Source organism: Caulobacter endophyticus (assembly GCF_003116815.1).
Classification (GTDB): domain Bacteria; phylum Pseudomonadota; class Alphaproteobacteria; order Caulobacterales; family Caulobacteraceae; genus Caulobacter; species Caulobacter endophyticus.
Window position 1 is genome coordinate 1 of record NZ_QDKQ01000031.1, and the last position, 53852, is coordinate 53852.

61 protein-coding genes, 1 tRNA gene and 1 pseudogene (1 of these 63 running past the window's edge) are annotated in these 53852 nt (G+C 68.9%); 33 read left to right on the forward strand and 30 right to left on the reverse strand.

Annotated features, from left to right (window positions below; genetic code table 11):
- Together DDF67_RS07195 and DDF67_RS07200 are read right to left on the reverse strand one after the other, a co-directional pair.
- A pseudogene (locus DDF67_RS07195) lies at positions 1 to 432 on the reverse strand (SPOR domain-containing protein); the annotation flags it as partial.
- Between the two features lie 135 nt (positions 433 to 567).
- A complete protein-coding gene (locus DDF67_RS07200) occupies positions 568 to 1752 on the reverse strand; it encodes a deoxyguanosinetriphosphate triphosphohydrolase (RefSeq protein ID WP_109100223.1) in 1185 nt (394 codons plus the stop codon).
- Between the two features lie 77 nt (positions 1753 to 1829).
- Between DDF67_RS07200 and erpA the strand changes: the two genes are divergently transcribed.
- The 4 genes from erpA to xth all read left to right on the forward strand — a co-directional run bounded on the left by erpA (position 1830) and on the right by xth (position 4416).
- Positions 1830 to 2162, forward strand: coding sequence for an iron-sulfur cluster insertion protein ErpA (gene erpA / locus DDF67_RS07205; RefSeq protein WP_109100224.1), 333 nt, complete (start codon positions 1830 to 1832; stop codon positions 2160 to 2162).
- 67 nt (positions 2163 to 2229) lie between these two features.
- Positions 2230 to 2313: a hypothetical protein gene (locus tag DDF67_RS07210; protein ID WP_101711352.1), complete on the forward strand. Its 84-nt coding sequence runs from the start codon at positions 2230 to 2232 to the stop codon at positions 2311 to 2313.
- 98 nt (positions 2314 to 2411) lie between these two features.
- Positions 2412 to 3509: a 3-deoxy-7-phosphoheptulonate synthase gene (locus DDF67_RS07215; protein WP_109100225.1), complete on the forward strand. Its 1098-nt coding sequence runs from the start codon at positions 2412 to 2414 to the stop codon at positions 3507 to 3509.
- Positions 3510 to 3627: 118 nt separating this feature from the next.
- A complete protein-coding gene (gene xth, locus DDF67_RS07220; RefSeq protein ID WP_109100226.1) occupies positions 3628 to 4416 on the forward strand; it encodes an exodeoxyribonuclease III in 789 nt (262 codons plus the stop codon).
- On the opposite strand, the gene DDF67_RS07225 is transcribed toward xth, so the two are convergent.
- Positions 4413 to 4745: a hypothetical protein gene (locus tag DDF67_RS07225; RefSeq protein ID WP_146197973.1), complete on the reverse strand. Its 333-nt coding sequence runs from the start codon at positions 4743 to 4745 to the stop codon at positions 4413 to 4415. The genes xth and DDF67_RS07225 overlap by 4 nt on opposite strands.
- Positions 4746 to 4866: 121 nt before the next feature.
- Here DDF67_RS07225 and DDF67_RS07230 point away from each other — a divergent pair, with 121 nt between their 5' ends.
- The 4 genes from DDF67_RS07230 (at position 4867) to DDF67_RS07245 (ending at position 9963) form a co-directional block, all read left to right on the forward strand.
- Positions 4867 to 5781, forward strand: a complete 915-nt coding sequence (locus tag DDF67_RS07230) for a hypothetical protein (RefSeq protein WP_109100228.1) — start codon at positions 4867 to 4869, stop codon at positions 5779 to 5781.
- A gap of 67 nt (positions 5782 to 5848) precedes the next feature.
- A complete protein-coding gene (locus tag DDF67_RS07235; RefSeq protein WP_109100229.1) occupies positions 5849 to 6220 on the forward strand; it encodes a hypothetical protein in 372 nt (123 codons plus the stop codon).
- Between the two features lie 167 nt (positions 6221 to 6387).
- A complete protein-coding gene (locus DDF67_RS07240) occupies positions 6388 to 8880 on the forward strand; it encodes a porin family protein (protein WP_158278010.1) in 2493 nt (830 codons plus the stop codon).
- Between the two features lie 3 nt (positions 8881 to 8883).
- Positions 8884 to 9963 (forward strand): cytochrome-c peroxidase, encoded by a 1080-nt coding sequence (locus tag DDF67_RS07245; protein ID WP_109100231.1) that lies wholly within the window; start codon positions 8884 to 8886, stop codon positions 9961 to 9963.
- 314 nt (positions 9964 to 10277) lie between these two features.
- On the opposite strand, the gene DDF67_RS07250 is transcribed toward DDF67_RS07245, so the two are convergent.
- Both DDF67_RS07250 and DDF67_RS07255 read right to left on the reverse strand, forming a co-directional pair.
- A complete protein-coding gene (locus DDF67_RS07250; protein WP_158278011.1) occupies positions 10278 to 11003 on the reverse strand; it encodes an energy transducer TonB in 726 nt (241 codons plus the stop codon).
- 83 nt (positions 11004 to 11086) lie between these two features.
- Positions 11087 to 11824 carry a glutathione S-transferase family protein gene (locus DDF67_RS07255; protein ID WP_109100233.1) on the reverse strand — a complete coding sequence of 246 codons (738 nt, stop codon included), beginning with the start codon at positions 11822 to 11824 and terminating at the stop codon, positions 11087 to 11089.
- Positions 11825 to 11919: 95 nt separating this feature from the next.
- Between DDF67_RS07255 and DDF67_RS07260 the strand changes: the two genes are divergently transcribed.
- Entirely contained in the window at positions 11920 to 12660 is a 741-nt protein-coding gene (locus DDF67_RS07260; protein WP_109100234.1) for a helix-turn-helix transcriptional regulator, read from the forward strand.
- On the opposite strand, the gene DDF67_RS07265 is transcribed toward DDF67_RS07260, so the two are convergent.
- Positions 12638 to 13300, reverse strand: a complete 663-nt coding sequence (locus DDF67_RS07265) for a hypothetical protein (RefSeq protein WP_109100235.1) — start codon at positions 13298 to 13300, stop codon at positions 12638 to 12640. The genes DDF67_RS07260 and DDF67_RS07265 overlap by 23 nt on opposite strands.
- A 182-nt stretch (positions 13301 to 13482) precedes the next feature.
- On the opposite strand from DDF67_RS07265, the gene DDF67_RS07270 reads away from it, so the two are divergent.
- The 5 genes from DDF67_RS07270 to DDF67_RS07290 all read left to right on the forward strand — a co-directional run bounded on the left by DDF67_RS07270 (position 13483) and on the right by DDF67_RS07290 (position 18757).
- Positions 13483 to 15801, forward strand: coding sequence for a TonB-dependent receptor (locus DDF67_RS07270; protein WP_109100236.1), 2319 nt, complete (start codon positions 13483 to 13485; stop codon positions 15799 to 15801).
- Positions 15798 to 16373 carry a hypothetical protein gene (locus tag DDF67_RS07275; protein ID WP_233247570.1) on the forward strand — a complete coding sequence of 192 codons (576 nt, stop codon included), beginning with the start codon at positions 15798 to 15800 and terminating at the stop codon, positions 16371 to 16373. Before DDF67_RS07270 ends, DDF67_RS07275 begins: the two co-directional genes overlap by 4 nt.
- Entirely contained in the window at positions 16373 to 17869 is a 1497-nt protein-coding gene (locus DDF67_RS07280; RefSeq protein WP_109100238.1) for a PepSY-associated TM helix domain-containing protein, read from the forward strand. The genes DDF67_RS07275 and DDF67_RS07280 overlap by 1 nt, the downstream gene beginning before the upstream one ends.
- Before the next feature lie 135 nt (positions 17870 to 18004).
- A tRNA-Gly gene (locus DDF67_RS07285) sits at positions 18005 to 18079 on the forward strand.
- 84 nt (positions 18080 to 18163) lie between these two features.
- Positions 18164 to 18757 carry an HD domain-containing protein gene (locus DDF67_RS07290; RefSeq protein WP_109100239.1) on the forward strand — a complete coding sequence of 198 codons (594 nt, stop codon included), beginning with the start codon at positions 18164 to 18166 and terminating at the stop codon, positions 18755 to 18757.
- Between the two features lie 7 nt (positions 18758 to 18764).
- Here the strand turns inward: DDF67_RS07290 and DDF67_RS07295 are convergent, their stop codons facing one another.
- The 9 genes from DDF67_RS07295 to DDF67_RS07335 all read right to left on the reverse strand — a co-directional run bounded on the left by DDF67_RS07295 (position 18765) and on the right by DDF67_RS07335 (position 25080).
- Complete coding sequence (locus DDF67_RS07295; protein ID WP_109100240.1) at positions 18765 to 19655, reverse strand: TraB/GumN family protein; 891 nt, start codon at positions 19653 to 19655, stop codon at positions 18765 to 18767.
- 46 nt (positions 19656 to 19701) lie between these two features.
- Positions 19702 to 20376: a hypothetical protein gene (locus DDF67_RS07300; protein ID WP_109100241.1), complete on the reverse strand. Its 675-nt coding sequence runs from the start codon at positions 20374 to 20376 to the stop codon at positions 19702 to 19704.
- Position 20377: 1 nt separating this feature from the next.
- On the reverse strand, positions 20378 to 20572 hold the full coding sequence (locus DDF67_RS07305) for a helix-turn-helix transcriptional regulator (protein WP_058348510.1): 195 nt from the start codon (positions 20570 to 20572) through the stop codon (positions 20378 to 20380).
- Positions 20573 to 20579: 7 nt separating this feature from the next.
- Positions 20580 to 21173, reverse strand: coding sequence for a hypothetical protein (locus DDF67_RS07310; RefSeq protein WP_109100242.1), 594 nt, complete (start codon positions 21171 to 21173; stop codon positions 20580 to 20582).
- Between the two features lie 11 nt (positions 21174 to 21184).
- Entirely contained in the window at positions 21185 to 21637 is a 453-nt protein-coding gene (locus tag DDF67_RS07315; RefSeq protein ID WP_146197974.1) for a hypothetical protein, read from the reverse strand.
- Positions 21638 to 21747: 110 nt separating this feature from the next.
- On the reverse strand, positions 21748 to 22014 hold the full coding sequence (locus DDF67_RS07320) for a hypothetical protein (protein WP_109100244.1): 267 nt from the start codon (positions 22012 to 22014) through the stop codon (positions 21748 to 21750).
- 169 nt (positions 22015 to 22183) lie between these two features.
- Positions 22184 to 23074, reverse strand: a complete 891-nt coding sequence (locus DDF67_RS07325; protein WP_109100245.1) for a kinase — start codon at positions 23072 to 23074, stop codon at positions 22184 to 22186.
- A gap of 27 nt (positions 23075 to 23101) precedes the next feature.
- Positions 23102 to 23977 carry a TraB/GumN family protein gene (locus DDF67_RS07330; protein WP_109100246.1) on the reverse strand — a complete coding sequence of 292 codons (876 nt, stop codon included), beginning with the start codon at positions 23975 to 23977 and terminating at the stop codon, positions 23102 to 23104.
- Between the two features lie 74 nt (positions 23978 to 24051).
- The gene (locus DDF67_RS07335; RefSeq protein WP_109100247.1) at positions 24052 to 25080 is read right to left on the reverse strand and encodes a 2'-deoxycytidine 5'-triphosphate deaminase; all 1029 of its coding nucleotides are present in this window, start codon (positions 25078 to 25080) and stop codon (positions 24052 to 24054) included.
- Positions 25081 to 25300: 220 nt separating this feature from the next.
- Between DDF67_RS07335 and metZ the strand changes: the two genes are divergently transcribed.
- The 4 genes from metZ to DDF67_RS07355 all read left to right on the forward strand — a co-directional run bounded on the left by metZ (position 25301) and on the right by DDF67_RS07355 (position 28014).
- Positions 25301 to 26485 (forward strand): O-succinylhomoserine sulfhydrylase, encoded by a 1185-nt coding sequence (gene metZ, locus DDF67_RS07340; protein WP_109100248.1) that lies wholly within the window; start codon positions 25301 to 25303, stop codon positions 26483 to 26485.
- A complete protein-coding gene (gene apaG / locus DDF67_RS07345) occupies positions 26466 to 26930 on the forward strand; it encodes a Co2+/Mg2+ efflux protein ApaG (RefSeq protein WP_109100249.1) in 465 nt (154 codons plus the stop codon). The genes metZ and apaG overlap by 20 nt, the downstream gene beginning before the upstream one ends.
- Before the next feature lie 75 nt (positions 26931 to 27005).
- Positions 27006 to 27644, forward strand: coding sequence for a hypothetical protein (locus DDF67_RS07350; protein ID WP_109100250.1), 639 nt, complete (start codon positions 27006 to 27008; stop codon positions 27642 to 27644).
- A gap of 94 nt (positions 27645 to 27738) precedes the next feature.
- Positions 27739 to 28014: a hypothetical protein gene (locus DDF67_RS07355; RefSeq protein ID WP_109100251.1), complete on the forward strand. Its 276-nt coding sequence runs from the start codon at positions 27739 to 27741 to the stop codon at positions 28012 to 28014.
- A gap of 61 nt (positions 28015 to 28075) precedes the next feature.
- On the opposite strand, the gene DDF67_RS07360 is transcribed toward DDF67_RS07355, so the two are convergent.
- Both DDF67_RS07360 and DDF67_RS07365 read right to left on the reverse strand, forming a co-directional pair.
- Positions 28076 to 28984, reverse strand: a complete 909-nt coding sequence (locus DDF67_RS07360; RefSeq protein WP_109100252.1) for an Hsp33 family molecular chaperone — start codon at positions 28982 to 28984, stop codon at positions 28076 to 28078.
- 195 nt (positions 28985 to 29179) lie between these two features.
- A complete protein-coding gene (locus DDF67_RS07365; protein ID WP_408608595.1) occupies positions 29180 to 30484 on the reverse strand; it encodes an amidohydrolase in 1305 nt (434 codons plus the stop codon).
- 120 nt (positions 30485 to 30604) lie between these two features.
- On the opposite strand from DDF67_RS07365, the gene DDF67_RS07370 reads away from it, so the two are divergent.
- The 4 genes from DDF67_RS07370 to DDF67_RS07385 all read left to right on the forward strand — a co-directional run bounded on the left by DDF67_RS07370 (position 30605) and on the right by DDF67_RS07385 (position 32880).
- A complete protein-coding gene (locus DDF67_RS07370; protein WP_109100253.1) occupies positions 30605 to 31339 on the forward strand; it encodes an NUDIX hydrolase in 735 nt (244 codons plus the stop codon).
- Positions 31340 to 31341: 2 nt separating this feature from the next.
- A complete protein-coding gene (locus DDF67_RS07375) occupies positions 31342 to 31785 on the forward strand; it encodes a DUF6265 family protein (RefSeq protein WP_109100254.1) in 444 nt (147 codons plus the stop codon).
- 81 nt (positions 31786 to 31866) lie between these two features.
- Positions 31867 to 32034 carry a 50S ribosomal protein L33 gene (gene rpmG, locus DDF67_RS07380; RefSeq protein ID WP_004620056.1) on the forward strand — a complete coding sequence of 56 codons (168 nt, stop codon included), beginning with the start codon at positions 31867 to 31869 and terminating at the stop codon, positions 32032 to 32034.
- A gap of 90 nt (positions 32035 to 32124) precedes the next feature.
- Positions 32125 to 32880 carry a glutaminyl-peptide cyclotransferase gene (locus DDF67_RS07385; RefSeq protein WP_332888318.1) on the forward strand — a complete coding sequence of 252 codons (756 nt, stop codon included), beginning with the start codon at positions 32125 to 32127 and terminating at the stop codon, positions 32878 to 32880.
- Positions 32881 to 32887: 7 nt separating this feature from the next.
- On the opposite strand, the gene DDF67_RS07390 is transcribed toward DDF67_RS07385, so the two are convergent.
- Both DDF67_RS07390 and DDF67_RS07395 read right to left on the reverse strand, forming a co-directional pair.
- Positions 32888 to 34252 (reverse strand): PleD family two-component system response regulator, encoded by a 1365-nt coding sequence (locus DDF67_RS07390; RefSeq protein WP_109100255.1) that lies wholly within the window; start codon positions 34250 to 34252, stop codon positions 32888 to 32890.
- 6 nt (positions 34253 to 34258) lie between these two features.
- The gene (locus DDF67_RS07395) at positions 34259 to 34627 is read right to left on the reverse strand and encodes a response regulator (protein WP_101711412.1); all 369 of its coding nucleotides are present in this window, start codon (positions 34625 to 34627) and stop codon (positions 34259 to 34261) included.
- Between the two features lie 123 nt (positions 34628 to 34750).
- On the opposite strand from DDF67_RS07395, the gene DDF67_RS07400 reads away from it, so the two are divergent.
- From DDF67_RS07400 to DDF67_RS07420, 5 genes are all read left to right on the forward strand, one after another.
- The gene (locus DDF67_RS07400) at positions 34751 to 35407 is read left to right on the forward strand and encodes an HAD family hydrolase (protein ID WP_109100256.1); all 657 of its coding nucleotides are present in this window, start codon (positions 34751 to 34753) and stop codon (positions 35405 to 35407) included.
- Positions 35404 to 36660, forward strand: coding sequence for a DNA polymerase IV (locus DDF67_RS07405; RefSeq protein ID WP_109100257.1), 1257 nt, complete (start codon positions 35404 to 35406; stop codon positions 36658 to 36660). Before DDF67_RS07400 ends, DDF67_RS07405 begins: the two co-directional genes overlap by 4 nt.
- A 96-nt stretch (positions 36661 to 36756) precedes the next feature.
- Positions 36757 to 37326, forward strand: a complete 570-nt coding sequence (locus DDF67_RS07410; protein ID WP_233247571.1) for a hypothetical protein — start codon at positions 36757 to 36759, stop codon at positions 37324 to 37326.
- A gap of 2 nt (positions 37327 to 37328) precedes the next feature.
- Positions 37329 to 37625: a winged helix-turn-helix domain-containing protein gene (locus DDF67_RS07415; RefSeq protein ID WP_109100259.1), complete on the forward strand. Its 297-nt coding sequence runs from the start codon at positions 37329 to 37331 to the stop codon at positions 37623 to 37625.
- Positions 37626 to 37637: 12 nt separating this feature from the next.
- Positions 37638 to 38099 (forward strand): OmpA family protein, encoded by a 462-nt coding sequence (locus DDF67_RS07420; RefSeq protein ID WP_146197975.1) that lies wholly within the window; start codon positions 37638 to 37640, stop codon positions 38097 to 38099.
- Here the strand turns inward: DDF67_RS07420 and rodA are convergent, their stop codons facing one another.
- From rodA to DDF67_RS07455, 7 genes are all read right to left on the reverse strand, one after another.
- Positions 38100 to 39257 (reverse strand): rod shape-determining protein RodA, encoded by a 1158-nt coding sequence (gene rodA, locus DDF67_RS07425; RefSeq protein ID WP_109100261.1) that lies wholly within the window; start codon positions 39255 to 39257, stop codon positions 38100 to 38102.
- Positions 39254 to 41293, reverse strand: a complete 2040-nt coding sequence (gene mrdA, locus DDF67_RS07430) for a penicillin-binding protein 2 (protein WP_109100262.1) — start codon at positions 41291 to 41293, stop codon at positions 39254 to 39256. Before mrdA ends, rodA begins: the two co-directional genes overlap by 4 nt.
- Before the next feature lie 4 nt (positions 41294 to 41297).
- Positions 41298 to 41807 (reverse strand): hypothetical protein, encoded by a 510-nt coding sequence (locus DDF67_RS07435; RefSeq protein ID WP_109100263.1) that lies wholly within the window; start codon positions 41805 to 41807, stop codon positions 41298 to 41300.
- Positions 41804 to 42889, reverse strand: coding sequence for a rod shape-determining protein MreC (gene mreC / locus DDF67_RS07440; protein WP_109100264.1), 1086 nt, complete (start codon positions 42887 to 42889; stop codon positions 41804 to 41806). The genes DDF67_RS07435 and mreC overlap by 4 nt, the downstream gene beginning before the upstream one ends.
- Positions 42890 to 42938: 49 nt before the next feature.
- The gene (locus DDF67_RS07445) at positions 42939 to 43982 is read right to left on the reverse strand and encodes a rod shape-determining protein (RefSeq protein WP_010919417.1); all 1044 of its coding nucleotides are present in this window, start codon (positions 43980 to 43982) and stop codon (positions 42939 to 42941) included.
- Positions 43983 to 44348: 366 nt separating this feature from the next.
- A complete protein-coding gene (locus DDF67_RS07450) occupies positions 44349 to 45227 on the reverse strand; it encodes a DMT family transporter (protein ID WP_109100265.1) in 879 nt (292 codons plus the stop codon).
- Positions 45224 to 45808 carry an O-methyltransferase gene (locus DDF67_RS07455; RefSeq protein ID WP_058348482.1) on the reverse strand — a complete coding sequence of 195 codons (585 nt, stop codon included), beginning with the start codon at positions 45806 to 45808 and terminating at the stop codon, positions 45224 to 45226. Before DDF67_RS07455 ends, DDF67_RS07450 begins: the two co-directional genes overlap by 4 nt.
- A gap of 123 nt (positions 45809 to 45931) precedes the next feature.
- Between DDF67_RS07455 and DDF67_RS07460 the strand changes: the two genes are divergently transcribed.
- On the forward strand, positions 45932 to 46405 hold the full coding sequence (locus DDF67_RS07460; RefSeq protein ID WP_109100266.1) for a hypothetical protein: 474 nt from the start codon (positions 45932 to 45934) through the stop codon (positions 46403 to 46405).
- Between the two features lie 68 nt (positions 46406 to 46473).
- Here DDF67_RS07460 and DDF67_RS07465 read toward each other — a convergent pair whose 3' ends face one another.
- Together DDF67_RS07465 and DDF67_RS07470 are read right to left on the reverse strand one after the other, a co-directional pair.
- Positions 46474 to 48063 carry a 2-isopropylmalate synthase gene (locus DDF67_RS07465; RefSeq protein WP_109100267.1) on the reverse strand — a complete coding sequence of 530 codons (1590 nt, stop codon included), beginning with the start codon at positions 48061 to 48063 and terminating at the stop codon, positions 46474 to 46476.
- Between the two features lie 244 nt (positions 48064 to 48307).
- Entirely contained in the window at positions 48308 to 49021 is a 714-nt protein-coding gene (locus DDF67_RS07470) for a TVP38/TMEM64 family protein (RefSeq protein WP_109100323.1), read from the reverse strand.
- A 217-nt stretch (positions 49022 to 49238) separates the two neighbouring features.
- On the opposite strand from DDF67_RS07470, the gene DDF67_RS07475 reads away from it, so the two are divergent.
- Both DDF67_RS07475 and DDF67_RS07480 read left to right on the forward strand, forming a co-directional pair.
- Positions 49239 to 49904 (forward strand): ParA family protein, encoded by a 666-nt coding sequence (locus DDF67_RS07475; RefSeq protein WP_109100268.1) that lies wholly within the window; start codon positions 49239 to 49241, stop codon positions 49902 to 49904.
- Between the two features lie 62 nt (positions 49905 to 49966).
- The gene (locus DDF67_RS07480; protein ID WP_109100269.1) at positions 49967 to 50500 is read left to right on the forward strand and encodes an NADPH-dependent FMN reductase; all 534 of its coding nucleotides are present in this window, start codon (positions 49967 to 49969) and stop codon (positions 50498 to 50500) included.
- 164 nt (positions 50501 to 50664) lie between these two features.
- On the opposite strand, the gene DDF67_RS07485 is transcribed toward DDF67_RS07480, so the two are convergent.
- Positions 50665 to 51249, reverse strand: coding sequence for a hypothetical protein (locus tag DDF67_RS07485; protein WP_109100270.1), 585 nt, complete (start codon positions 51247 to 51249; stop codon positions 50665 to 50667).
- A gap of 289 nt (positions 51250 to 51538) precedes the next feature.
- Here DDF67_RS07485 and DDF67_RS07490 point away from each other — a divergent pair, with 289 nt between their 5' ends.
- A complete protein-coding gene (locus tag DDF67_RS07490) occupies positions 51539 to 52741 on the forward strand; it encodes a pyridoxal phosphate-dependent aminotransferase (RefSeq protein WP_109100271.1) in 1203 nt (400 codons plus the stop codon).
- A 96-nt stretch (positions 52742 to 52837) separates the two neighbouring features.
- Here DDF67_RS07490 and DDF67_RS07495 read toward each other — a convergent pair whose 3' ends face one another.
- Positions 52838 to 53074 carry a DUF2171 domain-containing protein gene (locus DDF67_RS07495; protein WP_109100272.1) on the reverse strand — a complete coding sequence of 79 codons (237 nt, stop codon included), beginning with the start codon at positions 53072 to 53074 and terminating at the stop codon, positions 52838 to 52840.
- A gap of 153 nt (positions 53075 to 53227) precedes the next feature.
- Between DDF67_RS07495 and DDF67_RS07500 the strand changes: the two genes are divergently transcribed.
- Together DDF67_RS07500 and DDF67_RS07505 are read left to right on the forward strand one after the other, a co-directional pair.
- Entirely contained in the window at positions 53228 to 53815 is a 588-nt protein-coding gene (locus DDF67_RS07500) for a glutathione S-transferase family protein (protein ID WP_109100273.1), read from the forward strand.
- Positions 53812 to 53852 carry the start of a DUF6807 family protein gene (locus tag DDF67_RS07505; protein WP_109100274.1) on the forward strand. Its footprint extends 871 nt past the window's final position, so 41 of the gene's 912 nt are visible here — the first part of the coding sequence; it begins with the start codon at positions 53812 to 53814; the stop codon falls past the right edge of the window. Before DDF67_RS07500 ends, DDF67_RS07505 begins: the two co-directional genes overlap by 4 nt.

The following is a 53852-nucleotide window of genomic DNA, read 5'->3' on the forward strand; positions in this document are numbered from 1 at the left end:
GACCGGGGCGCCGGGCGCGGTGGCGGCGGGCTTGGCCGGCGGCAGGCTGGCGCTCTGCACCGGCGCGGCCGGCGGCGGGGCGGTCGGACGGGCCATCGGCTCTTCCGGCGGCGCGGCGTAGGTCGGCGAGGCCGTCGGGTTCTCGTGGCTGTAGATCTGCAGGCCGGCGGCTTCGTCGGGCTTGTTCTGCTCGGGCGCCGGCGCGGCCTTCATCTCGGCCACGGGCTCGCCCACGGTGCGCGGCGGCTCGTTGGGACCGCGGATGCCGTTGCGGTAGATCAGGAACACGGCCACCAGCAGGGTGCCGAGCACGACGGCGCTGATGATCAGGGTCAGCGGCAAGGGCCGCGACCCGCGCACCGGCTGGCGCGCATCGAACGAAAGCGGCGCATCGGTGGGCGGCGCATAGGCGCCGCGGTGCGGGTCGGACATCGAAAAAGGCTCCAGAATTCCGGCGCGCGTTCACCATGTGCGAATCACGCGCGCAAGTTCCTACTCTACTGGACCCGATGCTCGTTCAGAACTGTCGCACCCTCGACGGTCGTGCGTCGCGCGGCGCTCGCCCCGTCAGCTCCACACATCCAGATGGAACAGCTTGCGGTGCTCCTCGATGGCGAAGCGGTCGGTCATGCCGGCGATGTAGTCGCACACCACGCGGGCCCTTCCGGCCTGGTCGCGGTTCTGCGACTTGGCGAACCATTCCGAGGGCAGCACCTCGGGTTCGGCCAAGAAAAGCGTGAACATCTCGGCCAGAATGCGGCGTGCCTGGCTGCGGGTGCGGTTCACGCGCCAGTGGCGGTACATCCGGGCGTGCAGGAACTCGCGCAGGCGGGCCAGGTCTTCCAGCATGTCGGACGAGAACGACACCAGGGCGTGCGGCAGGGCCCGCACCTCGTCAGCCGACGACACGCCGGTGATGGCCGCCCGCTGCAGGGTCTCGCCCATGACGTCGTCGACCATGGCGCCGATCATCCGGCGAACGGCCTCCAGGCGGGTGATACGCGCGTCGAGGTCGGGGCGCTCGCTGCGCACGGCCGCCAGGATCGGGCCGATCAGCGGCACGTCCATCAGCTCGTCCAGAGTGAAGAGTCCGGCCTCCACCCCGTCGTCGATATCATGGTTGTTGTAGGCGATGTCGTCCGACAGGGCGGCGACCTGGGCCTCGGCCGAGGCCCAGGTGTCGAGCTTGAGGCCGTATTCGCCGTCGTACTTGGAGATCGCCTTCCAGGACGGCTGGCCCAGCTTATGGATCACCGGACCGTTGTGCTTGATGACGCCTTCCAGCGTCTCCCAGGTCAGGTTCAGGCCGACGAAGTCCGGATAGCGGTGCTCCAGCTCGGTCACGACCCGGAAGGTCTGGACGTTGTGGTCGAAGCCGCCGAAGTCCTTGGTTTTCAGCTCCAGTTCGTCCTCGCCGGCATGGCCGAACGGCGGGTGGCCCAGGTCGTGGGCCAGGGCGATGGTTTCGGCGAGGTCCGCGTCCAGCCCCAGGGCCGTGGCCAGCGAGCGGGCGATCTGCGCCACTTCCAGCGAATGGGTCAGGCGGGTGCGGAACTGGTCGCCCTCGTGGGCGACGAAGACCTGGGTCTTTTCCTTCAGGCGACGGAAGGCCGAGGTATGGATGATGCGGTCGCGATCGCGGGCGAAGGGCGTGCGGGTGCGGCTCTCGTCTTCCTGATAGCGCCGGCCGCGTGACTTGGCCGGATCTTCGGCGTAGGGAGCGCGGGGGACGGCGAACGGAGACGTCGACATGAGCGGCCTTTGCTGATCGCCCCTTTTCCCGGGACGCGGTCGCCCTCATATATGCGATAGATCAAGTTTCCACAGCCATGACCGACACCACCGTTACGCTTTCTTCCAACGCCGCTCGCCGGCTGCACGCCCTTTCCCAGGCCGAAGGCCGCGAAGTGATGCTTCGCGTGGCGGTCGATGGCGGCGGCTGCTCGGGGTTCCAGTACCGTTTCGATCTGGTCGAGGCCGCTGAGGACGACGATCTGAAGATCGAGCGCGACGGCGCCGCCGCCCTGGTCGATGTCGTGTCCCTGGCCCTGCTGAAGGGTTCGGAGATCGATTTCGTCGACGAACTGGCCGGCGCCGAGTTCCGGGTCAGGAACCCCAACGCCAAGTCCAGCTGCGGCTGTGGGGTCAGTTTCTCGATCTGACGCCCCTTCCCGCTCCTCTCAAGTTTATGGCGTGACACGCGCCAAACTAGGCTCTACGGTTCCCGCCATGATCCTCGCCGCCAGCCAACAGCTGTTTTGGTACTTTAGCTATCCGACGCCTCTGGCGCCGGGAGGGGATCGTTTGGCCTGAGACCAGGCCGCCAAAAACGCCTTTCACCAGCCGCCAGGGGTTCCCCGGGCGGCTTTTTTGATGGCCGCCAGACCCCGCGAATTTCTCCGGAGCACGCCATGCCATCCTCGACCGCCGCCCACCTCGTCTCGCTGCCCGTCCCGACCGACGACCTGCGCATCCAGAAGCTTCAGACCCTCAGCCCTCCCGCCCAGGTGATCGGCGAGGCGCCGGCCACCTCCACCACGGCCGAGCTGGTCGAAGGCTCGCGCCAGGCCGTCCATGAAATCCTGCACGGCCATGACGACCGCCTGGTGGTGGTGATCGGCCCCTGCTCGATCCACGATCCCAAGGCCGCCATCGACTACGCTTCGCGTCTGGCCGCCGAACGCGAGCGCCACGCCGGCGAGCTGGAAGTGATCATGCGCGTCTACTTCGAGAAGCCGCGCACGACGGTGGGCTGGAAAGGGCTGATCAACGACCCGGGCCTGGACGGCGGCTTCCACATCAACGAAGGCCTGCGCCTGGCGCGCCGGGTGCTGCTCGACGTCTCGGCCCAGGGCCTGCCGGCCGCGTGCGAGTTCCTTGACGTCACCACTCCGCAATACATCGCCGACCTGGTGGCCTGGGGCGCGATCGGCGCCCGAACGACCGAAAGCCAGATCCACCGGGAGATGGCGTCGGGCCTGTCGTGTCCCGTGGGCTTCAAGAACGGCACCAACGGCGACGTGAAGGTCGCGGTCGACGCCGTCACCGCCGCCGCCCAGCCGCACCATTTCCTGGCCGTGACCAAGGAAGGCCGCGCCGCCATCGCCACCACCACCGGCAACGCCGACAGCCACGTGGTGCTGCGTGGCGGCAAGACCCCCAACTACGACGCCGCCAGCGTGGCGGCGGCCGCTGCGGCGCTGACCAAGGCCGGCCTGCCCGCCCGCCTGATGGTCGACGCCAGTCACGCCAACAGCGGCAAGAACCACGAGAACCAGCCGGCCGTGGTCGACGATATCGCCGCCCAGGTGGCGAGCGGCGCCTCGCCGATCATGGGCGTGATGATCGAGAGCAACCTCGTGGCCGGCCGCCAGGACATCGTGCCCGGCAAGGCCCTGACCTACGGCCAGTCGGTCACCGACGCCTGCGTCGACTGGGATGCGTCGGTGCGCATGCTCGACGCCCTAGCCGCCGCGGTCCGGGCTGGCCGGCAAGCCCGCGAGGCCTGAGGTCCCCGGATGGGGGGACGCCCAGCGGCGTCCCTCCCCTATCCCCGGAAATCTCCCGGCCATGGCTTGAGCGCGAGGCCGCCGCCCCCTAGCCTCCGCGCCTCTATCGGAGCCCGCCATGCGCATCGCCACCTGGAACGTCAATTCGGTCAACGCCCGCCTGGACAACGTCCTGGCCTGGTTCGAGGCCGAGGCGCCCGACGTCGCGGTGCTGCAGGAGATCAAGTGCGTCGACGAGAAGTTCCCGGCCGAGGCCTTCGAGCGCCTGGGCTACAACGTCGTCGTCCACGGCCAGAAGACCTATAACGGCGTCGCCCTGCTCTCGAAGCACCCGGTCGAGGACGTCCGCAAGGGCCTGCCCCTGCTGGACGGCGACGCCGAGGACGAGCAGGCCCGCTATGTCGAGGCGGTGATCTCGGGCCCCAAACCCATCCGCGTGATCGGCATCTACCTGCCTAACGGCAATCCGATCGGTACCGAGAAGTTCGCCTACAAGCTGTCGTGGATGCGCCGCCTGCACGCGCACGCCAAGGGACTGCTCGCCTTTGAAGAGCCGATGGTCATCGCCGGCGACTACAATGTCATTCCCGAGGTCGAGGACGTGGCCAATCCCGAGGCCTGGCTGGGCGACGCCCTGTTCCAGCCCGAAAGCCGCGCAGCCTTCCGGGCCCTCAAGAACCTCGGCTTCACCGACGCCTACATGCAGGTCGACGGAACGCCCGGCGGCTACACCTTCTGGGACTATCAGGCCGGCGCCTGGCCGCGGAACCTGGGCATCCGCATCGACCACCTGCTGCTGTCGCCCCAGGCCGCCGACAAGCTGGCGCAGGTAAGGATCCACCGCGACGAGCGCGACAAGGAAAAGCCGTCGGACCACGTGCCGGTGGTGGCGACCCTGACGCTCTAGGAGCCCGGACGGTCCACCTGGGTCCAGCGCCCGGCGCCGTCGCGACGATAGCTGACCGCGATCGACCTCCAGGGCCCGTTTAGGAACTTGCGCTGGGTGCGACAGACCGCAAGGGCCGGATCGCCCGCCGCCCAGCGGCAACGAGCCGCCGAATAGTCCATCGCCGGGTAGCTCACCGAACCTCCCGCGGCGAGAATGCCGGCGTCGAACCCGGCGCGCAGCCGCTCGACATCGTCGACCTGCTCCTGCCTGGATATCTCGAACGATGCGGAGACGCATCCCGTCAGCATCGCGCCGCCGATCGCCAATCCGATGACCCGAGCCCGCACGACACGCCCTCCGGCTGCATGAAGGCATGTTGATCGCCTCGCACGCCACATTGCAACCGAACCCGGCGCCGGTATCGGGCGCCTCTGTCGCGAATCCGCGAACACCGCTAGCTTCCGCGCCATGAGCGAGTTCTGGCGCCTCCTGTTGCTCGTCGCCATCGCCGGGTCGGCCGTCACCTTCATGGGCAGCGCGGCCATCTGGTTCATGGACGAAGAGCGTCGCATCCGCCGCGCCCTCCGCCACGTGCTGAAGGGCGAGCCCGAGACCGTCATCATCGCGCGCGGTCGCGGCAAGGGCGTGGGCTTTTCGTTCGACACCAACACCGCCGCGGTGGCCTGGGACGCCGGTACCTGGTGCCTGCTCTATCGCATCGACGAACTGATGGGCGCCGAGCTGTCGGTCGACAATCAGGTCGTGGGCCGGGTGTTCCGCGGCGAACAGCGCCGGGCCATCGACCAGATCGTGCAGCAGGCCGCGCGCGTCTGCCTGCGGCTGATCTTCGACGATCCGCGCCACCCCGATTTCGAACTGGACCTGTGGCTGGAGGGCGACGAGCAGCAGCGCCAGAGCCGTTCGCCCGCCCAGGCGATCCAGGAGGCCAATCGCTGGCTGGCCCGCGCCGAAGCCATCGTGCGCCGGCCGCTGGCCCCGCGCGGCCCCTCGCCCGCCTCCGCCGCCAAGAGCGGCGGCGAGCCCGAGATCGCCCGCCGGCCCGAACCGGCCGTGCCGGCCGACAAGCCCAAGCCCTACCGCTCGGCCCGCGAGGCCGTCACCGCCGGCGCCGCGACGGCCGGCGTCGCGGTCGCCACCGCGCCGCTGTTCGAGGAGATCGACGACGGTCCCGAGGCCGCCGATCCCCCGTGGTCGGATCCTGACGCGCCGATCCAGGCCTGGGCCGACGACGGCGACACGACCGACGAGCCCGCCTACCTGCCGCCCGAGCGCCCCTACAAGCCAGTGTCCAAGGCCGCGCGCGAGGCCCGGGGCGACCAGGACGAGCTGCCCTTCGACCTCGACGACGAGGACGAATACTGACCGCTCCCGCCCGGGTTGCACGACGGCCTCGGCTGAGGCACGCTCAAGCCTCCCGTGGAGACGCGTCGTGATCCGCATCGCCGCCCTCGCCCTGCCCCTGCTGCTGTCCGCCGCGCCGGGACTCGCCGCCGCGCAGGCGGCCCCCGCGCCGGTCCGCCTGATGCTGAACGCCGCCGACCTCGACGGCGACGGCGCGGTCAGCGCCGAAGAGGCCGCCCAGCGCCTGGCGGCGACGACCACCGAGGAGCTTCCGGCCGCGGTCCAACCGGCCTCTCTCGACAAGCGCTTGCCGGTCAGGTTCGCGCCGCGCGACGAACGCGACGAGAGCGGCTTTCCGGCCCTGGCCATGAAGCGTCGCTTTGTAGAGGCCAGCGAGTTCGAGCAAGCCCTGGAATATCGCTTCCAGGAAGAGCTGAAAGAGCGCCGCAAGCAGCGGTAATCCCTTGCCTGGGGCCAGCCCGCCCCACCCACCAAAATTCCGCCCATTTTTTGCCGACTGCGGCCATCCCGTAGTTGCGAGTCGATCTCAACGCGCCTAAGACCCCCGCCCTTATTGCGATTGACACGCACGAGCGCTGGTACGGGGCGAGTAGAATGAAGCGAGCGATGATGACGACCGCGGCGATGGCCGTGGCCCTGGGCGCGGCCGGTCAGGCCTGGAGCCAGGACGAGAAAGCCGAGCGCCTGCCCAAGGTCAGCATCGAGGCGACCGCCGCCGCTCCGCCAGCCGGCGCCTACGAGGCCAACGACCCTGTCGACTCGGGCACCTCCAAGATCACCCGCCGCGCCATCGAGGATCGCTCCCCCGGCACCGGCGACGTCATCGAGACCCTGAAGATCCTCCCGTTCGCCAACTTCGACTCCGACCAGGGCCTGGCGACGCAGGAAAGCATCCAGGACATGCGCCCGGCCAAGGTGTCGATCTCGGGCGGCCAGTTCTACGACAACTATTTCTCGATCGACGGCGTGGGCGTGAACAGCCGCCTGGACGTGGTCGATATCGGCAACCCGCAGGACTACAACGAGGCCGCCGGCGGCAGCGCCCAGTCGATCTGGCTGGACAGCAACCTGCTGGAATCGGTGACCGTCCGCGACAGCAACGTCTCGGCCCGCTACGGCGGCTTCACCGGCGGCGTGGTGCAGATCGAGACCCGCCAGCCCGCGCGCGTGTTCGGCGCCCAGGTCACCGCCGGCTGCAGCAACGACAGCCTGACCTCGTTCAAGATCCCCGGCGTGGTCCGCGACGCCTTGAACGGCGTCGAGCCCGAGCCGCCGAACTACGAGAAGTGCCGCGTCAGCGGCTCGGTCGACCTGCCGATCAACGACCAGGTCCGCGTGCTGCTGGCCGGCGGCCGCCAGCAGACCGACATGACCTACTACCGGCACGCCAACTACGGCGGCACGCCGTTCGGCCTGAAGAGCCGCACCGACAACGCCATGGCCAAGGTCGAGGTCGACCTGGCGCCCGACCTGACCCTGCGCGGCCAGGTCGCCTACAGCCCTTATACGAGCGAGAATTCGGCCAATAACTCGCGCAACGCCGTGATGACCCAGAAGGGCGGCGGCCTGACCAGCAAGATCGAGCTGCTGGGCAAGCGCGGCGACGCCGACTGGTCGCTGACCGCCACCTACGCCAAGGCTCGCAGCGGCCGCGAAGCCCCGGGGACCCTTTTCACCTGGTCCTCGACCGCCGCCTACGCCAACTGGTGCTCGTCGACCAACTGCGTCGAGGGCAGCTTCGGCGATCTGGACCAGTGGCAGGAAGACATCGGCCTGCAGGCGCGCTGGAACCAGCCGCTGCTGGGCGGCGACGTTCGCCTGGGCCTCGACTATGGCCACGTGGAGGCCCGCAAGCGCCGCCCGGTCGACAACTACGCCTACCGCACCACCGTCGCCGACAGCCGCATCGTCTGCTCGCAGGGCGACGTGGCCTGCATCGCCGGCGACGCCGCCCTGACCGTCTACAGCCTCTACAAGGCCTATGACGCCTCGGCCGAGGTCGACACGGTCACCGCCTTCGCCGAGTACGAGGTGAGCCGCGGCCCGCTGACCGTGCGCGCCGGCGTGCGCTACGACCACGAAAGCCTGATCTCCAAGCACAACTTCGCCCCGCGCCTGTCGGTGGTCTACGAGATGCCGTGGGAGGTCACCGCCACCGTCGGCGCCAACCGCTACTACTCGCGCGACTTCCTGGGCTACGCGATCAAGTCGCAGTACCCGGGCAACTACGTCTACAATCGCACGAGCTCGATCGTGAACGGCCAGCGGGTGATGGGCGCCTGGACGCTGAGCTCGCACTCGGTGTCGGCGGGCATCGCCGGCTCGGGCCTGGCCATCCCCTATTCGGACGAGCTGACCTTCGCGCTCTCCAAGCCGCTGTTCGGCGGCGTGGCTCGCCTGAAGGGCGTGGCCCGCGAGACCCGCGACCAGTTCACGGCCGGCGTCGAGGAGGTGCAGAACTACATCCGCGAGACCAACGGCCAGACCTACACCTACCGCACCACCTATCTGGGCAATGACGGCGAGACCTCGTACCGCGGCCTGTCGGCGGAATGGACCCGGGGCGTGGGCCGCCACACCTTCAGCCTGAACGGCTCCTGGTCGAAGACCGAGGACAACATGGGCGACAACACCCTTGTCGTCCCGTCGGACGAAGCCGAGTACGGCGACGAGATGGTCTACTACAAGGGCGAGGTGCGCAGCCTGCTGGGCGTCATCGCCACCAACCAGCGCCTGAACTACGCCGCGCCGGGCCTGGCCAACGCCGACTGGAGCGCCGACTGGTGGAAGGGCCGCATCCGCACCAACCTCAACGCCCGCTGGCGTTCGGGCTACGACCAGATCGAGGAGACGGGCGCGACCCAGACCGTGGGCGGCGTGCGCTACGCGGTGTGGGACGTGATCCGCTACAAGGCCCAGACCACCTTCAACGCCAACGTCTCGGCCCTGGTGGCCAAGACCGCCTATGGCGAGGCGCGGCTTGACCTGCGGGTGACCAACCTGTTCGACACCCTGCCCCAGACGGTGACCGCCTCGTCGACCAGCCAGCCCTACCGCATGGGCCGGTCGTTCTGGGTGGGCATGAGCTACAAGTTCTAAGCCATGAAGCGCGCGGCGAATCTCCTTCTCCTGCTGGGAACGGCGGCGGCCCTGATCGGGCTGGCGCCGGCCCCTGATCCGACGGCGCTTCGCCGCGCCGCCTTCACGGGCAAGCCCGACAGCTGGCCCGCTCCGACCCTGCTGCCGGGGGCCAGCTTCACGCCGTTCGGCGCCCTGCCCGCCCCCGCGATCCCGGCCGACAATCCGCAGACGCCGGAAAAGATCGCCCTTGGCCGCAAGCTGTTCGACGACCCCAAGCTGTCGGGCTCGGGCCAGATCGCCTGCGCCTCGTGCCACAATCCCGAACTGGCCTTCGGCGACGGGGTGAAGACCTCGTTCGGCCACGACCGCCAGCGCGGCCGTCGCAACGCCCCGACCCTGATGGTCGCAGCCTGGCGCACGCCGCTGTTCTGGGACGGCCGCGCCGGCAGCCTGGAGACCCAGGCCCTTGGGCCCGTGGTCGACCACAAGGAGATGGCCGGCGACCCGCGCGAGATCGAACGGCGCCTGGCCGCCGATCCGGACTACCGCAAGGAGTTCCAGGCCGTGTTCGGCGGCCGGCGTCCGACGATGCAGGACGCCGCCAGGGCCCTGGCCGCCTACCAGCGCACCCTCAAGCCGCGCAGCAGCAAGTGGGACCGCGTGCTGTCGCTGGGCGGCCGCGTGCTGACCGACCAGGAACTGCAGGGGCTGGAGCTGTTCCAGGGCAAGGCCGGCTGCGTCAACTGCCACAACGGCCCGCTGCTGTCGGACGGCAGGTTCCACAACATCGGCCTCAGCTTCTATGGGCGGAAGCTGCAGGACCTGGGCCGCTACGAGGTCAGTGGCGACCCAGCCGACGTCGGCGCCTTCCTGACGCCGTCGCTACGCGGGATCTCCAGGACCGGCCCCTACATGCACAACGGCATCTTCCCTACGCTGGAAGGCACGGTGAACTTCTACAACGAGGGCGGCGCCCGCCCCCGCCCCAAGCCCGAGCAGGCCGGCGACCGCCTGTTCCCGACCACGACCCCGCTGCTCAAGCCCCTGGGCCTGACGCGCGAGGAGAAGGCGGCGCTGGTGGCGTTCCTGGAGACGCTGTAGCGAGCCGCCGACGGCCCCTCCCTAGAGATGCTCCCCCGAAGGGGGAGCTGTCGCGAAGCGACTGAGGGGGAAGTTATTGCTGCCTTTGCGGCTGCACTGACCTCATCAGCCACCTCCCCCTCCGGCCCTCCGGGCCACCTCCCCCTTCAGGGAGAGGATCTTTAGATAAGGAACCTCCCCCTGTGGGGGAGGCGATCGCGTAGCGATCGGTGGGGGGAGTTGGTGCGACCTTTTCCGATGCTTCGGAAGCTGAAAACTTCCCCCCCGCCGGCCTTCGGCCGCCTCCCCCACGGGGGGAGGTTCCAGCCAAAGCCCTACCCCTTCACCGCGTACGAGATCGGGGTCTCGAAGCGGCGGCGGTTCCAGTCGGAGTCGCGGGGGGCCTTGGGGAACGGGGCGGCGGTGGACAGGAGGTCCATGGCGGCGGCGTCCAGCGCGCGGTCGCCGCTGCTTTCGACCACCACCGCCCGCGAGACGCGGCCGAAGCGGTCGAGGGTGAAGGCCACCACCACAACGCCGTGGGTGCGGCGGCGCCTGAGCGCCTCGGGCATGGTCTTGCGCGCCTCGATCCACGACAGCACCTGGGCCGCATAGGGGTCGTGGGTCTTGGCGGCCTCGCCGCGCACCTGCACCGGCGCGCCGCCGCCGGCCGGCGCGGAGGCCGCCGAAGCGGCGACCGCCACCGGGGTCGCCGTCGAGGTCGAGCGGGTCTCGACCGGCTGGGGTGCGATCTGCGGCGCAGCGATCAGGGGATCGGGCGCAGGGATGGGAACCGGGCGCGGCCGGATCGGAGAGGCCATGCGGGCCTCGCGCGGCACGGCCCGTTCGCGCTTCTCGCTGGACGCCTGCGAGGGGGAAGGCTGGGGGCTGGGGGCCATGGCCTCGAACAGCGCCGCCTCCATGGCCGGCGGTTCGGCAAGGCCCGGCATGGCGCGCACGAAGCCGACCAGCCCGGCGATGACGACCGCGTGCAGCCCTACCGACACGCCGGCGGCGAGGATCTTGTCCCCGCCCCGTCGGCCCGACCGGGGCCGCTCCACGCCTATGGAATCCGCGACACTCATAAGAATGCGTCGCATCTACAGGATAGGCGGCTCCGGCACAATGTCCGGACGGCTACGGATCAGGCCGCCTTAAGGGTCTCGGGGCGAGCCTGCGGCGCGAAGGCCGGATAGAAGGTCGCCAGCATCCGCTCGGCATAGGCCACCAGGTTGCAGAACCCCTCGGCACGGCGGCGGATAGGCGAGTCGAAGAACGGCGTCAGGATCTGGGCGAGCATGGAGAAGACGATGGCGTCGACGCTGGTGGGCCGCTCGCCCATCATGAAGGCCTTGTCGCCGAGCAGCTCCGAAAGCGCCGTCAGCGACCACGACGCCAGCTCGACGATCTCGTCTGGCGAATGGCGGCCGACGCCGACGGCCTTGAGGTTGGCCTCGACCGTATCCAGCAGGCCCGCCTTCAGGTCCTGGCGCATCGCCTCGGGCGCGCCGTCGAACCAGCGGGCCGGGCCCTTCTCGAAATTGTCGAAGTCGAAGAAGCGGAAGTAGCAGTTGGCCCAGCCCAGCTGGTTCTCGACCATCCGCTCGACCGCCCAGGCCTGGGCGCGCTCGACGCGCGTGAGGCCCTGGTCGAGGTCGACGCCGTAGCTGCGCTCCAGATAGGCCCGGATGAAGGTGGAGTCGGCGACCCTGACGCCGTCATCCTCGATCCAGGGCAACTGACCCTTCGGCGAGGTTTCCGGATGGGCGGGGACCTTCTCGTAGGCCAGGCCCGCCATCATCAGATGGATCTCGGTCTTGGTGACGTAGGGGCTTCCCTCAGGCAGGCCGTAGGCCGGGCCGGCGGCGTAGAGCGTGATCATCTCGAGGTCCCTCTCGTGCGGTATTGTGATGAGAAGAGACTGCCGCCACCCTGCTGCCAGCATGCTGTCAGCAACAGTACGGCACAGTGAGAGCCATGAGACGCGCTGAACGCCTATTCCAGATCATCCAGATCCTTCGCCGCAGCCGTGCGCCGGTCACCGCCGACGCCATCGCCGCCGAACTGGAGACCTCCAAGCGCAGCGTCTATCGCGACATCGCCGCACTGGTCGGTCAGAGGGCGCCCATCCGCGGCGAGGCGGGCGTCGGCTACGTGCTGGAGGCCGGATACGACATGCCGCCCCTGATGCTGACGCCGGACGAGATCGAAGCCGCCGTGCTGGGCGCCCAATGGGTGGCCGGCCGGGGCGATCCCGCCCTGGCCACCGCCGCCCGCGACCTGATCGCCAAGATCGCCGCCGCCGTGCCCGACAACCTGCGGCCCTACGTGCTGGAACCCGCGACCCGGGCCCCGGCGCCCTGGAACCCCGCGCCCGACACCATCGACATGGCCCAGACCCGCGCCTGGATCCATGCCGGCCGCAAGATCCGGCTGGACTATCGCGACGAGAAGGGCGCGGTCAGCCAGCGGATCATCTGGCCGGTGACCGTGGGCTACATGGCCACCACCCGCATGCTGATCGCCTGGTGCGAGCTGCGCGGCGACTTCCGCAACTTCCGCACCGATCGGGTGGTGACCGCGCAGTTCCTCGACGACCGCCACGGCCAGCGCCCCGCCGTGCTGCGCGCCCGCTGGCAGCGGCAGATGGAAGAGGAGTGGGCCGCCTACGATGCGGCCAAGGCCGAGAAGGGTCTCATTCCGCATAGCCCGGGCTAAAGCAGCGGGCGGGGAATTTGTGAGCAGGGCTGTAGTAGATCGCGTGCACGGAGCGCTCTTCGGCCGGACGCCAGGTCGCGCCGTCGAACCGCCAGAGATCAGTATCGGTCTTGTGGTCCCAGCCGTTGTCGAAGCTCCCCCGCCGCCTCTCGCCGCAACTGGTGTGGGAGATCAGCGCATAGCGGCCGCCTGGAAAGAACACCGCGCGGCTGTAGCGAATGCGATCGAAGGTGTGCAGCTTTTCGACCGGCAGCTTCATGCGATTGCCGACCACCTTGGGAACGCCCGCGGCGTCCAGCGCCGCGTCGCAGTCGATCGGGACGGCCTGGCGCGGCTTGGTTCGGTCGAGCGCCCAACCTATCAGCCGCAACTTCCACGGCGTGTCGCTCACCGCCCTCCAGCGCGAGGGGACGCCCTCCACCGCCTCGGCGCGGCGAACTTCCATCGGCTCGGCGGCCCAGGCGTCGTCGAAGCGGCTAAGGCGGTTGCGTTCGATCGCCGCCACCACCTGGCACTCGCCGGCGATGTGCTCGGGGGTGTCGATGGGATCGCGCAGCCATACCGTCAGCGCGACCGTCGAGGTCGCCGCCGCGCCGAGCAGGATCCCGGTCCAGATCGCCAAGACCTTGCCAACGTCCATGCCGCCCCTTTTGCGCACCCCTAGATCGCACAACCTTTCAATCGCCGCCAGCAAGGCCGGCCAAGCGGTTTCAATCATCGCGCAAGCGCTCGCCCCGCGATTAATCCTGCGAATGAGTTTGCATTTGACTCGCAATTAAACCGCCGTTAGCTGCGACCCATTCTTAAATATCGGGGGTCTGCATGAAGTCGCGGTTGATGATGGCGAGCGCCGTCGGCGTTTGGGCGGTGCTGGCCGGGTCGGCCCTGGCCGAGGCCCCGGCGGCCGCTGCGCCGGAAGCGCCCACCGAGGTGGACCAGGTGGTCGTCACCGGCGAGAAGGCCAGCCGCAGCATCCAGGACACCGTCACCAGCGTGGCCGTGACCACCGCCCGCACCATCGAGCGCGAGCAGATCCGCGACTTCTACGACGTGGTCGCCAGGACGGCGAACATGAGCGAGACCTACGGCAAGAGCGGCTTCACCATCCGCGGCATCGCCAACAACAACGTCTCCGGCGGCGGCTCCGCGGGCCTGGCGACCGTCTATGTCGACGGCGCGGCCATTCCCGAGCGCGCCATGTACGGCGGTCCGCTGGACATGTGGGACGTGGGCCAGGTCGAGATCTTCCGCGGCCCGCAGTCGACCCTGCAGGGCCGCAACGCCCTGGCCGGCGCGGTGATCGTGCGCACCACCGACCCCACCCCGGACTGGAGCTTCAAGGTGCGCGGCATGGCGGCCAGCGGCGACGACCGCTCGATCGCCCTGGCCGGCGGCGGCCCGATCGTTGCGGACCAGCTGGCCTTCCGCGTGGCCTTCGAGGACCGGAAGAGCGACGGCTTCATCTACAACACCACGCGCAAGGTCGACGACGACGCCCTCGACACCCGCATGATCCGGGGCAAGCTGCTGCTGACCCCGATGGCGGCCGAGGGCTTCAAGGCCATCGCCACCATGAGCCACAACGAACGCAAGTCGGGCTATCTCTACACCTACAGCCGCACCGACACGCCGGACTACTACGACCACCGCGTCACCACGACCAACTCGCCCAACACCAGCGACATCACCACCGACATCGCCACCCTGGAGCTGGAGCAGAAGCTGGGCCAGCGCTTCACCCTATCGGGCGTGGCGTCCTGGAGCCAGGTTGATCTCATCCAGCGCTATGACGGCGACCTGGGGCCGCAGACCCTGTCCTACGGCGGCCAGAACGAGCGGATCGAAACGGCCAGCCAGGAAGTTCGCCTGAACTACGAGGGCGAGCGGCTCAAAGGCCTGGTCGGCCTGTTCCACGCCACCCGCGACGCCGATCGCAAGTCGGCCAGCCTGACCAATGTCGAGTTTCCACGCGCCACGCTGGTCAGCGTGCTGACCTCGACCCTGATGGGCAGCGTGCCCGGCATCACCCTGCCCCAGGCCCAAGGCCAGGCCAACGCCTTCGCCAACGCCTACATCGCCGCCCTGCCCGTCATCCCGGTCGACTACACTTCCGACGCGCCGGAGCTGGTGGAGACCACCGCCCTGTTCGCCGACGGCAGCTTCGAGGTGACGCCCGGGCTCAGCCTGCTGGCCGGCTTCCGCTACGACCGCGAGAAGAACACCCAGAGCTCGGTGCAGACCGCGCGCTTCGCCGGCGTCTACCCGACCCCGGCGGCCTTCGGCGCCCTGGCCCCCTATGTGGTGCTGGTGAACCAGTTCGTCGGCTCGATGGTCGCCCAGGCCGGCGCGCCCTCGCCCGAGACGACGCGGCAGTTCGAGGCCTTCCTGCCCAAGCTGGGCGCCAGGTACGCCTTCACCGACGACATCTCGACCAGCTTCGTGGTGCAGCGCGGCTATCGCTCGGGCGGCACGGCGATCAACACCGCCCGCGCCACCGTGGTGCCCTACGATCCGGAATACACCTGGAACTACGAGCTTTCGCTGCGCACCTACTGGCCGCAGTGGGGCCTGACGGCCAACGCCAACGCCTACTATGTCGACTGGACAGACCAGCAGGTGTCGCTGAACCTGGGCCTCAACCAGTACGACTACCAGGTCGAGAACGCCGGCAGTTCGCACCTCTACGGCTTCGAGGTCGAGTTGGCCCAGCGCCTGTCGGCGAACGCCGGCTGGTACGCCTCGCTCGGCCACACCAAGACCGAGTTCGACGAGTTCAACGTCCAGTTCGGCACGGACAGCCGCAACCTGTCGGGCTCGGAGTTCCCCTACGCTCCGCACTGGACCTTCTCGCTGGGCGGCGACTATCGCTGGAACAACGGGCTGGTCGCCAACCTGAACGCCAACTACCGTTCGAAGGCCTTCACCGAGGCTGGCGCGGCCCAGGACCAGGACGACCGCATCGCCGACGCCCGCACCCTGGTCAACGGACGCTTCGGCTACGAGAGCGAGCGCTGGGGAGCCTACGTGTTCGGGAAGAACCTGCTGAACGAGAAGTACAGCCAGTACAGCCGCCCCGACTTCGCCGTGGCCCTGCTGGGCGAGCCGCGCGTGCTGGGCGTCAGCCTGGAGGCGCGCTGGTGATCGGGCCCATGGTGGGACTGGGCGGCCTTGCCCTGGCCCCGCTGGCCCTGGGCGGCGCGCTGCTGCTGCGGCGGGCCTGGACCCATGCCAACGCGCGGCGGCCCTGGCTGATCGCTGGCGGCTGGGCGCTGCTGGCGGCGGCCATCGCGGTATCGGTCCCCTTCCTCGGCGCGGCGCGCGGGCCGTCGATCGTGCTGGCCCTGGCCTCCACCGTCGCCCTGGCGGTCGTGGCCGCCGGGGTCGAGCTGCGCGAGGCCAAGCGCAAGGCGCCGCGCGAGCTGGCGCTCGAGCCGTCCGACCGCCGGCGCGTGGCCTGGCGCGGCTGGCTGCGCGGCTTTCTCGCCGGCCCGCTGGGCGGCGCGGCGGCCATGGCCGTGGGGCTGGCGGTCGCCGTCTGCTTCCCGGCCGAGGTAAAGACCCGCCTGATCATCGGCGGCATGCTGGTGCCGTTCCTGTGGGCCGGCGGCATGGCCTGGACCCTGTCGGACGACAAGATCCTGCGCGCCCTGGCCGTGCTGGTCGGCGTCACCGTCGCCGGCTTCGGCGCCGTGTTCCTGAAGGGCTCTCTCTGATGCACGCCCCGCAACCCAAGAAACCCGCCGGCAAGCCGATCTGGCCGAAGATCCCCGCGCCGTTCGTGCGCGCCATGCTGGCCGGCCACTCGGCCCTGGGCCTGGCGTTCGCCGCGCTGATCTACCTCGTCTGCTTCACGGGCGCGGTGGCGGTGTTCACAAACGAGTTCAACCGCTGGGAGCAGCCGACCGCCCCGGTGCTGCACGGCGTGACGCCCGCCGCCGTCGGCGCGGCCTTCGACGAGGTGCTGGCCAAGAACCCCAAGGCCCACGACCTCTTCATCCGCATGCCAGAGCCGGCCCTGCCGCGCCTCTCCGTCCACGGCGACGACGCCAAGGGCGGCGAGCACACCTGGTACGCCGACGCCTCGGGCAGGATCGTGGCCGAGCAGCGCACGCCCTGGAGTAATTTCCAGGCCAGGCTGCACACCGCCCTGCACCTGCCGGGCAGCTGGGGCTTCTTCCTGGTGGGACTGACGGGCGTCGCCTTGCTGTCGTCGCTGGTCTCGGGCGTGCTGTCGCATCCGCGCGTCTTCAAGGATGCGTTCGCGTTTCGCTGGGGCGGCTCCAAGCGCCTGCAGGAGGCCGACCTGCACAACCGCATCTCGGTGTGGGGCCTGCCCTTCCACGTGGTGGTCTCGCTGACCGGCGCCTTCCTAGGTCTCTCCATCCTGATCGTCGGCGTGCTGGCCATGGTGGTGTTCGACGGCGACAAGGAGAAGGTCTTCGCCCTGTTCAGCGGCCCGGCCGTGGCCGACGACCCGCGCCCGGCGCCGGTGGTCGACGTGGCCAAGGGCCTGGCCGTCCTGCAGGCCAAGCACCCGCAAGCCGGCTTCAACTACATCTTCGTCGAGCATCCCGGCGAGACCGGCCAGCACATGAGCATCAACCGCGTCACGCCCGGCAAGCTGTCGCGCGGCGAGATGTTTATCGTCGACGGCAACGCCAAGGTCCTGGGCGAGGCCGGGTTCGAGGGCGGCAATGTCGGCATGGCGATCTATGCCAGCCTCACCCCGCTGCACTTCGGCTGGTTCGGCGGCTGGCCGGTGAAGGTCGCCTACTTCCTGCTTGGCCTTGGCCTGACGGCGGTGACCGCCAGCGGCGTGGCCATCTGGCTGGCCCGCCGGCGCGACAAGGGCCGCCCCGCCCCGCGCTGGGAGCGCGTGTGGGTCGCCTTCTGCTGGAGCCAACCCCTGGCCTACGGCGTCAGCGCCATCGTTGCCCTGCTGGCTCCAAGCGCGCCGCCGGTGGCCGTCTGGGGCGGCGTCACCCTGCTGGCCAGCGCAAGCGCCTTCCTGTGGACCCCGCCGGTGATCTCGATCCGCCTGCGGCTGGCCTCGGCCCTGAGCCTGGTACTGGCGGCTCTGGTCCATGTGGGCCTGAACACCGGCCGCTCGGTCGATCCGGTCGCCTGGATCATGGACGCCTGCCTTGTGCTGGGCGCGGTGCTCCTGGCGGCGTCGGTCAAGCTGACCAAGGCGCCGGCCGCGGCCTGACCCGCCGCCCGGAAACAAGGAAGGCCCGCCGGCGACGGCGGGCCTTTTTCGTTGGCTGTGCAAGCCTTCCGTTCAACGCTTGAGCGACGAAGCAAGACCGGCTAAGCACGACGTCCACGGTCGCTCGCGACCCGTGCGGGCGTAGTTCAGAGGTAGAACGTCAGCTTCCCAAGCTGAATGTCGGGGGTTCGATTCCCCCCGCCCGCTCCAAATCTCCTCCATCCCATCAACATTGACGCCCGCCCTCGCCCGGCGCACGCTCGACGTCAAACAGACGTTCGGGAGGAGAACGCGATGGCCGACGGCGAGGATCATCCCCGCGCGCGCTTCCACGCCATGACCGAGGGCACGGCCGAGGACTGGGCGATCATCGCCAAGGCGGCCGGCGACTACGGGCGCGAGCTGCCCGACCGGCTGGTGAAGCACCTGAAACTGCTGCAGGGCGACTGCGGGGGTTTCGCGGTGGACCGGCTGGAGCACAGCCTGCAGACCGCCACCCGCGCCCACCTGGCCGGCGAGGACGAGGAATATGTCGTCTGCGCCCTGCTCCACGACATCGGCGACATCCTGGGTCCGCGCAACCACGCCGACATCGCCGCCGCCATCGTCCAGCCCTTCGTGTCTGAGGCCAACCACTGGATGGTGGCCAACCACCCGATCTTCCAGGGCTACTACTTCTTCCATCACCTGGGCCTGGACCGCGACATGCGGGAGGCCTTCCGGGACCATCCGCATTTCGAGCGCACGGCGCAGTTCTGCCATCTCTACGACCAGCCAGCCTTTGACCCCGTCTATGAGACGATGCCGCTGGAGGCCTTCGAGCCGATGCTCCGGCGCGTGATGAGCACGCCGAAGCGATCGATATACCTGCGGGCCGCCGAAGCCTAAGCGCGCCCTACTGGACGCGCTCGACCTTGATCCCGCGCTTGCCCAGCAGGGTCTGGACGCTGTCGGGGCCCACCAGGTGGCCGGCGCCGACGGCGACGAAGCTGACGCCCTTGCCGTCGAGCTTGGTCTTCAGCTGATCGGCCCAAGCGGTGTTTCGGGTGACGATCAGGGTGCTGTAGAGCGGCTTGTACTTGGCGCGCATCTCGGTGATGAACTGGCCTTCCAGGCCCTTCACGTCGCCGGCGGCCCAGGCCTTGACCATGGCGTCGAGCTTGGCGGGGCCTTCCTCCACCTCATCCAGCGTCGACTTCAGCAGCAGCACCTCGTCGGCGGCCGGCAGGTCGGCGAAGAAGCGGATCTGCTGCTCGGCGGTCTCGAGCTGGCCCACGCCCTTGCCATCGGCCTTGAGCTCGGCGGTCAGCACCTGCTCGACGCCCTTCTTGGGATCGAAGCCCGCCTTGACCATAGGGGCCATGGCCAGGGTGATGGCGGCCATCCAGGGGCGGAAGGCCTCGATGGCGGCCGGCGGCACGCCCATCTCCTGGCCGTAGGTCTTGGTCTTCTCCCAATCGGCGGCGGCCAGCTTCTTGGAGAGCGGCGTGGCCGGGTCGATGCCGTATTTCATGATCAGCGGCTGCATGACGGCCATGTCGTCAGCGCCGACCACCTCCAGCACCAGCTCGTCGGCCAACTTCAGCGCGGAGTCCAGCTTGGCCGAGCGCCACTGGGTCTCGGGACGCAGCACGTGCACGGTGCCGAAGAGATAGATGGTCGAATCCTGGTCCTGGATCTTCCACAGCGCCGGCTCGGCGAGCGCCTGGGCGGCCGCGCCCAGGGCGACGACGGAGACGAGGCCGGCGACGACGCGGCGGGCGGCTTTGACGGACGAACGAAGCATGCGGGTCCTCTTGGATGAAATGGTGCGAAAAGGGGGCGGGCGAGCGTCAGTCGACGAAGCCGCGGCGCCAGGCCACGATCATCGAGATCAGCAGGTAGGCGATCATGTTGGCGTTGACGGCGTCCCAAAGGGTCAGCGGCGGCAGCAGGGCCAGCTTCTCGCCCGCGGCCCACAGGAACAGCAGCCCCTGCAGCAGGCCGTAGGAGACGGCGGCGGTCTCGGCCATGGTCCGGCGCATCAGCTCGTCGCTGCGCACCCAGAGCGTGATGTTGCCCGCGGTCTGGATCAGGAACACCGTGATCAGGCCGGTCATCACCGCCGAGGCCAGCAGCGGCGACAGCGGCGCGACCATCGCGCCAGCCAGCGGCGGCGCGGCCAGCATGACGCCGGCCAGCACCAGCACCCCGCCCTGCCCCGCATAGAAGCTGGCTTGGGCGGGGGTTGCGGCCCGCGCCCCGTCGTCGCCGTTGATCTGCCGTCCCAGCGCCTTGCGGCTGAGGCTGACGAGCATGGTCGCCAGGCCGACGGCGACCAGGAAAGCGGCCAGGCCCAGCGAAACGACGTCGCTGGACGAGAAGTCCAGGTCGCGCCAGTGGCCCTGTCGCTTGAGCCAGATCAGCACCCGGCCGACGGCGAAGCCTACCGGCGCGCCGACGGCCATCAGGATCAGCGCCCGGCGAGCGCGCGGCGATAGCTTCTGGGCGTTGGACGCTGCGGTCATGTCAGTCCTCGTCCTGGAAGATGGCTTCGATGGGCTGGCCGAACAGGCGGGCGATCTTGAAGGCCAGCGGCAGGCTGGGATCGTACTTGCCCGTCTCCAGAGCGTTGATGGTCTGGCGCGAGACGTCGAGGCGCTGGGCCAGGTCGGCCTGGCTCCAGTCGCGTTCGGCGCGCAGCACCTTGAGGCGGTTCTTCATCCGCCCCTCAGCGATAGCGCCAGGAGACGAGCCCCTGGGCGAGGCCGAACAGCAGGGCGAAGATCGGCGCGACCACCCACAGCTGCAGGTGCGGCGCTTTGCCGAAGGCCTCGAGCACACCCCAGGCCGTGGCCAGCGACAGGGTCGCGCCCAGGGCCCACAGCAGGCTCTCCACCGTGATCCGCCGCAGCAGTTCGTCGGTCTCGCGAAAAACGTAGAGGCCCAGGCTGGCGAAGGCCGCGATCAGAGCGACCACCGGCGCCAGGGCCACGGCGTAGCCGAGCACGCCCTCGGTCAGACCCGCCATGTAGAGCTGGACGGCCCCAAGAAGCAGGATGACATAGGCGGTCATCGCGCCAAGGAAGCCGATCAGGAACCCGCGCATGGCGGGTCGCACCGGCTCGCCGCCGTAGAGGCGCCTGGCGGTGGAGGAGAAGGCCAAGGCCGCGAAGGCCATGGCGACAGCCCCGACATAGGTCGGCCACTGGCCGCGCCCCAGCAACAGCATCGCCATCGAGCCGCCGATCCCGACCACGCCGACGAGAGCCAGGGTGGCGGCCTTGGCCGGCGCCGAGCGAGCATTTTTCAGAAAGGCGTTCATGGCGTTCCCTCCTAGCGTCGCGCCAGCCACCAAGAGGCCCAGAACAGGCCGTAGCCGACGATCTGGAAGCCGCCGATCAGCCCCATGCCGAAGACCACCGCCTGGGAGGTCGTCATGTGGGCGGGCAGCAGGGCCTCGGCCGCCTTGGGCATGGTGTGGAGCAGGATGAAGGGGACGCCGGCCAGGGCCAAGCCGGTAGAGCCGCCCCAGTACCAGGACCATTTGTGGGCTTCGCGGGCCGCCTCGTCAGCGACGCTCCACCAGCGTGCGCAGAGCGAAAGCATCAGGGCCATGACCGCGATGACCGACAGCGATATGGCGACCAGCGAATAGACCGCGAACTCAGGCTTCCGCTTGCCTACCTCGGCGATCACCGCGGCCACGACCCCCATGACAAAGGCCGCGCTTAGCGAAGCGACCACCGCTGTCACCAAGCGTCGTCGCGCCAGTCTTTGCCCGCTCATGCCAAGCACCCCCGTCAAAATGACAAGGAACATTGACACCAAAGCTCGAGATAATGTCAAGGACCCTAGACAGAATTCTCGCTCAAAGCGTGAAGTGAGGGCGCCCGCCCCTAAGCCGCGGCGCGCCCGCTACGCCAGTGTAGCGGCGCCGGCGTGGCGACGCCCAGCGCCTTGGCCAGCCAATGAGCCTTGGGGTCGGCGTGAATCAGCCAGCCGTACTGCGAGAAGCGATCGCCATAGTCGTCCCAGCGGATCACCCGCCCATCGGCGTCGAGCCGCCAAACGGCCTTGTCGCAACCGGGGATGCGCTCGGCCCGCTCCCAGGCGGCCACGCGCTGGCTGTGGGTCGAGAACGGACCGGAGAAGAGGCGGTTCATGACGCGGGCTCCAATCGACGCGGCGCCGATCCGAAAGTCGAATCTGCGTGTAATCGCAATAACCGAACACTAGCCCTTGGTGACGATTAACGCAGCCAACACCATATGTAGTGCGACGCCATGCCGCGCGACAGATTGAACGCGTTCAACGACTTGCGCTTTTGGCGACTCACGGCGGCGTAAGCGGTCGCCGCGTCGCATCCAGCGCCACATGCAGGTCGGCCCGCCTGGGAAGGTCCTTCGCGCACCACGCGGTCAGGCGCTCGTAGTGGTCGAGGAAGCGCTCCAGCGCCGCCGGATCGAGACCTCCGCGTGCGCCCCGCGCAGCCAGATTCGCCTGCAGCTTGGCCTCCTGCTCGCGTCGCCAGGCGCGCACCGTGGAAAAGTCCGGCGCGGTCAAAACCGCCAGCCAACCGATCCGCCCGAAGAGGTCGCGATAGGAACCGGCCAGGGCCGCATTGATATAGCCGCGCCAGGCGCCGCCCGGGTCCTCGTCGCGCTCCAGGGCGTTGACCGGCGTCGCCACAGCCTCTGCCCCCTGCGGCCGCGCGCCCAGGCACCAGCCCTCCAGCAGCACCACGTCGGCAGGGCCGTCGAACACCGGCCAGTCCTGCGGCGGGACACGGTCGTCGGCGGCCTTGTCGAAGCGCGGCAGGGCCGTCCTCCCCGCCCCCGCCCCCGCCAGGCCGTCGAGCACCGAAAGGCCCAGGGCGACGTCGTGCGTGCCCGGCGGCCCGCGCGTGGCCAGCAGCGGGTGGATGTCCTCCGCCAGGGCCTGGCGCTCGGCGCGGGTCAGGTAGAGGTCGTCCAGCGACAGGACGGCGACCTTCAGCCCCGCCTCGGCCAGCAGCCGCGCCACCACCGCCACCAGGGTCGACTTGCCCGCGCCCTGCGGCCCCGACAGCCCGGCGACGAGGCCCGGGCGCCCATGGGCCCGCGCCGCCGCGATCAGGCGCTCGGCCAGAGGCCGGTGCAGGACGTGAAAGGTCTCGACGAAGCCGGGATCCAGGCGCTCGGCGCGCATGAAATCGGACAGCCAGGCGGGATCGGGCGCGCTCATGACCCGACCATGCAACGGTTCGGGCGGTTACTGCACCCGCCGCACGCGGTAGCCGCGCGCCTTCATCAGCGCGGGCAGGCCGTCGGGACCGGCCATGTGCAGGGCGCCGACCGTGACCAGCTCGACGCCGGAGCCCGCCATCTCGCGATCCAGCACCTGCGCCCAGGCCAGGTTGCGACGCTTGAGCAGGGCCTCGTAGAGCTCCGGCCGGTCACGGCGCATGCCCTCGACCAGGATCGCGCCCAGGCGGTCGACATCGCCTTTCAGCCAGGCCTGCTGCAAATCCAAGCCCCGGCGCGGCGGCGCGACCTGCTCGGCGGCGACGTCGTCGAGATACTGCACCTCGACCGTCTCGGGCAGGTCGGCGAACAGCTGCAGCTGCTGCTCGAAGCTCTCGAAGGCCAGGACGGGCTTCTCGGCGCGCACGGCCTGGCGGGTGACGCTCGCGTCGGCCCCGCCCTCGACCGAGGCCCCGGCCTGGGTCATCGGCAGCACCGACAGCATCATAGCCGCCGCCCAGGGCCGCAGGCGGTCGACGCGGTCGAGGCTGGCGCCGCGGCTGTCGAGCGCCGCACGCAGGCTGGCCACGGTGCGCGGCGGCAGCTTCTCGGTCAGGGAGCGGTCGAGATCGACGCCATATCGGTCGACCAGGGCCTTGATGGCCACAGGGTCGGCGTCGACGCGGGTCTCGAACCACAGCTTGTCGGCGCGGGCATAGGCGCGGTCGAAGGCCGGCGTGCGCCAGCGCACCTGCGGCGACAGCACATGCATCGAACCGAACAGATAGATGCGGGAGTCGCCGTCGCTGACCTCCCACATGGCCGGCGCCGCATGCGCGACTCCCGACAGACCCGCCAGCGCGACGAGGGCCGCCGCAGCGCTCCTGATCCAGGCCACAACCATACGCGTCCCCGACTAAAACACGGGACCACGCTAGGCGAGAGCGGGTTAACCAGGCGAGCGCAAAGCGCCGCGGCCTAACGCCACGGCTTGAAGTGCTTGGAAAGCTTCAGGCCCTGCCTCTGGTAGTGCGAACCGCCTTCGCCATAGAGGCGCGCGGGCCGCTCGGTCAGGGGCTCATAGACCAGGCGGGCGACGGTCTGGCCGTCCTCCAGCAGGAACGGGGTCTCGTGGCTGCGCACCTCAAGCACGCCCTTGGAGCCGACGGCGCCGGCCTCCTCGGTGCCGAAGCCCGGATCGAAGAAGCCGGCGTAGTGGACGCGGAACTCGCCGACCGACGGGTCGATCGGGGTCATCTCGGCCGCCTCCATGACCGGAATCTCGACGTCGTCCTTCGAGGCCAGGATGTAGAACTCGCCCGGATCGAGCAGCAGTTCGCCGTGGCGGGTCTCCAGCGGCTCCCAGAAGTCGCGCGGGTCGTGGCCGTCCTCGTGGTCAAGGTCAACGACGCCGGCGTGGCGACGGCCGCGGAAGCCGACGATGCCGCTGTCGCCCGGGGTCAGGTCGACGCCGACGCTCTTGATGGCCAGCTTGACCGGATCGCCACGCTTGAGACGCAGCTGGTTCAGGCGGGTGCCGGCGCGGACCAGCACCGAGAAGGTCTGCGGCGCGATCTCGATATAGAGCGGGCCTTCGTAGCCGGTCTCGATGTCGTCGAAGGCCTTGGAGTGGTCGCTCAGCAAGCGGACGAAGACGTCGACCCGGCCGGTGGAGCTCTTGGGGTTGCCGCGCGCGGCGACATTGGCCGGCAGGGCCAGGCGCTCCTGGATCTCGGCGATGTAGACGCAGCCCTTCTCAAGAACCGCGCCCTTCGACAGGTCCAGCTCGTGCATGGCCACGTCCTTGAGGCGGTCGGGCACGCGGCGGGCGACGCCCGGCAGGAACGAGGCCCGCACGCGCCAGCAGCGCACGCCCAGGCGCAGGTCGAGGCTGGCCGGCTGAACCTGGTCGCGGTCGAACGGGGTCTGCGAGGTGATCGCCTCCTGGGCGATCAGGGACTCGATGGTCTGGCAGGGCAGAATCCCTGCGGCGTGGGCGTCGGTCATCGGCGGCACACTCTCTAAAGCGCCGCCGCGAGGCAAGGGCGCGATGGGAGCGCAGGCGAGAATCTGGGCGCTGTCCACGCCCGCCAGGCGACCTTGACCGTCCCCGCGCTCGCCCGGCGCGCTCGGACCGTGACGAAGCGGTGAAAGATCGCCTATACCCACCGCGATTGCGTCGGCGGTAAGTTGCGGGCGCGGGCCTTTTCGTCGTCGGGAGTAAGCCGTGTCCGAAGATCCGAAGAACTGGGACGTCGCCACCAAGCTGATCCGTGGAGGCCTCGCCCGTTCGCCGTTCATGGAGACCGCCGAGGCGCTCTACCTGACCCAGGGCTTCACCTACGACAGCGCCGAGGGCGCCGACCGCCGGTTCTCGGGCGAGGATCCGGGCTTCGTCTATTCGCGGTTCAACAACCCGACCGTGAAGATGTTCGAGGACCGCCTGGCCCTCCTGGAAGGCGCCGAGGTCTGCCGCGCCACGGCCACGGGCATGGCCGCCGTGCATTCGGCGCTGATGGGCCTGGTGCGCGCGGGCGACCACGTGGTGGCGGGCAACGCCCTGTTCGGCTCGTGCCGCTGGCTGATCGCCGAGTGGCTGCCGCGCTTCGGCGTCGAGACCACCTTCGTCGACGCCACCGACCTGTCGGCCTGGGAAGCGGCGATCAAGTCGAACACCAAGGCCGTGCTGATCGAGACGCCCTCGAACCCGGTGCTGGAGATCACCGACATCGCCGCGGTGTCGAAGCTGGCCCACGCCGTCGGCGCCAAGGTCATCGTCGACAACGTGTTCGCCACGCCGATCTTCCAGCAGCCGCTGGCGCTGGGCGCCGACGTTGTCGTCTATTCGGCCACCAAGCACATCGACGGTCAGGGCCGGGTGCTGGGCGGGGCGATCCTGACCACCGACGCGATCAACGAGGAATTCTATCGCGACAGCATGCGCCATACCGGCCCGTCGCTGTCGCCGTTCAACGCCTGGGTGATGCTCAAGGGCCTGGAGACGCTGGACCTGCGCGTGCGCCGCCAGACCGACACCGCCGCCGCCCTGGCCGACGTGATGGCCGAGCACAAGAAGGTGACGCAGGTGCTCTATCCGTTCCGCGCCGACCACAAGGGCTACGAGGTCGCCAGGAAGCAGATGACCGGCGGGGGCACCGTGATCGCCCTCGACCTCGGCTCGCGCGAGGCGGCCTTCAAGTTCCTGAACGCGCTGGAGATCGTCGACATCTCCAACAACCTGGGCGACGCCAAGTCGATGGCCACCCACCCGCCGACCACGACGCACCGCTCGGTGCCCGAGGAGATGCGCCCCCTGCTGGGCGTCGTCGAAGGCGGCGTGCGCCTGTCCGTTGGCCTCGAAAGCCTGTCCGACCTGACGCGAGACGTGACCCGTGCGCTCGACCAGGCGTGAGTCCAGCCCGCCGCTGAAGCGGATCCGTCGGCGTCGCGGCCCCGACACCGGCATCTACGAGGCCCGCACGCGCGACATCGTCGTGCGGGTCGCCCCCTGCTACCTGCCCGAGGAGTCGTCTCCCGAGCAGAGCCTCTACCTGTGGGCCTACACCGTGGAGATCGAGAACCACGGCGTGGAGACCGTCCACCTGGTCGCCCGCTGGTGGAAGGTCACCGACGCCCTGAACCGCAGCAACGAGGTCGAGGGTTCGGGCGTGGTCGGCGAACAGCCGGAACTGCGGCCGCGCGAGGCGTTCCGCTACGTCTCCAACTGCCCGCTGCCGACGCCGTCGGGCACGATGGTCGGCCGCTACCAGATGGTGACCGAGGCCGGCGAGGCCTTCGACGCGCAGATCCCCGAGTTCTCGCTGCACCTGCCGGGCGCCTCGCGGCGGGTGAACTGACGCAAGGATCGCGTTTCCAAAAACGCAACCTTGAGACTGTATGTCATCGCTCTCTCGATGGGGGAACAGAGAGCGATGACGTCCTACACGATCCAGATCTGGAACCAGTCCCAGGCCGCCAGGAGCTACGTGCTGTTCCTGCAGCAGCCCGACCTCGCCGCGAACGCCGGCTCGCCCCAGGTCTACACCAACGCCTGGGCGACCTTCGCCAGCGTGACCAATGGCGGCTTCGACCGCATCACCTTCGACGAGACCGTCTACGCCTATTGGAGCAAGGCGCCGGTGGGCAGCCAGGCGCTCAGCGGCGGGGTGGCCCAGGTGGACACCCAGACCACGGACACGGTCGCCTTCAGCGGCGGCTCGCCGACCGGTTTCACCACGGTCACCAGCCCAGGCTCGGCCCAGCCGGGGTCGTTCGCGATCGTCACGGGCTCGGACTTCACGCCAAGCAACGGCTACGTGCTGGGGATGGCGCGCATGGGCGCCACGCCGATCCCCGTCCCCGTTATGACCTTCCCGGCCCTGCCGAACATGGTCAGCAGCATCCGTCCGATACACACCTACTACGTGGCCGTGGGAGACTATCAGCCGGGCGAGGTGGTCGACGTGGCGCTGGCCAGCGTCACCGCCGAGATCGACTTCACCGGACGGGCGCAGACCACCGCCACCGTCATCCAGCAGGCCGACGGAACCTTCTCGGTCACCTACAGCTGAGGCGCACGCCCAACGGCGCCGTTGCCAAGTAACGATGTTCTGCGTTTACTTCCCCCAGCGGCGACAGACCGCGAACACATAGGGAGGTTGCGGCGTGGCCGATTATGAGCTGACCCTCATCAACCAGAGCGACGACGTCCAGAACTCGACGGTCATGGTGTTTCAGAAGGCGCCGAGCAGGCCAGTCAGCCTGGCGCGGACGATCCCGCCCGGCGGCTCTTCGAAGATCAGCTTCAACAATCTGGAACCGAACGCCCAGGCCTATCTGGTGCTGGGCGAGCGGCCACACCTGGAAAACGGCGAACCGCCCGCCGGCTCGGTGCGCCTGGATCTAGACCTGACGCACGAATACGTCATAGGGCGGCACTGACGGGAAAAGACCCCCTCGGTCGCTCTGCGACAGCTCCCCCAGAGGGGGAGGTTCCCATGGCTCAGGCCTCGCCGTCGGGCTCCAGCGCGTAGACCCTCGAGCAGTATTCGCAGGTCACGTGGATCTTGCCGTCGGGCTCGATCATCTCGGCCTTCTCCTCGGGCGAGAACGACTGCAGCACCACGCCGATCCGCTCTTCCGAGCAGCGGCAGAAGGCGCGCAGCGGCTTCTCGTCGATCAGGCGCACGCCGTCCTCGTTGAACAGACGCCACAGCAGGGTGGTGGTCGGCACGGTCGGGTCGATCAGCTCGTCCTCGCCCGTGGTCTCGAACAGCGCCTGGGCGTGGTTCCAAGCCTCCTTGGTCTCGCCGCGCGTCTCGTCGCCGGCGATGGTCTGAATGAGAATGCCGCCGGCGCGCCAGGTCAGGCCCTCGCCGGTGTCGACCTGACCGACGGCCAGACGCACGCGGGTCGGGATCTGTTCCGACTGCATGAAATACTGCTCGGCGCACAAGGCCAGGCTCTCGCCCTCGATGGCGGTGACGCCCTGGTAGCGCTCCATGTCGGCGCCCTGGTCGAGGGTCATGATAAAGACGCCACCGCCCAGCAGGGTCTTGGCGCCTGGACGGGCGAAGCCTTCCGAGACGGCCGCCACCTCGTCGGGGTCGAACCGGCAATAGCCGCGCAGGCCTCCGGTGGTGTCGTAGTCGACCACGACGTAGCGCACCGGGCCGTCGCCCTGGGCCTGGACAATCAGGCGGCCCTCGAACTTCAGGCTGGACCCGACCAGGGCGGCCAGGGCGCAGGCCTCGCCCAGCAGGTTGGCCACGGGCTCGGGATAGGAATGGCGGGTCAGCACCTCGTTGACCGCCTCGCCCAGCCGCACCACGCGGCCGCGCACAGGCAAGCCTTCGATCTGGAAGGCGGAAACGAGGTCGTCGGACAGGATCTGGGGGGCGGCGTCGGTCATGGGGCGGTTAGATAGGGGGTTTGTGGGAAAATGCGAGGGGGCGCCTCGTGCACAAGGAACCTCCCCCTGTGGGGGAGGCGATCGCGCAGCGATCGGTGGGGGGAATTGGTGTGAGATCGGCCAGCGTCTCGGAAGCTGAAAACGGCCCCCCATCGGCCTTCGGCCGCCTCCCCCACAGGGGGAGGTTCCTTTCCCCTACTTCTTCGCCAGGTAATCCAGGGCCATGAACACCTCGGCCTTGACCCCCGTCTCCAGCACCGCCTCGTCGATGTCGAAATAGGGCGAGTGGTTGGCCGGAGCCCCCGCCGCCGGGACGTCGGCCTTGCGGCCACCGAGCTGGACGAAGACGGCCGGGACCTTCTGGCCGTAGAGGGAGAAGTCCTCGGCGCCGGTGACCAGGGCGGCCTGGTCGTCGACCTTGCCGGGCGAGGCCTTTTCCAGAGAGGCCTTCACCCACTTGGACAGGGACGCGTCGTTCCAGGTGACGGGATAGGGCTGGGTGAACACCGCCTCGGCCTTGGCGCCATAGCGGTCGCCGATGGCGGCCACGGCCTTCTGGGTCTTGGCGATCACCTCGGCCTTACGCTCGGGCGTGAAGGTGCGCAGGGTGCCGCTCATCACCAGGTCTTCGGGGATGATGTTGTTGCGCACGCCCATGTTGATGGTGGCGATGGTCAGCACCGTCGGCGAGGTCCCGACGTCGATCTGGCGGGCGGCGATCTGGTTCAGGGCCTGGACGATGTCGGCCGAGATGCTGGCCATGTCGATGCCCGCCCAGGGGCGCGCGCCGTGGGTCTGCTTGCCCTTGACCGTGATCGTCAGGCGGTCGGCGCCGGCGTAGAAGCCTTCGGGGCGATAGTTCAGGGCGTGGGCGTCGCCGGGTCCGATATGGACGCCGAAGATGGCGTCGACCTTGGGGTTGTCGAGCGCGCCGTCGGCGATCATCAGCTTGGCGCCGCCCTCGTCGCCCGCCTGGGGCCCCTCCTCGGCCGGCTGGAAGATGAAGACCACCGTGCCGGCGATGTCGTTCTTCATGCCGGCCAGCACCGTGGCCGCGCCCAGCAGCATGGCCACGTGGGTGTCGTGGCCGCAGGCGTGCATCACCGGGACGGTCTTGCCCTCCCAGGTCGCGGTGGCCCTGGAGGCGAACGGCAGGCCGGTCTTTTCCAGCACCGGCAGGGCGTCCATGTCGGCGCGCAGGGCCACGACCTTGCCGGGCTTGCCGCCCTTGAGCACGCCCACGACGCCGGTCTTGCCGACGCCTTCGCGGACTTCCAGGCCGAGCGCTTTCAGCTCCCTGGCCACCAGGGCGGCGGTGCGGACTTCCTGGTTGCCCAGCTCGGGATGCTCGTGAACGTCTCGACGCCAGGCCACCACCTTGGGCTGGGCCGCCTTGGCCGCCGCCTCGACCTTGGCTGCGGCCGGCGCGGCCAGAGCGGGCGCCGAAAACGCCGTGGCCGCCATCAGGGACAGTACCGAAACCTTCGCGCGCACGCCCATTCCCGACTCCTAGAGAAGACTTTGCGGCGAGCTTGGCGGTTCCCGGGGCGGGGTCAAGGGCGGGCGCGCTTTACCTAACGAACGGCTTTGCAGAACCGTCGCGAAGACTAAGCTTCGTCCATGACCGAGCCTGCATTCGACTCCCCAACCTTCGATTCAAAGGACGATGGCGAAGCGCTGGACCCGGCGTCGGGCGTCATTCGTCCGCGCCATGCCGCCACCCTGATCGTGGTGCGCGACGACGGCCCCGCGCCCCGGGTGCTGATGGGACGACGCAATCGCGGCCACGCCTTCATGGCCAGCAAATGGGTGTTTCCCGGCGGCCGGGTCGATCGGGGCGACTACGGCGCGCCCTCGGCCACGGAGCTGGCTCCGGAGGTGGCCACGCGCCTGGCCGCCGAGCCGCGTCATCCTTCGCCCGCGCGGCTGGCCCGCGCCCTGGCCCTGGCGGCCGTGCGCGAGACCTTCGAGGAGACGGGCCTGCTGCTGGCCAGGCCCGCGCCGGCAAGACCAGGCGCCGGCGCCTGGCGGCCGTTCCTGGCCCAGGGCGCCCTGCCCGACCTGTCGCCCCTGAGCTTCGTGGCCCGGGCCATCACCCCGCCCTATCGCCCGCGCCGCTTCGACGCCCGCTTCTTCATGGCCCCGGCCAGCGCCCTGCTGAGCCTGGATCCGCAGCCCGACTGCGGCGAGCTGGACGAGATCGCCTGGGTCAGCTTCGAGGAGACCCGCGACCTTGATCTGCCCAGCATCACCCGCATGGTGCTGCGCGAGACGGGGTTGCGCATGAAGGATCCGAGCCGCCCCGCGCCGTTCATGCGCTTCCTGCGGGGCAATGCGGTGATGACGGAGCTCTGATCATGCTCGCCCTCCTCATCGCCCTGCAGGCCGCCCCGGCCCCGACCATCGACCAGGCCGCCTTCCTGGCCGGCTGCTGGCGGCAGGAGCGTCAAAACGGCGCGGTCGAGGAGCAGTGGCTGGCGCCCGGCGGCGGCATGATGCTGGGCATGAGCCGCACGGTGCGCGACGGCAAGGCCCGCAGCTATGAGTTCACCCGAATCCAGGAGGCCGACGGGCGACTCACCTTCTTCGCCATGCCGTCCAGCCAGCCGCCGGCGGCCTTTCCGCTGAAGAGCGCCGCTCCGGGCGAGCTTGTGTTCGAGAATCCCGCCCACGACTTTCCCCAGCGCGTGATCTACAAAAGCCAGGGCGCGGACGGCCTTCTGGGCCGGATCGAGGGCGAAATCGACGGCAAGGCGCGGTCGGCCGACTTCCCCTACAAACGATGTTCAGGCGCCGATTGACTTTGCCCCGTTCATGCGTATGTTCCGCGCCTCTCATTTCGACCGCGCGGAGACCTGCGCGACCACCGCAGGGATACGACCATGGCCAAACCGGCTTCGATCAAGATCCGCCTGAATTCGACGGCGGACACCGGCTTCTTCTACGTCACCAAGAAGAACGCCCGCACCAAGACCGAAAAGATGGTGCTGAAGAAGTACGATCCGGTCGTGCGCAAGCACGTCGAATTCCGCGAAGGTAAGATCAAGTAAGATCGCCTCGTCGCACCGACGATTCTCGAAAACGCCCGGCGGCAACGTCGGGCGTTTTTGTTTTTCCGGTCTCCAGCCCAGGATTTCCGCGTGATCGTTCGCCTCGCCCTCGTCTTCTCCGTCACGGCCGCCGCCCTGCCCGCCTGCGCCCAGCCAGCGCCGGTGCAGAGCTACGAGGTGGTCCGCACCTTCCCCCACGACCGCCAGGCCTTCACCGAGGGCCTGCTGGTGCGCGACGGCCAGCTCTACGAGAGCACGGGGCTTGAAGGCCGCTCTTGGGTGCGCAAGGTGGATCTGGAGACCGGCGCGGTGCAGCAGCAGGCGAGCCTTGATCCCAAGTACTTCGGCGAGGGGATCGTCGACTGGGGCGACGAGATCGTTCAGCTGACCTGGCGGAACGGCGTCGGCTTCGTGCGCGACCGGACGACCTTCGCCGTCAAGTCCACCTTCAGCTACACCGGCGAGGGCTGGGCCCTGACCAAGGACGACCGCCGCATCATCATGAGCGACGGCACCGCCGAGCTGCGTTTCCTGGATCCCAAGACCCTGAAGGAAACCGGCCGGGTTAAGGTCACCGACGACGGCAAGCCCGTCGACCAGATCAACGAGCTGGAATTCATCAAGGGCGAGGTCTGGGCCAATATCTGGCAGACCGACCAGATCGTCCGCATCGATCCCAAGACCGGCAAGGTGGTCGGACGGCTCGACCTGTCGGGCCTGCTGACGCCGCAGGAGGCCGCCCGCGCCGACGTGCTGAACGGCATCGCCTATGACGCCAAGGCCGATCGCGTCTTCGTCACGGGCAAGTTCTGGCCGTGGCTGTTCGAGATCAAGGTGGCGAAGTAGGCGGCGCTCAGGCGGCCTTGCAGACCACGGCGTTGCGGCCGGCGGCCTTGGCTTCGTAGACGCCGCTGTCGGCCCGCTTGAGCAGGGCCTCGGGGCTGTCGCCAGCGCCGGTGGTGGCCGAGACGCCGACCGAGATCGTCACCGTCAGCATTTCCTGGCCGCCGGCCACGCGGAACGGCGAGCCGGCCACGTGCATGCGGATGCGCTCGGCGATACGAACGGCGTCGGCCAGCTGGGTGTCGGGCATGATCACCGTGAACTCCTCGCCGCCATAGCGGCAAGGCAGGTCGATGGCGCGGACGTTCGAGGCCAGGCGCAGGGCGAACTCGCGCAGCACCTCGTCGCCGACGTCGTGGCCGAAGCCGTCGTTGATCTTCTTGAAGTAGTCGATGTCGATCAGCAGGGCCGAGACCGGGTCGCCGCCCATGGTGGCGCGGTTGACCAGGGCCGACAGCTGGCCGGTCATGTAGCGGCGGTTGTGCAGGCCGGTCAGCGGATCGGTGACGGCCAGCTCCAGCGAATGGTCGAGATTGTTGCGCAGGTAGTCGGTGTAGCGCTTGCGGCGCACCTGGGTGCGGACGCGGGCGGCCAGTTCCTGCGGGTCGATCGGGCGCGGCAGAACGTCGTTGACGCCGATATCCAGCGCCTTGACCATCCGCGGGCGGTCGTCGGGATCGACCACGGCCAGGATCGGCAGGTGGCGGGTGCGCTCGCTGGAACGCAGGGTCGCGGCGAAGCGCAGGCCATCGAAGCCACGCGCGGCGGCGTTGACGATGACGAGGTCCACCGGCCCGCCGGCGCTGATCTCGGCCTTGGCCAGGTCGGTTTCGATGACCGGACGGTGCTCGACCGCCAGTTCGGAGGCCACGCGCTGGGCCTGGCGTTCGTTGTCGTCGACGATCAGCACCCGCCCGCCGATGCCGTCGAGGCGGGCGGCGGCGCCGGCGATAACGCCAATGCGGCGGCCCGAGGCCTCGCGCTGGCGCAGTTCGTCGATGACCATCTTCAGGCGGGTCAGGCTGCGCACGCGGGCGAACAGCATGACGTCGTCGATGGGTTTGGTCAGGAAGTCGGCGGCGCCCGCCTCCAGGCCCTGGATGCGGTCGGCGCGGCCGTCCAGCGCCGTGACCAGCACCACCGGGATATGGCGGGTGGCGGCGTCTTCCTTGAGCTTGCGGCAGACGGTGAAGCCGTCCATGCCGGGCATCATCACGTCCAGCAGGATGATGTCGGGCAGTTCCTCGGCCGCCTTGGCCAAGGCCGTCGGGCCGTCATAGGCGTAGGAGACCTGATAATATTCGGCCGAAAGCTTGGCCTCGAGCAGGCGCACATTGGCCTCGATGTCGTCGACGACGAGGATTCGCGCGCTCACGGCCTGTTACCTCTCCAGCAGTCGGCGGATGGTGTCGAGGAAGTGCGACACCGAGATCGGCTTCGAGATATAGGCCTCGCAGCCGCCCTCGCGAATCCGCTCTTCATCGCCCTTCATCGCAAATGCCGTAACGGCGACGACGGGGATATGTGACAGATCGTCGTCCTCTTTCAGCCACTTGGTCACTTCCAGGCCCGAGATCTCGGGCAGCTGGATGTCCATGAGGATCAGATTCGGGCGATGTTCGCGGGCGATCGACAGCGCCTGCAGCCCTTCACGGGTCTGCAGGGTCTCGTAGCCCTGGGCCTCGAGCAGATCATGAAAGAGCTTCATGTTCAGCTCGTTATCCTCGACGATGAGGACCTTCTTCGTCATCCTGACCCCGACCGTACGGTCCGTGGCGACACGTGAGGGATTCGCGCCGCTTCTTCATCCTCAGATCGCACGAATATCCTTAAGCCCGCGCTAATCGCGTTTCCAACGACCGATCGCACACAAATGGACGCCTGCTCACCCGACCTCAAGACCTGCACGCTGGATGCGCACCGTCCGCTCGTCATCGTGGACGTCGACGAGGTGCTGGCCCAGTTCATGGCCGGCTTCGGCGCCTTCATCGGCCGGCACGGCTTCGAGCTGCGCGTCGATCGCTTCGCGCTGTTCCAGAACATCTATCGCCCCGGCGAGACCGAGCACCTGGACCTGATCGCGGGCCGGGCCCTGTTCGACGACTTCTTCCGCGACGGCGGCGAGGACCTGCTGCCGGCCGAGGGCGCGGCCGACGCCCTGGCCGACCTGTCGCTGGACGCCAACGTGGTGATCCTGACCAACGCCCCCGAGCACGGCCGCCAGACCCGCGCCCGCTGGCTGAAAACCCACGGCTTCGACTATCCGCTGATCATCAATTCCGGCCCCAAGGGTCCGTCGGCCGCCGAGCTGGCCGGACGGGTGGAGGAACCGGCGGTGTTCATCGACGACCTGCTGCCGCAGCTCGAATCGGTGGCGACCAGCGCGCCTTCCGTCGGCCGCTTCCAGATGGTCGCCGACGAGCGCCTGCGCCCCCTCGCCCCCAGCGCCCCCGACCGCCATGCCCGCTTCGACCTGTGGCCCGACCTCAAGGTCGCCATCCGCGAGGCGATCGCCCGCAAGGCGCGATGAAGGCCCTTTGCCGCGACTGCCTGTGGACCGGCGAGCGCAAGGCGCCGCGCTGCCCGTCGTGCGGCTCGCCGCGCACGGTCTTCCATGAGGAACTTGGCGCCCTGTCGATGGCGCACCTGGACTGCGACGCCTTCTACGCCTCGGTCGAGAAGCGCGACGACCCGAGCCTGCGCGACAAGCCGGTGATCGTCGGCGGCGGCAAGCGCGGCGTGGTCACCACGGCCTGCTACATCGCCCGGATGAGCGGCGCGCGCTCGGCCATGCCGATGTTCAAGGCCCTGCAGCTGTGCCCGGACGCGGTGGTGGTGAAGCCCAACTTCGCCAAATACAAGCACGAGAGCGCGCTGATCATGGCCCGCCTCTCCAACCTGACGCCGCTGGTGCAGCCGCTGTCGCTGGACGAGGCCTGGATCGACCTGTCGGGCACCGAGCGCCTGCACGGCGCGCCGCCTGCGGTGATGCTGGCCAAGGTGCAGCGCGAGATCGAGGCCGAGCAGAACCTGACCGTCTCGATCGGCCTGGCCCCCAACAAGTTCCTGGCCAAGATCGCCTCGGAGCTGGACAAGCCGCGCGGCTTCTCGGCCATCGGCGCGGCCGAAGCGGTGGCGTTCCTGGCGACCAAGCCGGTGTCGATCCTGCCGGGCGTGGGGCCAGCCACGGTCTCGACCCTGGCGAGCCTTGGCCTGCGCACGGTGGGCGACATCGCCAATGCGGACCTGAAGACCCTGGCCCAGGCGCTGGGAACCGGCGGCCTGCGCCTGCATCGGCTGGCTCATGGCCAGGACGCCCGCGCCGTCGATCCCGACAGCGTGCGCAAGACGGTCAGCGCCGAGACGACGTTCAATGACGACCTCTTCCGCCGGGAAGACCTGGAAGACCAGCTGTGGCCCCTCTGCGAGAAGGTGGCCCGGCAGGTGCGCCGCGAAGAGGTCGCCGGCCGGGTGGCGACGCTGAAGCTGCGCACGCCCGACTTCAAGATCCACACCCGCCGCCGCACCCTGCCCGTCCCCACCCAGACCGCCCAGACGCTGTTCCAGGTGGCGCGCGAACTGCTGGCGGCCGAACCGCCCGGCCGGTCCTATCGCCTGATCGGGGCGGGCCTGACCGAGTTCGTCCCCGCCGCCGGCGCGGCCGACGACTTCTTCGCCGGCGACGAGCGCCGGGCGCTGAAGAGCGAGACGGCGATCGACGCCCTGCGCGGCAAGTACGGCCTGGGCGCCGTCGTCACCGGCCGGGCGCTGAAGAGCCGCTGACTGGCGCAAGCCCGCTCCAGAGGACTCTGCTTGACAGAGTTCAACGATGCGCTCACTCTGCGCTACAGAGAGCTTTGGCGCTCCATGGAGGTTGTGATGGTGCTGAGCAAGACCGAGGCCGCCGCCGCGCTGGCCGACATACAGGAAACCAACCGCCGGGGCGCCACCCTGCGCGGCTATCGGATCGGCGGGCCGATCCTGATGCTGTGGAGCGTGATCTGGGCCCTGGGCTACCTGGGCATGGGCTTGCTGCCGCCTCAACAGTGGGGCTGGGCCTGGCTGGTGCTCGACATGGTCGGGATCGTCGGCTCGATCGTGCTCACACGGCCCGCCGAAAAGGCGGTGCGAGCCTCCGGCGCCAAGTCGAGCGCCGCGACGCTGAAGATGATCGGGGGCATGGCGGTCGCCCTGGTGTTAGTCATGTCGGCCTTTTCCGTGCTGCGTCCCACCGATCCCGCCGCCTATCTGGCCTTTCCGGGCCTGATGGTAGGCGCGATCTACGCCGCAGTCGGCGTGTTCGTGGCCCGCCGGTACCTGGCGATCGGCGCGGTGATGTTCGCCCTGACCCTGATCGGTTTCTACGCCTTCCCTGAGGTGCTCGCTTTCTGGATGGCCAGCGCCAGCGTGGGACTGTTCGTCAGCGGCGTCTGGCTGGCGAGGGCGTGAACATGGCCAAGGCCGACGACCTGATCCACCAGCCCCTGCGCCTGAAGATCATGGCCGCGCTGTATACCGAGCGCGGGGGCGAGCCGCCGGAGTTCTCGCGACTGAAGTCCATCACCCAGGCCACCGACGGCAATCTGGGCAGCCACCTGACCGCCCTGGAGAAGGCCGGCTATGTCGAGATCCTGAAGGATCACGTGGGCAAGCGGCCCAGGACCAGGGCGAGTGTCACCTCGACGGGCGCCAAGGCCTTCAGGGAGCATGTGGCCTATCTGCGCGAACTGGTCGAAGGGATCGACTGACACGCGCGCTGATTGAACATCTGGAAGGCGGGCGTCACAATGGCGCCCGCCATGATCGCATACTTTCTCGCCGTCGCCCTGCAGGGCGCTCCGCCGCCCCCACCGCCGCCGCTGATCCATACCTACGATGAGCTGCTGATCTATTTCGGCCCTGGCCCCATGGACATGCGAGAGTGGTCGCGGCCGGCGATCGATGAGGCAGTCAAGCAGATCCGGCTCTACGAGCCGCGCAAGATCCTGATTATCGGCCATACCGACTCGCTCGGTCCGGCGGACCTGAACATGCAGCTGTCGGCCCAGCGCGCCGAACTGGTCAGGCAGGCTCTCATCAAAGCCGGCGCGCCGGCTGACCGAATCGAGCTCACCGCGCGAGGCGAAACCCAGCCGGCGGTACACAGGGCCGACGAGGTCGCCGAGCCGCTGAACAACCGCGTGATCGTGGTCCTGCGGGACCTGGCAGCGCCGCCGCGCTGACTACATCAGCGAGCCCTTGCCGCTGGTGACTTCGGTGTAGCGGTGCACGCGCACGGCCTGGACGAGGCCAAAGCCGATCATCACCGTCATCATCACGGTGCCGCCGTACGAGAGCATCGGCATGGGCACGCCCACCACCGGCGCCAGGCCCATGACCATGGCGCCGTTGATCAGCACATAGAGGGCGAAGGTCGCCGTCACGCCCGAGGCCGCCAGGCGCCCGAAGTGGCTGTGGCTGATCGAGGCGATGCGCAAGGCCATGAAGATGACGATGCCGTACAGCGCCAGCACCCACAGGCAGCCAACGAAGCCGAACTCCTCGGCCAGGGTGGCGAAGATGAAGTCGGTCTGCTTTTCGGGCAGGAAGTTCAGCTGGCTCTGCGAGCCCAGGCCGAAGCCCTTGCCCAAAAGGCCGCCCGAACCCAGGGCGATCTTCGACTGGTAGATATGGTAGCCCGAACCCGACTGGTCGGCCTCGGGGTTCAGGAAGGTCAGGACCCGCTTGCGCTGATAGTCGTGCAGCACGAACAGCACGAACGGAGGAATGGCCACCAGGGCGCCGATGACGCCGGTGGCGATCACCCGCCAGGACAGGCCCGCCAGCACCACGATGGCGAGGCCCGTCATGGCGATCAGCATGGCGGTGCCGAGATCGGGCTGGTGGGCGACCAGCAGCACCGGCGCGCCGATCATCGCGGCCGGGACGAGCAGCCGCCAGGAGAACCGGGCGCTGTCGGCCGACAGGCCGTGGTAGTAGCGGGCCAGGGCCAGCACCACGCCGATCTTCATGATCTCGGACGGCTGGAAGCGGAAGCCGCCGATCGACAGCCAGCGCTGGGCGCCCAGCGACACGTCGCCGACCACCTCCACGGCCACCAGCAGCAACAGCCCCACCCCGTAGACGGGATAGGCCAGGGTGAACCAGACGCGCAGGTCGACCATCGCCAGGATGATCATCATGATGAAGTAGAGGCCGAAACGCAGCAGGTGCTTGTCGGCCCAGGGCTCCCAAGAGGCGCCCGCAATCGAGAACAGCATCAGCGCCCCGGAGCCCGCGATCAGGCACAGGAGCAGGCAGAAGGTCCAGTCGATCTCCATGAACTTGATGATCGGCCGGTCGCGTTCGCCGGGCCGGGAAAGGCCGCCACTGAGGGTCATATGTGGCCTCCCTGGGGTGGCTGGCCGGTCGTCGGGGTCGCCTCGGGCGGCGGCGGAGCGCCCTCCTCCGGCTCGTCGGGCGCGGCGCCTTCTACGACGCCGTCGGCGGTCTCGACCGGGGCCTCGGGCAGAGGCATCGGGCGCTCGATGCGCGCGCGGATCTCGGGGTCCTTCAGCAGGGCCACGCGCATCACCTCGCGGGCGCGCGGGGCGCCGGCGGTGGCGCCGCCGAGCCCCCCGTGCTCGACCAGCACCGCCACGGCGTAGCGGGGGTCGTCATAGGGCGCGAAGGCCACGAACAGGTTGTGGTCCTTGAGCTTCCACTGCACCGAAGCGCTGTTGCGGCTCTTAGCCTTGTCGTAGCTGCGGACCTGGGCGGTGCCGGTCTTGCCGGCCATTTGCACGTCGCCCAGACCCAGCTGGCTCTGGCGATAGGCCGTACCGCGCACGTCGTTGGCCACGGCGGCCATGCCGCCGCGCACGTAGTCCAGGTGCTCCTTGGAGAACGGCATGTCGGGCACGTCGGCGCCGCTGGGCTGCTCGACGCCGCCGACCGACTTGATCAGGCGCGGATTCAGGGCCTTGCGGCCGTTGGCCAGGCGCGCGGTCATCACCGCCAGCTGCAGCGCGTTGACGCTCAGCGCGCCCTGGCCGATGCCGTAGCTGGGGGTCTCGCCCGGAAACCAGATCTGGTTGGCCGGATTGCGCTTGAAGGCCCGCTTCTTCCACTCGCGGTCGGGGACGATGCCCTTCTTCTGGCCGGGGATGCCGATATCGAAGATCTCGCCGAACCCCATGCCGCGGGCGGCCGTGGCGATGGCGTCGGGGCCGATCTTCAGCGCCGTCTGGTAGAAGTAGATGTCGCACGAGTTCTTGATGGCGTCGTGCATGTTCTGGGCGCCGTGGCCGCCCTTCTGCCAGCAGCGCCAGGTGCGGCCGCCATAGTACCAGCTGCCCGGGCAGTTGATGCGGACGTTCGGGTCGATGCCCGCCGCCAGGGCGGCCAGGCCCACGGTCGGCTTGAAGGTCGAGCCCGGCGGATAGGTGCCGGTCATCGCCTTGTCGAGCAGCGGCTTGCGCTCGTACTCCGACAGCGCCCGGTATTCGGCGCCCGACAGACCTTTTACGAACCGGTTGGCGTCGAAGCTGGGGGCCGAGACCATGGCCAGCAGGTCGCCGTTGCGGCAGTCCATCACCACGATCGCGCCGCTTTCCTCGCCCATCACCTCGAGGGCGCGGTTCTGGATGTCGGCGTCGAGGGTGAGGCGCACTTCCTTGCCGGGCACGGCGGGAATGTCGCCGGCCGGGTCCAGGCTGACCACGCGGCCCTGCGCGTCGACCTCGGCCTTGATCGCGCCCGCCCTGCCCCGCAGGTCCAGGTCGAAGGCCTTTTCCACGCCCTGGCGGCCGATGCGGAAGCCGGGGTTGTGCAGCAGCTCCTGGTCCTGGGTCGGATCCTTCTTGGCCGCCTCAACGTCGCGGTCGGAGACCTTGGCCACGTAGCCGATGACATGGGCGAAGGCGCCGCCGAACGGATAGACCCGCACCTCGCCCATGTCGGCGCTGATGTTGGGCAGCTCTGGGGCGCGGATGTTGATCCGGGAGAACTCCTCCCAGGTCATGTCCTCCATCACCACCACCGGCGCCTTGCGCGGGGCGTTGTTGATGTCCTTGAGCAGGCGGGCGCGCCGCGTGCCGTCGATCGGCACCAGGGTCGCCAGGTCGTCGAGGGTCGCCTCGACGTCCATGCCCTTCTCCTTGATCACCATCAGGCGGAAGTTGGGGCGGTTCGACGCCAGGGCCACGCCGTTGCGGTCCAGGATCAGGCCGCGCGGCGGCGGCACCAGGCGGTAATTGAACTGGTTGCCGGCCGAAAGCTTCTGGTAGCGCTGGGCCTCGACCAGCTGCAGCTGGGCCAGGCGCCCGGTCAGGGTCAGGAGGCCCGCGCCCGCCAGGCCGCCGAGCAGGAACGCGCGGCGGTGGAAGACCCCCTGCCGCTCGTTGACCTCGAAGAAGAAGATCGACGGTTCGCTCATCGCCTCACCGGAACCGGACGTCGGCGTCTTCGAAGCGATCGATCAGCCGGTGAGCGAACGGGAACAGCAGGGCCGTGGCCAGGAATTGCCAGAACACGGCCACCAGGCTGGGCATGGCCAGGCTGTCCATCATCGTGAACAGGAAGCCGGCGGTCATCGAAAGCGCGCAGGCGCCGGCGTACCAGACCCACAGCATCGGGCGGCTCTGGCCGGTCAGCATGTTGCGCGCCGCCAGCACCGAGGCGTAGGCGACCAGCAGCGACAGGCCCCACAGGCCGGTCGGGCCGCCCCAGAAGGTGTCGAGGAACAGGCCCAGGATCAGCAGGGCGAACGGGGCCAGGATCGATGGGCGGATGACGGCCCAGGCGAAGGCCGGGACCATGGCGAAGATCGGCTCGGGCAGCTGCAGGCCCCACATGCGGATCGGCGCGGCGAACAGGATCGTCGCCAGGATCACGAACAGCATGGGGACGCCCAGCCAGCGCCCCGGATTGAGGGGCCGGGCGCCGGTCATTGCGGCGTCCTGGCCGGAGCGGCCGTCGCCGGCGTGGAGGTCGAGGGCCTGGTCGCCGCGGGCGGCCGCGTGGTCGTCGGCGCGCTCGTTCCCGGGGTGGCCGGAGCGGCCGGAGCCGTCGTCGCCGGGGCGGCGGGCGGCGGGGGCGCCGGACGGGCCGGACCCAGGATCGACTGGTCGGGGTTCTCGGTGATCACCGGCGGCAGCACCTTGGCGGCCAGGGCCTGCTGGTCGGCCAGCTGCGAGAAGTCCTTGAACAGCAGGATGCGGATGTAGTCGATCGAAGTGCTGTCGGCGAACAGCACCACGCGCCAGCGGCCGTCCAGGCCCTTGACGGCCGCGCCCACCGGCAGGCCGCGCGGCACGACGCCGCCATCGCCCGAGGTCACGACCCGGTCGCCGGCCTGGATCGGCTCGGAACCGCGCAGATAGTCCAGCTTGGGATTGGGGCCGCCGTCGCCGGTCAGGATGGCGCGCGAATTGGTGCGGTCGATCATCACCGGCGTCCGCGAGGCGATGTCGGTCAGCAGCAGCACGCGGCTGGCGCCGGGCGCGACGCCGACGACGCGACCGACGAGGCCGCGCTCGTTCATCACCGGATTGCCCACGACGACGCCCTTTTCCTTGCCGGCGTCGGCCAGGCGGGTGTTGGCGAAGGGGCCGCGGCTGTCGGCCACCACGCGGGCGGCGACCATCGGGATCGGCGGATCGGTCTTCAGGCCCAGCAGCGACTTGTAGCGCTCGTTCTCGTTGACGAGGGCCAGGTACTTGTCGCGGTAGGTCCGCATCTCCTTGAGCTCGGCCTTCAGGCGCGCGTTCTCGGAGCCGGCGAAGAAGTAGTTGCGCACCGCGTCGACGCCCACGCCGGTCCAGCGGCCGGGCGCGGCGATGACGCCGCTGACCGGCTTGGCCACCGTGTCGACCGTCTGGCGGGTGACGCCATAGGCCTGCTGCTGCAGGGTCTCGCGCCGGTCGGCCAGGAGGAAGGCCACCGCGATCACGACCGCGACGATGAGCGCCACGGCCGCGGTCCAGGTGAGCGGCACTTTCAGGTCGCCGAGCGGACCTTCGCGAAAGGGCACGAACTGTTCTCCTGGCGCCCGCCGGCGCCGATGCGGATTGGACTAGGGCTTAGGCGAGGGTCGATTCCAGGACGCCCTTCATCCACTTCGGATGCTCGAGCACCTTGCCGCAGCCCAGGGCCACGCACGACAGCGGATCGTCGGCCACGGTCACCGGCAGGCCGGTGTGGTCGCGGATCTCGGCGTCCAGGCCGCGCAGCAGCGCGCCGCCGCCGGTCAGCATGATGCCCTTGTCGGCGATGTCGCTGGCCAGTTCCGGCGGAGTGGCTTCCAGGGCCACCTTCACGGCTTCGACGATCTGCCCCACCGGTTCGGCCAGGGCGTCGGCGGCCTGCTTTTCGCTGATGCGGACTTCGCGCGGCACGCCCTGCATCAGGTCGCGGCCCTTGACGTCGATCGACAGGCCTTCGCCGTCGGCCGGCGCGCGGGCGGTGCCGATTTCCTTCTTGATGCGCTCGGCGGTCGTTTCGCCGATCAGCAGGTTATGGTGGCGACGCATGTAGCTGATGATCGCCTCGTCCATCTTGTCGCCGCCGACGCGAACGCTGCGCGAATAGACGATGCCCGACAGCGACAGAACGGCCACCTCGGTGGTGCCGCCGCCGATATCGACGACCATCGAGCCGGTCGGCTCGTGGATCGGCAGGCCCGCGCCGATGGCGGCGGCCATCGGCTCGTCGATCAGGCCGACGCGGCGGGCGCCGGCGTTCAGGCAGCTGTCGTTGATGGCGCGGCGCTCGACGGCGGTGGCGCCCGACGGCACGCACACGATCACCTTCGGATTCACGAAGCCCTTGCGGTTGTGAACCTTGCGGATGAAGTACTTGATCATCTCCTCGGCGACTTCGAAGTCGGCGATGACGCCGTCGCGCATCGGGCGGATGGCTTCCATGTGGCCCGGGGTGCGGCCCAGCATCTGCTTGGCCTCGATGCCGACCGCGTGCACGACCTTGCGGCCGCCGACGTTGCGCAGCGCCACGACGGACGGCTCGTTCAGCACGATGCCCTTGCCCTTCTGATAGATCAGGGTGTTGGCGGTGCCCAGGTCGATGGCGATGTCGTTCGAGATGACGCCGAAGAGGGAAGAGAACATCGAAAACCCTGACTGAGGGGTAGAAGGGGCGAGACGTCAAAACCACGGAGGGAACCGCGGTGCAGGAGCCGTTTCCGCCGAATGACCGGAGGAGCAGGCGAGAAAAAGGCTCCTACTGCAAATCAGGAAGAGGACAACATGATTCCCCGCGTACGCGGATCATCGTCCCTCCCCGCCCTGCGCCTTCCTGCGGCGACGGGAGCGCCACCGCCGGGCCGCGCCGTCGTCCAACCACCGGAAGACTGTGGGAGACGCCGCCCGTTTGCACCGCGAAAGCGTTGATTTCAAGGTCTATTCGCCAAGCCTTCTCACCTGTTTCAAACTCGTGTGCGAGGCGGCAGGGGGAACGCACAAAAGTGTCTATTTCTAGCCGAGCGCGGCCATGACGACTCCGACCGCCGTGACGGCGCCGGCGACCAGCTGAAACAGGCTCAGCCGCTCGGCGAAAAGGCGTCGTCCGGCCAGGGCGGCCATGGGCATCTCGACCACGCCCACCGCCCTCACCGGCCCCACTGGCGACAGCGCCATGGCCGTGAACCACAGGCCCGAGGCGGCCGCGCCGCAGAAGCCCGCGCCCAGCGACTTGCGCCAGGCGGCCAGCACGGCGACCACGGCGTCGGGATTGCGCACCAGGAGGATCGAGGTCAGCACCGCCGACTGGATAGCCTGCACCACCATCACCGTGACGAAGGCCGAATAGGCCAGGTGCGAGGGATCGAAGGTCAGGGAGGCCTGGCGGAAGCAGTTGGCGCTGAGCGCGAACATCGCGCCCGAGGCGAGGCCGGCCAGCACCGCGCCGCGCTTGAGGGTCACCGCGCCGCGCGGCCAGGAGAGCGCCGCCAGGCCGGCGGTGGCCACCAGGCCGCCGGCCCATTGCAGGGCGGTGATCCTGTCGCCGAACAGCAGCGCGCCCCAGACCAGGGCGAACGGCAGGCCGCTCTGCTGCATGGCCGTGCCCAGAGCGAAGGACGAGCGCTGCATGGCGACCAGCAGGGCCGCCGTGGCCGCCATCTGCAGGCCCGCACCTGCGACGGCGCCCAGCCAGAAACGGGCAGTTAGGTTGGCCTGCGGGTCTTTCGTGACCAGGAAGGCGATCCCGGCGAAGACGATCGCGAACGGCAGGCCGAACAGGAACCGCACGAGGGTGGCGCCCCAAGGGCCCGCCCCGCCCATCACCGAGCGCTGCGCCGCGTTGCGGGCGACCTGCAGGGCCGCGGCGGCGATGGTGATGGGGATCCAGATCATGCCGCTCTTTTCGCCGCCACCAGCACGCCTGAGGCCCAGTCCATGCCCACGATCGCAAAGCGCGGATCACCCGCCAGACGCAGCACCAGGTCGTCGACCCGGGCCTGGTGGCCTTCGGGCCAGTTCGGCTGGGGCGACATGTCGTCGACCACGTAGACGCCGCCCACCTGCAACAGGCGCAGGGCGTCTTCCAGGCCCTCGTACTTGCCCGGCATGGCGTCGGCGAAGATCAGGTCGAAGCCGCCGTCGTTCTGGCCGGCCAGATAGGCCGCGCCGTCCTCGGTGATGAAATCCACGCGCGGGTCCTCGCCCAGCACTTCGCGCGCCACGGCCTGGACCTTGGGATCGTTGTCGACCGTGGCCAGGCGCGCGTCCTCGTCCATGCCGTCCAGCAGCCACGCGGTCGCCGAGCCGGTGCCCGTGCCCATCTCCAGCAGCGCCTTGCGGCCGACGGCGAGCGTGCGGAGCATCTCGCCGATGCGCGCTTCCGACGACATGTCGAAGCCCGCCTCGATGGTGCGCCTGGCGATCTCGTGCCAGCGGGGCGGCGAAGCAACGCTGTTTTCCAAGGTCGAACCCATCGATCGGCTCCTTATGCCGCCCTTACGCCGGCGGCGGGTTTACGAATGGCGCCCTGACGCGGGGCGGCGTCAGAACAGCGGGGTTGGCGCACATAAGCTGCGTTTCCTAACAAGGCGTTCACCATGTCTCTCCATCCGCTCCGTCAAGCCGCTCAGTTTCTGCTGGGCGTCCCGACCGACGGGATCGATCCGACGCTCGACCGTATGCTGGAACTGGCCCAGGCCACGCCGCTGTGCTTCGTGGCGGTGACCGGACCGGACGCGGCCGAGGCCATGGGACAACTATGGCGGCGGGGCTACCAGCGCGTGGAAATCGCCCGCCGGGCCACCTGCGCGGCCGCCGACGAACGCAGCGACGTGCTGCTGGTCGTAGGCTGCCCCACGGCTGACGACATGCGCGCGACCGCGGCCTCGACGCTGGGCCTGCTGCGCCCGGGCGGGGTGATGGTGATCGACGTCGGCGCCCTGGTCGACGCCGAGCAGCGCATAGCCCTGTGCGAAGGCCTCGGGCAACTCGGTCTCGACGTACAGCCGCAGGCGCACCTCGCCGCCGAAATCCTGGCGACGCGCCGATGGGGCTGGCGCAAGGCGGCCTGAACCGCCCCTCCCCGCATCCGTCGAACGCATCGCCCGGCTCGCCCGGGCGATGTCGTTTCAGGATCGGATCAGAAGCCGCTGGCGATAGCCGCCGGGGCGCTCTTTTCCTTGCGGGCGAAGAGGTTGTTGAGGGCGTTGACGTAGGCCTTAGCCGAAGCGGTCAGGGTGTCGGTGTCGGCGGCCGCGCCGGTGGCGATGCGGCCGTCCTCTTCCAGACGCACCGAGACCTGGGCCTGGGCGTCGGTGCCTTCGGTGACGGCATGCACCTGGAACAGGCGAAGGGCGGCGCTGTGCGGCACGATCTTGTGGATGGCGTTGAACACCGCGTCGACCGGACCATCGCCCGAGGCTTCGGCGCTCTTGGCCTGGCCGTCGACGTCCAGGGTCAGCTCGGCCGACTGGCCTTCCGTGCCGGCCACCACGCGCAGGTGCGAGACGCGGATCTTCTCCGAGCCGCGCGCCAGGGCGTCGTCGACCAGGGCGATGATGTCGTCGTCGTAGACGTGCTTCTTGCGGTCGGCCAGATCCTTGAAGCGGCCGAAGGCCTCCTTCAGGGCGTTCTGGCCCAGCTCGTAGCCCAGGTCCTTCAGCTTGGCGCGGAAGGCGTGGCTGCCCGAGTGCTTGCCCATGACCAGGCTGGACGGCGCCTGGCCGACCGATTCCGGGGTCATGATCTCGTAGGTCTCGCGGTTCTTGAGCATGCCGTCCTGGTGGATGCCGCTCTCGTGCGCGAAGGCGTTCTTGCCGACGATGGCCTTGTTGTACTGCACCGGGAAGCCGGTGATGGCCGATACGTAGCGGCTGGCGCGAGTGATGTGGGTGGTGTCGATGCCGGTCTGGAAGGGCAGCTTGTCGCCGCGCACCTTCAGGGCCATCACCACCTCTTCCAGCGCGGCGTTGCCGGCGCGCTCGCCCAGGCCGTTGATGGCGCACTCGATCTGGCGGGCGCCGCCCTGCACGCCGGCCAGGCTGTTGGCCACGGCCAGGCCCAGGTCGTTGTGGCAGTGGGTCGAGAAGATCACCTTGTCGGCGCCCTCGACGTTGTTGACCATCCAGTTGAACAGGTCGGCGTATTCCGACGGGTAGGTGTAGCCCACCGTGTCGGGCAGGTTGATCGTGGTGGCGCCGGCCTTGATGGCGGTTTCGATGGCGCGGCGCAGGAACTGGCGGTCGCTGCGGGTGGCGTCCTCGGCCGACCACTCGACGTCGTCGCGCAGGTTGCGGGCGTGGGTCACCGAACGGGCGATGACGTCGATGACGGCGTCCGGCTCCATCTGCAGCTTGTGCTTCATGTGCAGGTCGGAGGTGGCGATCACCACGTGGATGCGGCCGCGCTGGGTGGGCTTCAGGGCCTCGGCGCAGCGGTCGATATCCACCTGGTGGGCGCGGCACAGGCCGGCGATCGTGCTGTTCCTGACGATCTTGGCGATCTCGTTGACCGACTGGAAGTCGCCGTTCGAGGCGATCGGGAAGCCGGCCTCGATGATGTCGACCCCCATCTCCTCGAGGATCTTGGCCAGCTCCAGCTTTTCTTCCAGCGACATCGAGGCGCCGGGCGATTGCTCGCCGTCGCGCATGGTGGTGTCGAAGATGACGACGTTGTCGCGGCCCGACCCGATTTTGGAGTCAGCGGCGACGGGCGAGATGGGGGCGGTCATGGAGGTGTCTTTCGCGAGGTCCGGAGGGCTGAAGGGCGTTGTCCCCTGAGCGACCGGCCGCGACGATACGTACGCGCGGCTAGACGGACGCCCAGGGGCGGCTAAGCCCCAGCGCAAGGAGAAGAAGGTTGTCGCGTTCGCGGCACATGCGGTTGTATTACCCAACCGCGCGAAATCCAGCAAGCCGTTTGCTCACAACGCGGTCAATTCGCCGCGTGAAGGGCAATAAATGCCCCGAAGCCGATTATTGGTCGGCTTGTTCTTCCTTGGCCTTCAGCCAATTGCGGGCGACCCAACCCGCGCCGATCCAGATCGCGGCCGCCACGACAAGCAGGATGATGTGCTGCACGCCCCCGCCCCGCATCGCCTGCACGATGGTGTTGCCGGCAAACGCGGTCAGGGCGATCTTCGGGATGATGCCGATGGCCGTGCCGGCCACGAAGTCGCGCACCTTCATCGGCGTGACGCCAGCGGCCATGTTGACGACGATGAACGGCGCGGACGGCACCAGGCGTACGATCAGGCTGGCCATGAAGCCGTTCTTGCCGATCAGCTTCATGAACTTGTGCACGCCGTCGCTGGGCAGGCTGGCCAGCATCCTGCCGCCGAACGCCCGGCCGACCCAGAAGCCGACCATCGACGACACCAGCGTGCCGATCCAGCTGTAGGCGAAACCGGTCCAGGGACCGAAGGCCACCACCGCCGCGGCGATCAGCACGAATTGCGGAACGCCCACGAAGGCCAGGGCCGCGAAGGCGCCGACGGCCACCGGCAGGGCCCAGGGGCCGTGCGCGGCGCTCAGCCAGTGCTCGACCGTGGTCTCGCCGTCGAGGCCCAGAAGCTGGGCGCCGAACAGAAAGACGATCCCCACCCCGCCGAACAGCACGAAGGAGACGGCCACCGCGCGCCAGGCGCGGGCGTCCATGTTGGTGAAGAAATCGATGAGACGGCGGATGATCACGGCCCCTGCCTCGCGCATGGCTATCGCGGGGTCAAGCGCCTCGATGGCGTCAAAAGCGTGACCATTGCGCATTCGCGGCGAAAGTTCGCCGTCCAGGCGGGCGCCGGCGGCCGGTTTCACCCGCCGGGTTATTTACGTTGCGATAACGTCGTAGAGCGACGCTACTTATCCACAGGCCTGCAGGGGGACGCGGGCGCTTGGTGAGGAAACGTACGTGAAGACCTTGGCCGTCATCTCGCGCAAGGGAGGCGCGGGTAAAACGACTCTTTCCGTCAATCTGTCGATCGCCGCCCATCTGGCCGGCTGCCGCACGATCCTGGCCGACATCGATCCGCAGCGCTCGGCGTCGGACGTGCTGCGCGGCCGCGAGGCCGACGGGCCCGCCCTGCTGGAAAGCAGCGCCGGCAAGCTGTTCCAGGCCCGCTTCCACGCCGAGCACGAGCGGGTGGACCTGATGCTCATAGACACCCCGGCCTCGCCCGAGGCCGACGTCGTCACCGCCATCAACACCGCCGACCTGTGCATGCTGGTCTGCCGCCCCACCTTCCTCGACATCGCCGCCGTCGCCCGCTCGGCCGAGGCCGTACGGCGGCTGGGCAAGAACGGCCTGATCGTAATCAACCAGGCGCCGGCCAAGCGCGGCGGGCAGGAACCGGCCAGCGTGGTCAAGGCGGCCGAGGCCCTGCGGTTCTGCGGCCTGCCGCTGGCGGCCGTCGGCCTGCGTTCACGCGCGGCCTTCCAGCAGTCGATCGCCCACGGTCGCTCCGTGTTGGAATGGGAGCCCGCCGGCGCCGCCGCCCAGGAGATCGGCCGTCTGTGGGGCCAGGTCGCCGGCCAGTTGGCCCTGCCGGTCGCCGCCCCGACCGCCCGCGCCAGCTGAACCTTGCCCGCCTCGCCCGACGGCGGGCATGGTCGCGGCTCCTGGAGTATTCGGAGTCGCGCATGAACATCCTCGCCGTCTCGGGCAGCCTGCGGGCCGGCTCTTTCAACACCGCCCTCCTCCGCGCCGCGCAGGACCTGGCGCCAGAGGGCGTGTCGATCACCCTGTTTTCGCTGCGCGACCTGCCGTTCTTCGACCAGGACGTCGAGGCCGAGGGCGACCCCGCCGCCGTCGTCGCCTGGAAAGAGGCCGTACGCGCCGCCGACGGCCTGCTGATCGCCTGCCCCGAATACAACGGCGGGATCACCGGCGTGCTGAAGAACGCGGTCGACTGGGCCTCGCGCGGCAAGCCCGCGCCGCTGGCCGGCAAGCTGTGCTGCCTGGTCGGCGCCTCGCCGGGGGTCACCGGAACCGTTCGCGCCCAGGACGCCCTGCGCCTGTCCCTGCGCCGCGCCGGCGCCCGCACCGAACCCCAGGGCGACGTGCTGGTCGGCCAGGTCCACACCAAGATCGAGGGCGGCGTCCTGACTGACGAGCGCACGATCGAGGCGCTGCGCCGACACGTGGCGGAGTTCGCGGAGATCGTGAGGGGCTGAGCCAGATCCCTTCAGAGGTCCTCGTGGCATTCCTTTTCCCTAAAATCCCCGCGAAAGCGGGGACCCAGGCGTTTTATCGTTGAGCGTCCCGCGTTTCAGAAAAAGCCTAGCCCCCCGCTTTCGCGGGGGTTTTACGGGTTGTTGATCGGGTTAATCCCCAGCCCCTACTTCACCTGCGACGGATCGTAGTTGGCCCCGAAGTCCAGCACGAACAGCGGCCCCAGCACCAAGGTCTGCCTGGCCGAGCCCAGGTGCAGCGACACCGCCGCTCCGCCCTTGTCGGCGTCCATCGTGGCGCGGCCGCTGACGGTGTAGATTTTCCACTCGGCGCTATCGACCCTGATGGCCCCGCCCTCGACGATGCCGCCCCACGGCTCTGCCGACTGCTGGACGCGGACATTGGTCACGGTGGCCGTCGGCGCGCCGCCCTCGACCGCCTCGGCCTTGGCCCAGAAAGCCACGGTGATGACGTCGCCCTTGGCGATCTTGCCGTTCACGGCCTGGCTGCCCGACACCCGCCAGGCCGCCGCCGGGTCGGGCGTGGCTACCGCCACCCGCACCCCGCCGCCGCCGACCACGGCCTTGTCCTTGACGTAGGCGTTGGTCTGGCCCGGACCGTAGACGTTCCAGGCCGTCGACGGCTTGTTGATCGCGTACTTCATGATTCCCTCGTCGGCCGCCGTGGCGACCGGCGCGGACAGCGACAGGGCGAGCGCCGCGACGGCGGCACCGAGAATCGTCTTGCTCATGATGGCTTCCCCCTTCCGAAAGGCATGATTTTCCAGTCGCCCGCCGATGCGGACGAACGGCCCTCTCCTTCCCTGGAGGATTGTCGAAAATGCTCCGACCACGTCCCCCGACGCGGGGTTCCGTTGTGCGCGCCACGGAACCTTGTTTTTCGATGTTAGCGGTAGCAAGACCGCCACAACCTTGCAAGAAGCCGCGCTTTCCCGGCGCTCTCGCGTTGCGCCGCGAGGGGGGCGGGCGTAAAGACCGCCGCAATCCTGAAACCGGTCCTTTCCAGGGGAGTCCAAGACAATGTCGCTCGAGTCCGCCGCCCTGCGGCGCATCGCACCTTCGGCCACCATCGCCATCAGCGCCAAGGCGCGCGCGCTGAAAGCCGCCGGTCGCGACGTGATCGCCCTTTCGGCCGGCGAACCGGACTTCGACACCCCGGACAACATCAAGGACGCGGCCATCGCCGCCATCAAGGCCGGCAAGACCAAGTACACCGACCCCGACGGCATGCCCGAGCTGAAGGCGGCCATCTGCGCCAAGTTCAAGCGCGAGAACGGCCTGGAATACAAGCCGAGCCAGGTGCACGTGGCCCCGGGCGGCAAGCCGGTGATCTACAACGCCTTCGTCGCCACCCTGAACCCGGGCGACGAGGTCATCATCCCCGCGCCGTACTGGGTGTCGTACCCCGACATGACCCTGCTGGCCGGCGGCACGCCCGTGTCGGTCGAGACCACCGCCGAAAGCGGCTTCAAGATCACCCCGGCGGCCCTGGAAGCGGCGATCACGCCCAAGTCCAAGTGGCTGATCATCAACAGCCCGTCCAACCCCTCGGGCGGCGCCTATACCCGCGCCGAGCTGCAGGCGATCGCCGACGTGCTGCTCAAGCACCCGCACGTCTGGGTGCTGACCGACGACATGTACGAGCACCTGGTGTTCGACGACTTCGAGTTCACCACCATCGCCCAGGTCGAGCCCAAGCTCTATGACCGCACCCTGACGATGAACGGCGTCTCGAAGGGCTATTCGATGACCGGCTGGCGCATCGGCTACGCCGCGGGTCCCGAGGCGCTGATCAAGGCCATGGGCAAGATGATCAGCCAGACCACCTCGAACCCCTGCTCGATCAGCCAGTGGGCGGCGCTCGAAGCCCTCAACGGCCCGCAGGACTTCATCAAGCCTAACGCCAAGCTGTTCCAGGAACGCCGTGATCTGGTCGTGTCGATGCTGAACCAGGCCACCGGCCTGCACTGCCCGACCCCGGAAGGCGCCTTCTACGTCTATCCCTCGTGCGCCGGCCTGATCGGCAAGACCGCCCCCTCGGGCAAGGTCATCGAGAGCGACGAGGACTTCGCCGTGGAACTGCTGGAAACCGAGGGCGTGGCCGTCGTGCACGGCGCGGCCTTCGGCCTGTCGCCGTTCTTCCGCATCAGCTACGCCACCAGCAACGACGTGCTGGAGGACGCCTGCTCGCGCATCCAGCGCTTCTGCGCCAACGTGAAGTAGGCGTTGGTTAGAGCGCTAGATTGTCGCTCTAGTCCTGCGATCAAAGGGGATCGGCTCGCGCCGGTCCCCTTTTTCGTTTGCAGGACGCAACGACCTTCAGTGCTTCTCGCGCCAGCGGGCCTTGGCGTCTTCCTGGGTCAGACTGAGGTGCACGATCTCCTCGTCGACATGGTCGACCCACGACAGCGGGATCAGGTGGTGCTTCAGGCCGCCGCCGAGATCGAGCTTGGCCAGTTCGATCTCCGTGCCGACCACGTGGTCGACCCGGCCGACGTGCTTGCCGTCGGAGCCCACCACTTCGAGATGCTCGCGAATCTGAGATGCATCCATCATGGACATGTTCTCCCATCGGCGGCGTCCTGGCGGCGCCGCCTTGGCATGGAAACGGCCATCGGCGATCGTTGGTTTCCCGATTGCGAGCCAGGCACGTTCGCCTTACGTTCGCCGGCAGGATCGCAGGCCGAACGGTCCGCCCGGAGACGCGCCATGCTCACCCTGTTCCACGCCCCGCGATCGCGCTCGACGCGCTTCCTCTGGCTGCTGGAGGAACTGGGCGCGCCCTACCACATCGAGAAGGTCGACATCTTCCGCAGCATCAGCGGCACGGGCGCGCGCGATCCGCGCAATCCCCACCCGCACGGCCAGGTGCCGGCCCTGCTCGACGAGGGGGTGCTGGTCACCGAAAGCGCCGCCATCGCCCTCTACCTGACCGACAAGTTCCCCGCCTCCGGTCTCGGCCCGATGATCAGCGACCCGCATCGCGGGCCTTACCTGTCATGGCTGGCCTACTATGCCGGGGTGCTGGAGCCGGCGGTGACCAATCTCTGGAAGCGGCGCCAGGACGATCAGGACAGGGAGCAATACGCCACCCTGGACGAACGCCTGCGCACCACGCTGGAGAAGCAGCCCTGGCTGCTGGGCGAGCGCTTCTCGGCGGCCGATATCCTGTTCGTCAGCCTGCTGCAGTTCGCCCGCCAGATGCTGCCGGCCCACGCCGTCTATGACGACTGGCTGGCCCGCGCCAACGCCCGCCCCGCCCTCGCCCGCGCCCTGGCCAAGGACGACCTGTCTTGAGAAAAGCCGCACTCGCCGCCGTCTTCTTCCTGGCCGC

Bases quoted from the DNA above. Each gene is read 5' to 3' on its own strand.
- DDF67_RS07455 (WP_058348482.1), bottom strand. From the start codon at position 45,808: ATGGGTTCGACCTTGGAAAACAGCGTTGCTTCGCCGCCCCGCTGGCAC.
- DDF67_RS07360 (WP_109100252.1), bottom strand. From the start codon at position 28,984: ATGACCGACGCCGCCCCCCAGATCCTGTCCGACGACCTCGTTTCCGCC.
- DDF67_RS07400 (WP_109100256.1), top strand. From the start codon at position 34,751: ATGGACGCCTGCTCACCCGACCTCAAGACCTGCACGCTGGATGCGCAC.
- DDF67_RS07310 (WP_109100242.1), bottom strand. From the start codon at position 21,173: ATGAACGCCTTTCTGAAAAATGCTCGCTCGGCGCCGGCCAAGGCCGCC.
- DDF67_RS07210 (WP_101711352.1), top strand. From the start codon at position 2,230: ATGATCCTCGCCGCCAGCCAACAGCTGTTTTGGTACTTTAGCTATCCG.
- erpA (WP_109100224.1), top strand. From the start codon at position 1,830: ATGACCGACACCACCGTTACGCTTTCTTCCAACGCCGCTCGCCGGCTG.
- DDF67_RS07490 (WP_109100271.1), top strand. From the start codon at position 51,539: ATGTCGCTCGAGTCCGCCGCCCTGCGGCGCATCGCACCTTCGGCCACC.
- DDF67_RS07435 (WP_109100263.1), bottom strand. From the start codon at position 41,807: ATGACCGGCGCCCGGCCCCTCAATCCGGGGCGCTGGCTGGGCGTCCCC.
- DDF67_RS07270 (WP_109100236.1), top strand. From the start codon at position 13,483: ATGAAGTCGCGGTTGATGATGGCGAGCGCCGTCGGCGTTTGGGCGGTG.
- DDF67_RS07405 (WP_109100257.1), top strand. From the start codon at position 35,404: ATGAAGGCCCTTTGCCGCGACTGCCTGTGGACCGGCGAGCGCAAGGCG.
- DDF67_RS07245 (WP_109100231.1), top strand. From the start codon at position 8,884: ATGAAGCGCGCGGCGAATCTCCTTCTCCTGCTGGGAACGGCGGCGGCC.
- DDF67_RS07415 (WP_109100259.1), top strand. From the start codon at position 37,329: ATGGCCAAGGCCGACGACCTGATCCACCAGCCCCTGCGCCTGAAGATC.
- DDF67_RS07350 (WP_109100250.1), top strand. From the start codon at position 27,006: ATGACGTCCTACACGATCCAGATCTGGAACCAGTCCCAGGCCGCCAGG.
- DDF67_RS07300 (WP_109100241.1), bottom strand. From the start codon at position 20,376: ATGACCGCAGCGTCCAACGCCCAGAAGCTATCGCCGCGCGCTCGCCGG.
- DDF67_RS07315 (WP_146197974.1), bottom strand. From the start codon at position 21,637: ATGAGCGGGCAAAGACTGGCGCGACGACGCTTGGTGACAGCGGTGGTC.
- DDF67_RS07395 (WP_101711412.1), bottom strand. From the start codon at position 34,627: ATGACGAAGAAGGTCCTCATCGTCGAGGATAACGAGCTGAACATGAAG.
- rpmG (WP_004620056.1), top strand. From the start codon at position 31,867: ATGGCCAAACCGGCTTCGATCAAGATCCGCCTGAATTCGACGGCGGAC.
- DDF67_RS07265 (WP_109100235.1), bottom strand. From the start codon at position 13,300: ATGGACGTTGGCAAGGTCTTGGCGATCTGGACCGGGATCCTGCTCGGC.
- DDF67_RS07280 (WP_109100238.1), top strand. From the start codon at position 16,373: ATGCACGCCCCGCAACCCAAGAAACCCGCCGGCAAGCCGATCTGGCCG.
- DDF67_RS07365 (WP_408608595.1), bottom strand. From the start codon at position 30,484: ATGGGCGTGCGCGCGAAGGTTTCGGTACTGTCCCTGATGGCGGCCACG.
- DDF67_RS07450 (WP_109100265.1), bottom strand. From the start codon at position 45,227: ATGATCTGGATCCCCATCACCATCGCCGCCGCGGCCCTGCAGGTCGCC.
- DDF67_RS07290 (WP_109100239.1), top strand. From the start codon at position 18,164: ATGGCCGACGGCGAGGATCATCCCCGCGCGCGCTTCCACGCCATGACC.
- mrdA (WP_109100262.1), bottom strand. From the start codon at position 41,293: ATGAGCGAACCGTCGATCTTCTTCTTCGAGGTCAACGAGCGGCAGGGG.
- DDF67_RS07445 (WP_010919417.1), bottom strand. From the start codon at position 43,982: ATGTTCTCTTCCCTCTTCGGCGTCATCTCGAACGACATCGCCATCGAC.
- DDF67_RS07460 (WP_109100266.1), top strand. From the start codon at position 45,932: ATGTCTCTCCATCCGCTCCGTCAAGCCGCTCAGTTTCTGCTGGGCGTC.
- DDF67_RS07295 (WP_109100240.1), bottom strand. From the start codon at position 19,655: ATGCTTCGTTCGTCCGTCAAAGCCGCCCGCCGCGTCGTCGCCGGCCTC.
- DDF67_RS07370 (WP_109100253.1), top strand. From the start codon at position 30,605: ATGACCGAGCCTGCATTCGACTCCCCAACCTTCGATTCAAAGGACGAT.
- DDF67_RS07255 (WP_109100233.1), bottom strand. From the start codon at position 11,824: ATGATCACGCTCTACGCCGCCGGCCCGGCCTACGGCCTGCCTGAGGGA.
- DDF67_RS07240 (WP_158278010.1), top strand. From the start codon at position 6,388: ATGATGACGACCGCGGCGATGGCCGTGGCCCTGGGCGCGGCCGGTCAG.
- DDF67_RS07325 (WP_109100245.1), bottom strand. From the start codon at position 23,074: ATGAGCGCGCCCGATCCCGCCTGGCTGTCCGATTTCATGCGCGCCGAG.
- DDF67_RS07485 (WP_109100270.1), bottom strand. From the start codon at position 51,249: ATGAGCAAGACGATTCTCGGTGCCGCCGTCGCGGCGCTCGCCCTGTCG.
- DDF67_RS07260 (WP_109100234.1), top strand. From the start codon at position 11,920: ATGAGACGCGCTGAACGCCTATTCCAGATCATCCAGATCCTTCGCCGC.
- DDF67_RS07230 (WP_109100228.1), top strand. From the start codon at position 4,867: ATGAGCGAGTTCTGGCGCCTCCTGTTGCTCGTCGCCATCGCCGGGTCG.
- DDF67_RS07495 (WP_109100272.1), bottom strand. From the start codon at position 53,074: ATGATGGATGCATCTCAGATTCGCGAGCATCTCGAAGTGGTGGGCTCC.
- DDF67_RS07200 (WP_109100223.1), bottom strand. From the start codon at position 1,752: ATGTCGACGTCTCCGTTCGCCGTCCCCCGCGCTCCCTACGCCGAAGAT.
- DDF67_RS07215 (WP_109100225.1), top strand. From the start codon at position 2,412: ATGCCATCCTCGACCGCCGCCCACCTCGTCTCGCTGCCCGTCCCGACC.
- DDF67_RS07500 (WP_109100273.1), top strand. From the start codon at position 53,228: ATGCTCACCCTGTTCCACGCCCCGCGATCGCGCTCGACGCGCTTCCTC.
- DDF67_RS07480 (WP_109100269.1), top strand. From the start codon at position 49,967: ATGAACATCCTCGCCGTCTCGGGCAGCCTGCGGGCCGGCTCTTTCAAC.
- rodA (WP_109100261.1), bottom strand. From the start codon at position 39,257: ATGACCCTCAGTGGCGGCCTTTCCCGGCCCGGCGAACGCGACCGGCCG.
- DDF67_RS07410 (WP_233247571.1), top strand. From the start codon at position 36,757: ATGGTGCTGAGCAAGACCGAGGCCGCCGCCGCGCTGGCCGACATACAG.
- DDF67_RS07335 (WP_109100247.1), bottom strand. From the start codon at position 25,080: ATGACCGACGCCCACGCCGCAGGGATTCTGCCCTGCCAGACCATCGAG.
- DDF67_RS07465 (WP_109100267.1), bottom strand. From the start codon at position 48,063: ATGACCGCCCCCATCTCGCCCGTCGCCGCTGACTCCAAAATCGGGTCG.
- DDF67_RS07330 (WP_109100246.1), bottom strand. From the start codon at position 23,977: ATGGTTGTGGCCTGGATCAGGAGCGCTGCGGCGGCCCTCGTCGCGCTG.
- DDF67_RS07375 (WP_109100254.1), top strand. From the start codon at position 31,342: ATGCTCGCCCTCCTCATCGCCCTGCAGGCCGCCCCGGCCCCGACCATC.
- DDF67_RS07305 (WP_058348510.1), bottom strand. From the start codon at position 20,572: ATGAAGAACCGCCTCAAGGTGCTGCGCGCCGAACGCGACTGGAGCCAG.
- DDF67_RS07320 (WP_109100244.1), bottom strand. From the start codon at position 22,014: ATGAACCGCCTCTTCTCCGGTCCGTTCTCGACCCACAGCCAGCGCGTG.
- xth (WP_109100226.1), top strand. From the start codon at position 3,628: ATGCGCATCGCCACCTGGAACGTCAATTCGGTCAACGCCCGCCTGGAC.